Genomic DNA, 57,671 nt, shown 5'->3' on the forward strand with positions numbered 1-57,671 from the left:
TCAAGACTGCTGTATGTTCTATATTGAAAAGAGATATTTGTCATTCTTTTTCAAAACTTTTTAAATTCCTTCAATAGCTTTTTGCTCCTACATCAATTGTAACAGAGCCGTTTTTTACCTTTAGGCTGGTTCTATAAATTACCACCGTATATAGTCATTAAATTTTTATGAAATGCGTTTTGTTATCTTTTGGCTTCTTTTTAGTTCAAAATGTAAGTTCGTTCAGTCGTGTAGCCCGCTACACTCCTTCACTCTTTTGCATTTTAACCTCAAAAATAAGCTCAAAATCTAACAAAGCTAATTTATAGAACCAGCCTTTAATTTTATGCATTTATTCCAATAAATGCAGATGTTAAAAAAAACTTGCCTGGAAAAAGAAAAAATAATAAATTTCTGAGAAAAAATAGAATTTTTGATAAGCTTTTACTTACTTTTGCATTTTAATAATACCTATGTAACTACTCAGTACCCCTATAGAAATAGGTATGCTGCCTTTACCCTTGCAAATTAGCAAGGGCGAGCAGTACGTCAAATTTGGAATTGCCGTTTTTCTTGGCGGTGTCAGTCACCGAATGCAGTTTCATGTAGATGTTAGCACCAGCGTCTGTTCTGAAGCAACCACTTACTTTCTGCTTGACTTTTATGTTCCTCACGCCTCTCTCACTGGCATTGTTGTCATATGGAACTCGCTTATCGGTGAGGAAGGTGAAGATGTAGTCATGGCATTTGTAGAGTCCTTTTTTCAAGGCGTTGAAGTCCTTGTGTAAGTGATTGGTGCTTTCTTCAAGCAGTCTGTCGAGCCTTTCGTAGAAACCGGCTGCAGCCTTTTTGACTTTCTCCATCGTCTTGCTTTTCCTTAGGTGAATCGCATCCTGCAACAACTCCGTAAGTCTCGTTGACCATGTCTGGTTCTTATCCAGGTCTGTGAGATATTGTATGTTCCTCAATAGATGCGCAATGCATACCTGATGTCCTTTGACGTTCAGCCTGAAATAGGTACTGTGCCTGTCCGTCACGAGCGTGACATCAGGAAGGTCGTTGGGGAAATGCTTCCTCGTTGCGGCCTTGCCGCGGGATTTGTCCTGGAAGAGATAGGTGAGATTGTCGTTCTGGAAGACCCATGCCCAATGGTGCTCCCCACCGACGTACAGCCCAGTCTCGTCGGCGCCAGCGACTTCGGCCTCTTCGATACGGTNCTGATACATAGGCGAATAAGCGTACTTTTGCTACCATCAAAAGGTATTTCCCATCCTCTCGGGCAGCCGTTCGTTTACTATTTGGAGCGGTTAGTTTTAACACTTCGGATTACTCTCTGATGGATTTACCATAGGGGTACTGAGTAGTTACATACCTATATGATGTAAAGGCATACCCGAACCTTGCGCATTGTAGCGTGTATTATTGTAAGACTAAAACAGACAAAAAATGAAATAAAATTTTGCGAGAACGACACTAATGCGCACGGAGAGGAAGTATAAAGAACTTGAAATTGTGGAGATGTTCGGCTATAATCAAAGTATGGCGATGGACGTCTTCTACAACGAATTTAGCTCTTATCTTTATGCTATTTGCCTGCATTATATGGCTGATAACGAGACTGCAAAAGATATTTTCCAAGAGGTTCTTATCCGCATCTTTGTTAATATAAAGCATTTTAAGTACCGTAAAGAAGGCTCATTAAAGGCTTGGATAACAAGAATTGCCATCAATACATCGTTAGAAGAAGTAAGACACAGCAACGCCATAACAACATTTTTGTTAGATAGAGACATTGTCGACTTGCCAGAGACTGAACCCGAAGTGGCTGATGTGCGTGAGGAAGCTCTACTCAGTATGATACGAAAACTACCAGAAGGCTACAGAACTGTATTCAACTTGTACGTGATAAAAGGGTATTCGCACAAAGAAATAGCAGAAATGTTGAACATCAAGCCCGACACTTCTGCATCTCAATACCACAAAGCAAAGAATATGTTGGCGAAAATGATAAAAGACTATAAAACTAAGCAAAGACACTGAAAGAAAGGGCAGATAGCCTAAGAAAAAAATAGGCAACTATAAAGAAAAAAGCACCCAAAGGCATACTTGAAAAAGTAAAACAAGAAATGCTTCAACAACAGGGTGCTGAAATTGCTTCTCCCAAAAGACGAGCAGTCGGACCAGTCAGACCAGTCGGACGTGTCAGACAAGTCCGACTGGTCTGACACGTCCGACACGTCTGACTGGTCCGACTGGTCCGACTGGTCTGACGACCGATTTGGGTTAAAGTTGTATTAGAAAGGCAATCACAGCATTATTCTATTGTTGCAGTAAGTACAGACGTGTCGATGCTATCATCGGCCACGTCTTTTTTTGTTTCCACTCTTTTGTCGCTCGTTGGATTGAGAAAGGCTTCTAAGTCAGCCTTCAATCGTTGGCAAGGTTCGGAGCTAAAATAACCCACGTGTCTGCGCAACATAGGCACTATTTCTTCTGTGCTGTGACTATAGCTCGACAGTTCGTTGCGCTTCTGTACCACGTGTACGGCATTGCGTTGAATTTCGTCTTCTCTATTGGCTATCAACTCATTGCATACTTTGCGCAATGCGGGTATCACAACATTATCAAACAAGTGATGACCTTGTACATAGAGGTAAGTAGTTTGCGGTGTTACGCCTAATAGCTTTATCTCGTCTTTCAGTTTCAGATAGCTTTCCTTTGCATTAGGGTAATCGTGGTGAAACTGTTTTATCTTTCTTGCCACTCGTTGGCGCATTTTTTGAATATTCTGAAAAGCAGTATCAAACGAGAAATGTCCCACTTCTACAATCCTATTGTAATCGGAAATGGTAAATCTGCCGTAGATACTCTTTCTGTAAAACCATATACTCCAGACAAAAAGCGGAAAAATGGCTTCGCTATATGCACGTAGATACGCCTCAAAGTCGAATATGGCTTTGTCGTTCAGCGTAACGGCCACCGTCACATCGTGCAGACTTGGCGCATAGCATTGCAGGTTTTCGATGGCGTAAGCGTAGGTATGGAACACAAAGGGGTTGTGGTTCACTTCACGCGAAACGGGGGTAGTGTCTTGCAAAAGATAATCGTAGTCGGCATCTACACAAGCTATCATACTTTCGCCCACGTGACTCGATAGCAAGTTCATTAATACCGACTTTTTACCCTTTGTAAGGTTGTGGCGCGAGGGGAGCATCACTTCAAAGTAGCGGCTTTCGTTTTCAAATCCGCTCAATACAGTTCGCCAAAAATAAATATCATCGTATGCCTCAACGTAAGCCACAATCTTCTTTCGTGCCGCTTTACCATTTAGGCGATTAGCAGCCTCGAAATAAGCCGACGAAAGATTGTCTTTTAATCGTTTCCCCATAGCTCTCCCTTATTTAGTCCTCTTCCTCTGTTATCTCGTTCACCTCCGTTACGTGGTCTACCCACCCGTCCATAATCACGGCAGGGCTATGTGTGGTAAGTATGATTTGCACCTGTGGGTTGAGCTTTATAATGAGGTCTATCAGCTGTTTTTGCCATTCCACGTGCAAACTCACTTCGGGTTCGTCCATAAACAATACATAGGGCTGACGATCTTGTACAAGCACGGTGAGCAGAATAGCCAATATTTGTTTCTCACCGCTCGACAATTGGTAGGGGTGAAGCGTTTCGCCAATCTGTGCAAAACGTATCTCGTTTTCGGTACGCACAATCTTTTTGCTTGTCTCTTGAAAAAGGTTGTCTATCATATCTTGGAACAACTTTTTAGGAGCTGAAAAGGCTTGGGCTTTTTCGGCTGCATCGGGTGCCCCACTTTGCAATACCTCTATGATTCTATTGCCTATATTTACCTGATAGTCAAGATATTTTCTTTGCAACTGAAACAACTGCCAATCCAATTCGGTAGTAAGATTTAAGTCGGCACGATTGATGCTTTCCACGTTCATTAACGGGCGGTCGAACGAGCGTATAATGTCGTATCTTATCCATTTAGCATCCTCAGGAATGGCATTGATACGCACACCTTTTATCAAGTGACTTGGAAACTCTCCGCCTTGCGACAATACCTTTGTCACCTTATTTAGTATAGTGCTTTTGCCCACACCATTCACACCGCTAAGAATGTTCACTTGGCGATCCAACTTCCATTTTATGTGCTTTTTACCAGCCCACAACGAGTCTATTTCTATCTCATCTATGTATTCAGCGTATTTCTGCATAGCCCTTTATTTTGTTTTTCGCAAATATAATGCTTTTCTTCCAACCTACCATAAGTTTCTGTGGGTTTCTTTTGCTATTTGTAGCAATGAGGTATATAATAAGGTGAGGTTTAGGCTTCGGGGGCTACATTTTGTTGTTCTATTTTTCCTTGCTCGGTCTTTCTAAAACCATAGACCCATCTATTGGCTGTAAAACATATATGTTTGGCAGTGCCAAAGTTCAACTTTGACCGTGTAAAACATATATGTTTTGGAGGGTGAAACATATATGTTTTGGAAACGATTTGTAAGTGTTTGTCTTTCAATGGGTTATATTTTGCAATTTAACGCTTGAAGGTTTTTACAAGATTGTTCTATTTTTCCTTTTCCACTTCTTTTGCGCTCTTGTTCTATAGTATGGTTTTATACGTGTTCGTAAGTGTTTGCTTATAAAATATGGATAATCTTTCTGCTTGATAAGTTTAAAGTCTGTTTTCCTACAACTTTTTCTTTTATTTTTCTTTCGTTTTGCTAAATTTTGCTTACTTTTGCACGTACAACTACTAATTTAATAATGCAATGTTAGAGAAAAACATACGCGAACAAATCATTGATTTAATTCATCGACAGGTAGTACCTGCCGTTGGATGTACTGAACCTATGGCGGTAGCTCTTTGTACCGCACGTGCAACTGAGTTGTTGGGACAAAAACCTGAAAAGATTTACGCACACTTGTCGGCTAATATTCTTAAAAATGCAATGGGTGTGGGGATCCCTGGGACAGGTATGATAGGTTTGCCTATCGCTATTGCCTTGGGTGCGCTTATCGGAAAGTCGGAATATCAGCTTGAAGTGATAAAGGACTTGAACCCTGAGTCGCTCGAAGCAGGTAAGCAATATGTAGCTGAAAACCATATCGATATCAAGCTAAAAGAAGGAATTACCGAGAAATTGTATATCGAAATGATATGCGAGGCTGGCGGAAAGACAGCTAAGGCGATTATTTCGAAGACACATACCAACTTCATTTACGAAGAAGCAAATGGCGAAGTGGTACTCGATAAGCAGGTAAGCACCGAAGGTGGGGCACAAGCAACTACTGAAGACATACGATTGAACCTTAAAATGGTGTGGGATTTTGCAACTACATCACCTTTGGACGAGATTGATTTCATTCTTGAAGCTAAGGAATACAATATGCGCGCTGCCGACGAGGCGCTCAAAGGCAACTATGGCCACTGCGTGGGTAAAACTATGGACAGACCATTGAGTCGTGGTATTTTCGGTAACAGCATTTACTCGCACATCATCTCTAAAACTGCTTCGGCTTGTGATGCACGTATGGGTGGTGCAATGGTGCCTGTGATGAGCAATAGCGGTTCGGGTAATCAAGGTATTTGTGCTACCAATCCCGTGGTAGTGTTTGCGAAAGAAAACGAAAACACACCAGAAGAATTGGTGCGTGGCTTGATAATGAGTCACCTCACAGCTATCTATATTAAACAGAATTTGGGTACATTGTCAGCACTTTGTGGCTGTATAGTAGCCAGCACGGGCTCAAGTTGCGGTATCACTTACCTTATGGGCGGAAGCTATACCAACGTGTGCTATGCGGTGAAGAATATGATTGCCAACCTTACCGGTATGGTGTGCGATGGTGCAAAACCAAGTTGTGCGCTTAAAATATCGTCAGGTGTATCTACGGCAGTTCTATCGGCTATGCTCGCAATGGAGAACCGCCACGTAACAGAGGCTGAAGGTATTGTTGATGCCGATGTAGACCAGTCTATCCGTAACCTCACCAACCTTGGTAAGGACGCTATGAACTCGATGGACGATATGGTATTGGACATTATGACAAGCAAGAGGAGCTGCTAAACAAAGGTGGGCTGAAAGAATAGTGAAGGTTCGTTTGCAAAGTGCAAGCGAACCTTTGTTTTATTTCGTAAATTCAATGCTTTTTCGTAATTTTGTCGGGCAATTAGGGTTAAACATTGAGGTTCTACCCATAAAAACTGATAAACGATGAAACCAAACATAAATACACTGAAATTTGAGTTAATCTTTAAGAAAGATTTGAACGAGTATTTACGCTCGCACGATAAAGTGGACGAGCGTTTTCCTGAAGCTCCCGACTTGGAAGAGTTGTGGGACAATATTGCACAAGCCTATCTTCTCGATGCAATGCGCGAGTTTAACGATTATCCTACAGTGGCTCTCGGCTGGATAATGTATGTAGGTATGGCAGTGGCAAAGTATTGGGACGAAGACTGGGAAGTGTATAGCAAGGTGGAGAACCTTTATGTTTACCTGCGCGATAAGACCGATTTCGACCACACAGACGACTATATTCGTGAGAAAGTGTTGCTGCTTTCCAAGGCTGAGGCTGATGACTTGGAACGCTTAGTGGGCGAGTGTGCAGCGCGAACCTATAGCCAGTTGCGCCGTTTGCACGTTGGGCCCAGTACGCCAGAGGCATATCACGCCTTTGTAGCTGCACTCCATCAGCTTTATCTCTTTGGTGTAGCAGTAGAGCTAAAGGCATTGGGTTATCGTATGACAGCTATCAATTAACCCAAATCGGTCATTCGACCAGTTTAGGTGCTTACTTTATTATTTTTTTGAATGCTTGTTGGTTATGAGTAGGAAGCGTATATTTGAAGTAATTACAAGGTAGTTTTGTCGGACGGGTCGGACTTGTCAGACTTGTCAGACTTGTCTGACAAAACTATAGAAAATAAAGGTAATAATTTATAGAACCAGCCTATATTCTATTTTATATTGCCCTTGGCTATCAAGTATTCGGCTATTTGCACTGCATTGAGGGCTGCACCCTTGCGAATTTGGTCGCCTGTGAGCCACAGCGTTGTACCGTTTTCGTCTGCTAAGTCCTTGCGCACACGTCCCACATAGATGTCGTCCTTGCCAGCACTCTCTAACGGCATAGGGTAAACATAGTTTTGAGGATCGTCGACGAGAGTTACGCCTGCGGCTTCGCTCAATGCTTTGCGAATGTCGGCAACAGCCAATGGCTTTTCGGTCTCGAACCATACTGCCTCGGAGTGGCTACGGAGCGATGATACACGTACACAGGTAGCACTGGTGCGAACGTCCGAGTGCATAATCTTTTGTGTTTCGTAGAACATCTTCATTTCCTCTTTGGTATAGTCGGTTTCGGTCATCTTGTCTATCTGAGGTATGACGTTGTATGCCAATTGGTGTGGAAACTTCGCGATAGTCTTTGCTTCGCCCGTTGCCAAGATTTCTTTGTACTGCTGTTCCAATTCAGCCATTGCGGCTGCACCTGCACCCGATGCACTCTGATAACTGCTGATGCGTATGCGCTTGATGTGGCTAAGTTTCTCAATAGGGTTGAGTACCACTACCATCATAATGGTGGTGCAGTTGGGGTTGGCTATGATATTGCGTGGTCGGTTCAAAGCATCATCGCCATTGATTTCGGGTACTACCAATGGAACATCTTTCTCCATACGGAACTGGCTCGAATTGTCTATCATTACAGCTCCGTGCTTGGTAATTGTTTCTGCAAATTCAGCCGATGTACCACCGCCCGCACTGGTGAAAGCGATGTCCACATCCTTGAAGTCGTTGTTATGTTGGAGTAGTTTTACTTCGTATTCCTTACCTTTAAATGTATATTTCTGTCCTGCCGAACGGCTCGATCCGAAGAGTACGAGGTCGTCCATAGGGAAGTTTCTTTCAGCCAATATGCGCAAGAACTCTTGTCCTACGGCACCGCTGGCACCTACTATTGCTACTTTCATTATCCTTTGTTCTATTCTAAATATGTATGTTACGTTGTGCAAAAATACAAAAAACAATCTACTAACTCCCCATAACCCACAACTTTTTGCTATCTTTGCAAATATTTAAACAATAACTACGATGTTCAGTTTTACCCAATATTTCCCCATAACCGACCCAACGCTGATTTTCTTCGTGGTGTTGGTGGTGATACTTTGTTCGCCGCTTATTATGAGTAGGCTGCGCATTCCCCACATCATTGGTATGGTGTTGGCAGGTATTCTTGTGGGCGAATATGGATTAGGGCTGCTGAAACGTGACGCCTCTTTCGAACTATTTGGCAATGTAGGACTTTATTACATTATGTTCCTTGCAGGTTTGGAAATGGATATGGAGGGGTTGAAGAAGAATAAAGGTAAGGTGGGCACGTTCGGTGTGCTTACTTTTCTTCTCCCATTTGTGCTTGTCTTTCTTATGGCAGTGTACCTGTTAGATTTCCACCCTAAGTCGGCATTGCTCTTGGGTTGTATTATGTCGTCCAATACGTTGATAGCTTACCCCATTGTAGGGCGTTACGGACTGACACAACATCAGAGTTCTACGCTCAGTGTTGGGGCTTCTATGCTCTCACTCATCTTTGCACTCATCATAATGGCAACCATTGTCAATTCGTTTCACGGGGGTGGGGGAGCTGCATTTTGGGTGTGGTTCATTTTAAAGTTTGCCCTTTATATTTCAGGGCTTGTGTATGGCATTCCGCGCATAACACGGTGGTTCTTGCGAAGATATTCTGACAATGTTATGCAGTTTATCTTTATTCTCGGCATACTTTTCTTCTCTGCAGTGCTTTCACACGCCATTGGGTTGGAAGGTATATTGGGTGCATTCCTTTCGGGACTTATTTTGAACCGCTTTATTCCACGCCTTTCCCCCTTGATGAGCCATATAGAGTTTACGGGTAATGCGCTTTTCATACCTTATTTTCTCATCGGTGTGGGTATGCTTATCAATGTGCGCTTGCTCTTTGAGGGAGCAAATATCATTTGGATGGTGGTTTGTATCACCTTTTTTGGTACGTTCGGAAAGGCGATGGCTGCCTATTTGGCAGGCTTTTTGTTTCGCTTGCCCAAGGTTTTCTCTAATATGCTATTTGGCTTGACTTCAGCTCACGCCGCTGGCGCAATAGCTATGGTGATGGTAGGGCGTAAGTTGGCACTTGCTCCCGATGTATATCTCTTTAACGATGAGGTGCTGAATGCCATCGTGATGATGATACTTTTCACTTGCATCATTTCAACTCTGATAACCGAGAGGGCAGCACAAGACATTCGTCTGATGAAGAAGGAAGAGCCCGAAATGGTGCGCATAGATGGCGACGAGCGTATTCTTATCCCTGTGAAGTATCCTGAATATGCAGACAACTTGCTCGCTGTGGCGATGATGATGCGCAACCCAAAACTAAAACGTGAAATTGTGGCACTCAATGTGGTGTACGACGATGTGAATGCAGTGAAAAATCAAGAGGAAGGACGTGAACTCTTAGAGCATTTGCAACGACAGGCCAATGCCGTAAACATACCTATGGTAACACAGGTGCGCATAGCTGCCAACATTGCCAATGGCATTAAACACGCTTTTAAGGAGTTTCAAGCTTCGGATATTGTGATGGGATTGCACGCTCAACATAGCATTACAAAGGGCTTTTGGGGACAGTTCACACAGAGTTTGTACAACGGACTGAACCGCCAAATTATCATTACACGCATTGTGCAACCGCTCAATACCATTCGTAGAATGCAAGTGGCAGTGCCTTCACGTGCAGAGTTCGAACCAGGGTTCTATCGTTGGTTGGAACGATTGGCACGCATTGCAGACAATATAGATTGCAGAATAGTGTTTCACGGACGCAAAGATACGCTGCAATTGATTAATGTTTTCATTCGCAATCGTCATGAAGGAGTGAGGGCTGAATATGCCGATATGGAACATTGGAACGAGCTTCCACGATTGGCAAAGGAGGTTAAGGAAGACCATTTGTTTGTGATTGTAACGGCTCGCAAGGGAACTATATCGTACAAAAACGCTATGGAGCGTATTCCTGACGAGGTAAATCGCTTCTTTAAAGGTAAAACGCTAATGATTATTTTCCCCGACCAATATGGCGAAAGCATCGACCATATCACCCTCGCACAACCACTTCACACAGAGGAACAGACTGCGGTTTATGATGTGGCTCGTAAATGGATATATAGCAAATTCAGAAGAATATGATAGACATAAAAGGTATAACAAAGAGCTTTGGCTCGCTGCAAGTGCTGAAAGGCATCGACCTGCATATTAATAAAGGTGAGGTGGTGAGCATCGTTGGACCATCTGGAGCAGGCAAGACTACGCTGCTTCAGATTATAGGCACATTGGATAAGCCCGATAGTGGTTCGATAATGGTAGACGGAATAGAGACCTCTAACCTGTCAAAGAATAAGTTGAGCGAGTTTCGCAACCAACATTTGGGCTTTGTATTTCAGTTCCATCAGCTCCTTCCTGAATTTACTGCCATCGAAAACGTTATGATGCCAGCCTACATAGCAGGGGTAAAGCCAAAGGAAGCACGTGCGAAAGCCGAAGAATTGCTCCATTTTATGGGGTTGTCTGATAGGGCTACACACAAGCCTAACGAGCTTTCTGGAGGCGAGAAACAACGTGTGGCAGTGGCTCGTGCATTGATAAACAATCCGTCGGTGATACTTGCCGACGAGCCTTCGGGTAGTCTTGACACAAAGAATAAGGCAGACTTGCATCAGCTGTTCTTCGACTTGCGCGACAAATTTGGGCAAACTTTCGTTATCGTAACCCACGATGAGACGCTTGCAACACTGACCGACCGCACCATACATCTTAAAGATGGACTCATTATCAATGATGAAAAACCATCGGAAACAACAACAATTTAGATTTAGAACAAAGAGTTATGGCAAAACTACATATAGGCGAATACAACACACTTACGGTGCTAAAAGTGGCATTGCGTGAAGGTAATGGCGACCCATTCGGACTTTATCTTGATGGAGGGCGTGAAGGAGAAATTCTGATGCCTCAAAAGTATGTACCCCAAGAGGTAGAGATAGGCGACGAACTACGAGTGTTTGTTTATCTTGACCAAGAAGAACGACCCATTGCAACTACCGAAACTCCTTTGGCAACTGTGGGCGACTTTGCTTGCTTAGCGTGTTCGTGGGTGAATGAATATGGAGCTTTTCTCAATTGGGGATTGACCAAAGACCTTTTCTGCCCCTTCCGTGAACAAAAGAAACGTATGCAGATAGGCGAATCGTACATCGTTCACGTACATCTTGATGAGGAAAGTTATCGTCTTGTGGCATCTGCAAAGGTAGAGCGATACTTCAAGGAAGAGCAGCCAACGTATAAGGTTGGGCAGCCTGTAGACCTCCTTGTATGGCAAAAGACCGACCTCGGGTTTAAAGTGATTGTAGACAACAGTTATGCAGGCTTGGTGTATGAAGACCAAGTGTTCCAATATCTTCATACAGGCGACCGAGTTAAAGGTTATATCCAAATGGTCAGACCTGATGGGAAGATTGACTGCAGATTGCAAAAAACGGGTCAAAAACACGCAGAAGACTTTGCTGAAACCCTTTTGCAATACCTAAAAGACAACAACGGCATGTGCGATTTGGGCGACAAAAGCGATGCTGAAGACATTAAACGTCGCTTCCAAGTGTCTAAAAAGGTGTACAAAAAGGCTGTGGGCGACCTCTATAAGCGACATCTTATTACCATCTCTCCGCTAAGCATCAAGTTGGTTTAAACCCAAATCGGTCGTTAGACCAGTCAGACCAGTCAGACCAGTCGGACTTGTCTGACACGTCCGACTGGTCTAATGACCGATTTGAGTTTATGCCGTCATTAGTTCCACAGTTTGATTGCTACATCGCCTTGACGAATAATGATAATGCCCTTTGTTTGCATTTCGATAGTAGCTTCTCCGTCAGCATCTGTCGTTCCTGTGGCGATAAGAACTCCAGCTGTGTTGTATATACGATAAAGTTGCTCTGCCTGAAGACCTTGAATAATGATTTTTCCATTGTGTTTTACCGCCTGCATTGACCCGATTTCAACATTCGAAATACCATTATCCACAGTGTAAAGGGCTGCTAAGAGACCATACTGATTGGCTTTGAACGTGCTGTTGGCTATCTCTTCACCATTCAACATAGTCTTTACCAACTTATAACCCTTCATCGGTGTAGCCTCAACCTTAACTTCTTTTCCCTTTTGTATAGGTGTCCACTCTGCAATAGTGTTGCCTTCTACCGTTGTTCTTAATGTTCCATTGGCATTTTCCTCAAAGCGTAGGCGCACAGTGTTGCAACCTGTATTGTCGCCTGTTACATTTGTCGCCCAATTCTTATTAGTTATGAGTGATGGGTCGAATGTTGTAGAGCCAGTGTTACCATACAGTCTAATATTAGCTTCTTCTGCTTTTTCAGCTTGTGGAAGGGTGAACAGAATGTCATTGATAGCACAAGCGTCCAATTGGTTTTGGTCTAAGTCTATGCTACGAATATTCTTGTTCTTCGAGATGTCGATGCTTGTAATTTTGTTACCCGACAAATCAAGCTTTTTAAGGTCAAGGAATGGGGCTATATCAATGTTTGACAGATTGCTATTTTCCATATCCAAGGTTTGCAACTTTGTATTTTCACTTAGATTAGGTAGACCTTCAAACTTATTATGCCCCGCACGAAGGATAAGCAAATTAGGATTTTTGGTAAGGTCTAATTCGGTCAAATCCATACCCTCAACCGACAATACATCGAGTTTAGGGTTCATATTGGTACGCAATTGTCCCACCTTGTTATAACTACCATAAAACTCTTCCAAGTTGCCAAGGTTGCTAAGGTCAATGGCTGTGAGCTTGTTGCCCGATACCCATAGTTCTTTTAATTTTGGCAGATTGGTCAGATTAAGACTTGTAATCTTGTTCATAGCTACGTCTAACACCTTCAGGTTGTCGTTCTTGCCCAAAGTAAACGAAACCAAATTGTTGGATTGTGCTCTGAAGATCGACAAGTCGCCATATACTTTTATTACTTTTCCTGCCTCAACCTCTAACGTTACCGAACCTACCATATCTTTTCGGACGTTATAAACTTGCTTTTCGCCATTGTTGTCAATCTCAACCGACTGACCATCTTTCACACCTTGCATATTCAGCGTGAGGTTCAAAGGTAGATACTCTTCCTCTTCTTCATCATATTTACCTTTAGCTGTAGGGTCTATTTGGAAAGTAAAGTTGGGCGTTGCTTCAGGCGTTTCCACTGTAGGCTCTTTGTCTCCATTTTTTACACAATATATCATAGCTTTCCACCCTGGCATATTAGAATTGCAATAGAAAGCCACCGAGAGTTCTCCGTTTGGTGCTTTCGAACTCACCACAATAGGTTTGCCTGCGTTTTCAGCCTTGATTGTAGTATTAGGCTGAATATCTTTTGGCCAACTATAATGGTATTCCCCGTCTTCGTCAGGACCGTTAAAAAGCGTAACAAGTCCGTCGTAAATGCGCAATTCATCAATCTTGTCAAATTCTACTTTCTCAAAGACAATGGTAATATGCGAGTCGGAATTGCGAGGCTTCAGCCTACAAAGCGTGTACATATAGTTTTCTAACATATTACCTTTAGGTCCTCCAGCGTCATAAAATTCCTTTGGCTTCCCTTGCTCTATTTCGTAATCATAGTAAGGACCGTCTTGCGAGGGTTGCCAAATCATTCCAGCACTTTGAGCATAGCTTGTAACAATGCTCAATACAAACAGTGTAAGTGTAAAGTACAATTTTCTCATATCCAAAAGTTTTAGTTTGTTTAAATCAAAAAATAACATTATCTACGATAATATTGCAAATATAAAGAATATAACTTACATTCCAAAGACTTTTCTACCTATTTTTTCACATTACGCACAGTATATCTTGTTTTCTGCATCTTTATTTATAGAACCAGCCGTCAATCATTTATATCTCATAAGTAGACACACAGCTCTGTTCTCCTGTCGCTCATTCTTCTTTTTCCGCCATCGTCATATTGCGCTGCAGCTCTACCGAGTTGCCACTTGCAGAGGGTTTTGTTACTCTTCAGTCTTTAATTATGAACTCATTGATGTTTCACGAGCGTGAATTATTCGTCAATGAGAACACAGATGAACAATACAATGGCTTTCGTAGTCGTCGCTGGTATAGTCATGGCTTTGAGTTTTCTCTTCGTATTCCCCGTAGCCGTAGTGGTAATTTCTATCCTGTGCCTCTTGGACTAATATGTAATGAGAGTGAGGAACGCGCTCGTCTGTTCAATCTTCTTTATACTAAGGGGCTCACAACAGAGCAGATAGGCGATATATCTGAGTGTGTCCATAGTCGTTCCTACAGCAAACAACAGGTTTCCTATTTGGCAAACAGTTGTCGTGATGATGTTGACTGTGTGGCACATCCCAAGCGCCAGGTTATCAACAGTGTTGCCCACAAGGACAAACCCACCATCGCCAGTGAACTCTCAGAAGTCTTCCGTATGGAAGATAACAGTGGGGATTCCTTGTGGGGATACGAACATTTTCTTACTTTTGTAGGCAGATGGGAAAAGAAGTATCCAACCCTTAAGAAATATAAGGCAGAAAGAAATATGGCATACTTCACCTATATGGACTTCCCGAAAGAAGTGCAAAGGTGTATATACACAACAAACTGGATTGAAAGACTCAACAGAAAGTATAAGAGGACTATCAACATGAGAACATCTATGCCATCAGCACAAGCGGTCATCTTTCTCTTGGGGCCCGTAGCAATGGAGGAGACTAAAAGTGCTTACAGAAGAAAAATATACCAATTCAAAAGTTGAGAGAAAATAAAGAAAATGGAAATAACAAGGATAAAAGGGAAGAATAGCTTACACACTTTTAAGGGCAGTACCAACATTTCAAGTTAGAGGAGATGGAAGCCGACCACATCATTCCGTGGCATAAGGGCGGCAAGACCGAGAAAGACAACTGCCAAATGCTTTGTATGAAATGTAACAGAACAAAGTCGGGGAAGTGAATGTTTTGTATGAGATGAAGTATAACAGAATAAAGTTGAGGAAATAAATAAAGGTGCGTCCTTCACAGGGCGCACCTTTATTTATGCTATGGCTTGATAGGATTACTTACCAAGCTTTTGTTTCAAAAGTTCTGGGATTTCGTGAGTTTCACGAGCTACTGGAATACCAGCTGCTTCGAATGCTGCTACCTTTTCTGCTGCAGTACCTGAACCGCTTGAGATGATAGCACCAGCATGCCCCATCTGCTTGCCCTTAGGAGCTTCACGACCTGAGATGAAAGCTACAACAGGCTTTGTAACATACTGCTTGATGTATTCAGCAGCACGCTCTTCAGCATCACCACCGATTTCACCGATGAGAGCGATAGAGTCTGTTTCAGGGTCGTTCTGGAACATTTCGAGCAATTCTTGGAAGTAGAGACCTACGATAGGGTCACCACCTACACCGATTGCTGAAGATTGTCCCATACCTGCTGCTGTAAGAGATGCAACAACCTGATAAGTCAATGTACCTGAACGGCTGATAACGCCAGTCTTACCCTTCTTGAAAATGTTGGTAGGCATAATGCCGACCATACTTTCTTCAGGAGAAATCAAACCTGGACAGTTAGGACCGATAAGGTTTGCACCCTTAATCTTGATGTAGTTGTAAGCTTCTACTACGTCGAGTGTAGGTACACCTTCTGTGATACAAATAATCAATTTGATACCAGCATCAGCAGCTTCGAACATGGCATCCTTAGCGAATGCAGCTGGAACGAAGATTACAGATGTGTTAGCGTTGGTTGCAGCAACTGCATCACGCACTGTATTGAATACAGGGATGCCAGCAACTTCCTGACCAGCTTTGCCAGGTGATGTTCCGCCTACAACGTTGGTACCATATTCTTTCATCTTGGTAGCGTGGAAACTACCGTCACGACCTGTAATACCTTGAACGATAAGTCGTGTATCTTTGTTAATTAAAATACTCATTGTTTTCCAAAGTTTTTAAAAACGGATAAAATTACTTGCAGAGGTCTACTGCCATGTGACCTGCTTCGCTCATTGTTGTAGCAACGTGGAACTTAGTGCCCTTGAGCAACTCACGACCTTCGTTTTCGTTAGTACCTGTGAGGCGGATAACGATAGGCATATCGGTTTCGATGAGCTTGAATGCTTCGATAAGACCCTTAGCAACGTCATCGCAACGAGTGATACCACCGAAGATATTGATGAGAACCACCTTAACGTTCTTGTCTGAAAGGAGGAGCTTCATTGCTTCAACAATCTTTGTTGGGTTAGAGCTACCACCAATATCGAGGAAGTTTGCAGGATTGCCACCATAGAGCTTAATCATATCCATTGTAGCCATAGCAAGACCAGCACCGTTTACCATACAGCCGATTTCTCCACCGAGGTTAACGTAGCTGAAGCCCTTATCTTTAGCTTCTTGTTCTTTCTTCTCGTCTTCTGTTGGTTCGAAGAGCTCGAATACGTCTGGGTGACGGAAGAGCGCGTTGTTATCGAAAGTCATCTTTGCATCGATAGCAACAACTTCATCGTTACCTGTGATAACGAGAGGGTTGATTTCGGTCAAAGAAGCATCCTTTTCAACGAAAAGACGATAAAGCTTTTGGAACAAAGGAGCAGCCTGCTTAACATACTTCATATCATCGAAGAGTGCGAATGCAGCCTCACGTGCCTTAGCATCTGTCAAACCAACAGTTGGGTCGATAGGGAGCTTAACAATCTTCTCTGGAGTTTCCTTAGCTACTGTTTCAATATCCATACCACCCTCGCGACTGAGCATAAAGATTGCTGACTTTGACTTACGGTCAGGAAGAATACTCATATAGTATTCTGACTTAATATCAAGAGCTTCGCAAACAAGCACTCTGTCAACGATAAATCCCTTAATATCCATACCGAGGATATTACCAGCGTGTGTGCGTACTTCGTCGACATTCTTTGCCAACTTCACACCACCAGCCTTACCGCGACCACCTGTGTGCACTTGTGCCTTGATAACGGCAAGTTCTACACCCAGTTTCTTGAATGCGTCAACAGCTTCTTCTACTGTACGGCATACGAAACCTTTTTGTACGGGAATCCCATAACTTGCAAAAAACTCTTTTGCCTGGTATTCATGAACTTTCATAGTAAATGTAATTAGTTATTATAACTTCTTTTTAGATAGTTTTTAAATATATTTCTGAACTAACGCTTTTCGATTATAGTATTGGAAAATACACAATGTTAAGTTTTTATGCATACACATCTATTCTTTAAAGAACGTTGCTTGTGCCATTGCGGTATTCTTGGTACTACCTTGCTTATTTCGGCAACAAATTTACAAAAATGATTTTATATTGTAAAACTCTTTTCGTCTAAATAAGAAAAATCTCTTTGCATACCTTTTATAAAGATAAATACTGCAAGTTGATTTTTGACGGTTAAAACCAAAAAAGGACACATCCTATCGCAATAGGACGTGCCCTCACACTTAACATAATCTATTTTTTCTCATACTATTTACTTCACTTCCCAAATATCGTTTGTTTCGAGGAGTTCAGCAAAGTTGTGATAAGGCTTCTTTTCCTTAACTTCTTCAATCTGAGCCCATACAGCTTCGTTGTATGTAGGAGCTTCTACATCACGAATAACACCCAAAGCTACAGGGAAACCGTGTTCGTTGTCCATCATTGCCAACTTGAGGTGCAAGGTGTCATCAATGCAGTGTGCATCGTGTACGAGGATGTCTTCCATCTTCACACCATCTTCACCAATCTTTACAACCTTCAAGCCGAAACCTTCTTGAACAAGACCGAACTCTTTGTTTTCACCGAATACCAATGGTTCGCCGTGACGAACGTAAATAGCATTCTTTGCGCGACCTTCTTTGTTGTACACTGAATCGTGGCAACCATCGTTGAAGATTACACAATTCTGAAGAATTTCGCAAACTGCAGCACCCTTGTGAGCGTGAGCAGCCTTAAGGATAGCGATAGTTTCAGGTGCATCGGTAGCCACACTACGTGCAAAGAACTTACCACGCGCACCGAAACACAACTCTGCTGGACGGAATGGGTCTTCTACACTACCATAAGGAGTTGACTTTGACACAAAGCCACGTGGACTTGTAGGAGAGTACTGTCCCTTTGTAAGACCATAAATGCGGTTGTTGAGAAGAATGATGTTGATGTCGATGTTTCTTCTCATCGCATGAATGAAGTGGTTACCACCAATAGCCAATCCGTCACCGTCACCTGAGATTTGCCATACTGACAATTCTGGGTTTGTAATCTTCACACCTGTTGCGATAGCAGCTGCACGACCGTGGATAGTCTGCATAGCGTAGGTGCTTACATAATAAGGCAAACGGCTTGAACAACCGATACCTGAGATAACGGCAGTTTGGTGTGGAGGGACACCAATCTCAGCCATTGCTTTATGGAAACTATTTAGATAGAAATGGTCGCCACAGCCAGGGCACCATCTTGGTTGACCTTTCTTAAAATCTTTATCTGTTAACTGAGTCATCTTGATTTCCCTTTTTTATTGTAAGATTCTTGAATAGAATGTACCGCCTTCGTCCTTTGGAGCAGGAAGTGTCAATAAGCGTTCGAAGCCCTTAACGAGTTCTTGAACAACGAATGGTTGACCCTTAACTTGGTTGTACTGGTAAGGAGCGAAATGGTTGATACGGATACGGAGCAATGCTGCCAACTGACCGAGGTTTTGTTCAGCTACAACAACTTTCTTGTAGCGGTTCAATACCTCAGGAGTATTCTTTGGCAATGGGTTGACATACTTGAACTGTGCCAAAGCCACCTTGTGACCCTTTGCACGAAGCTCTTGCATTGCTGCATAGAGGTGCCCGTATGTACTACCGAAACCTACGATAAGCAAGTCGGCATCGTCCTTATCGCCTTGTACTTCAAGGTCTGGAACAGGGATGCGAGCCACCTTGTCGAAACGCAAGTGGTCCATCTTGTGGTGGTTGTCAGCATCAGTAGAGATTGCACCTGTCTTACCATCTTTTTCCAAACCACCGAGGATGTGCTCGTAGCCTTCCATACCTGGAATAGCCCAATAGCGTACATTGCTGTATTCGTCACGCTTGTAAGGACGATAGGTATAGCGTTGAGCCTCGGTAGCATAGTGAGGACGGATTTCAGGAAGGTCTTCCATCTTTGGCAATTGCCAAGCTGAAGAACCATTAGCAATAAATGCATCGGTAAGCAACACAACAGGAGTCATGTGCTCCAATGCCATCTTACAAGCTGCGAATGCAGCATCGAAGCAGTCTGTAGGACTTGTTGCAGCGATTACAGGCATAGGGCTTTCACCGTTACGTCCGTAAAGCACTTGCAAAAGGTCGGTCTGCTCACTCTTTGTAGGGAGACCTGTTGATGGTCCACCACGTTGTACGTCGATAACAACGAGTGGCAACTCATCGATAACTGCCAAGTTCAATGCTTCACTCTTCAAGCAGATACCAGGACCTGATGTAGAAGTTGCAGCCAAAGCACCTGCAAACGCAGCACCAATAGACGATGCAGCAGCCGAGATTTCATCTTCGCACTGTACTGTAACTACGCCCATTGACTTATGCTTAGCCAATTCGTGAAGGATGTCTGTAGCAGGAGTAATAGGGTATGAACCCAAGAAGAGTTTCATTCCAGCCTTTTCAGCAGCAGCCATCAAGCCGTATGCTGTAGCCTTATTACCAGTGATGTCCATATAACGTCCTGGCACCTTCTCCTTAGTTTCGATACGATATGTGTTTGGCACAGAAGCGTGTACGTTATGACCATAGTCGTAACCTGCCTCTACTACCTTAATATTAGCTTCAGCAATAGCTGGCTTCTTCTTGAACTTTTCACGGAGGAAGTTGCCTACCAATTCCAAGTCACGATTGAACAACCAGCAAACCAAGCCCAACGCAAACATATTGCGACACTTGAGCATAGACTTGTTGTCCATACCAGTTTCTGCTAAGCAGTCTTTCACCATCTTTGTAATAGGACAAGCTACTACACGGTCTGGGTCGATGCCCATTTCCTTCAAGTAGTCGTCTGTTGCAAACTCAGCCTTCTTCAAGTCGCGAGGGCTAAACGAGTCTGTGTCGATGATGATAGTACCTTGTGGCTTACAGTTTTTGTACTGTGTTTTTAAAGCAGCTGCATTCATAGCCACAAGCACATCACACTTGTCGCCAGGAGTGTAAACTTTACCTGCGCCAATGTGTACCCTAAATCCACTTACACCTGTGAGTGAGCCTTGCGGAGCACGGATGTCTGCTGGGTAGTCTGGGAATGTAGAAATACCATTACCTACGGTAGCTGACACATTTGAAAAAATGTTACCTGCCAGCTGCATACCATCGCCAGAGTCGCCTGAGAAAAGCACTACAACGTGCTCAAGCTCTTTCACTTCGATTTGTTCTTCCATAGAATTATTTCTTGTTTTAGAATTATTTCTTTATAATGGGTTAGTATTTGTTGGCAAAATTGCGAATAATAATTGAATTGGCAAAATGTTTTATAAGAAAAAAACAGAAAAGTTTTTAGTTTTTGCCTCCCCACACATATCAATATGTTGAATAAAAGCAATATGGGTGTGAAATCTGTTGATTATTTCCACAATTCCAATACATTTGTTTATAGTTTTCAATTTTAGTCTATCATCTTGAGGAACTTCTTATTTAGACATAATATTATTAGCGTATTTTACATTAATACTTTAATTCTCCTCAATTTGTCGGAAAACTGTTTTTACCCGTTGGCGGAATTAATTTAGTGCGTATTTAACCCCAAAACAGTTCATTTGACCCGTTTAGCTGCTTGTTCATTTATTTGCGAAACCTATGAGATGTCTTCTGGTCTTATTTTGGGTTTAACCCTCCTTATGTTTTTTGCTGTTATGCTGATTTAACATTTTAATTCCCCAAATAGAATTGTTTGATATTTCTTATTATATGTTCTAAATCTCTTTTGTTGGTATTATGGAAAGTCAAAGTTCATCTTTGACAATGCCAAACATATATGTTTTACCGCCTAAACATTGATGTTTGGCGTCCTTAAAGTTCAACTTTTGCCTTCTGAAATACCACTTAATAGCACTTTTATTATTCATATTCTCCTTTTATTAGTTCTATATTACTACAATTTAAATACTATATTCTTGCACACTTTTTTCAGTTTATTCATTACTCGTTGTCTATCAGTAGTTTACATTTGCACACCCATTTATACCACTTTTGTGTATCACGCTTCTTTTCAACGCATATACGAGAATTATGACCCTTGTATTTAACACTTATCCAAAGCAAAACGGAAAAAGAGAAAAAGATAAAAGAGAAATACGCTATCTATTGAATGAGGTAACAATTGGGATAGTAGCTAAAAAATAAAAATAATTACGCAACGGGTAGCTTTTATTTGTGTGTATAAAAACGAAAAAGCAAAGTTGCCCAACCGAATAGGCAACTTTGCTTATATAGAAGTCTTTGTGTTGTTGTTATTTTTAATACTCGTGATTTCTTATTTCAGGAATGATATAGCCCAACGAGTTCAAAATTTCATCTCTTGTGCATCCTTCTTTGGTCACAATAAAGATGGTGTCATCACCTGCAATGGTTCCTAAAACCTCGGGCAAGTCGCTATTGTCAAGGTTGTAAGCCACTGCGCTCGCATACCCTGGGGCTGTTTTCATCACTGCCATTTGTCCCGAGAAGTGTATTGACAGATAACCGCTGTGCTGCAACATTTCCGACGCCTTGGCTGGCGATGTCACTCTTTTGTACATAGAGTCGTTAGGTAGAACGTACACATACTTTCCATTCATCCATGCAGCTTTAGCTACTTTAAGTTGTTTCAGGTCGCGACTAAGTGTTGCTTGGGTCAATTTAAATCCCTCTTTCTCTAAGGCTTTGATTACTTCTTCTTGAGAACTCAGCTCCATACTTGAGATGAGCATCTTCAACGTTTCTAATCTTTTATTCTTAATTTTCATATTACAGAATATTTATTCATTGTTTGCTTGCAAATTTATCCATAATATTTTGAATATGCAAATAATTGCCTTAGAATTGTATAAAAACATTAAAGTTTTTTTCTTTTTATAGGACTTTTTTGTCACAATTATACACATTTTAGGCCACTGTGTGTATATTTTTAATAATAAAAGCCCACCTTTCGGTGAGCTTTCTTATTCTTTTTTCTCTTAATCAACTTATTTTTTAATCTCTACTGCCAAAGAAACGAAGCAAATGAATAAAGAGATTAATAAAGTCGAGATAAAGATTGAGTGCGCCAAGCAATGCTATCTTCTGTGCCGACTCGCCTGCATCGGGTGCGTGCATCAACATTTTCTTAATCGTCTGTACATCCCAAGCGGTAAGTCCTGTAAAGACTAAGACTATCAAACCACTCAAAATGAAGTCGAACATCGAACTTTTAAGGAAAATATTTACCATTCCCGCAATGATAAGTCCGAAGAGTGCCATCAGCAAGTAGCCACCTATGTTCGACAAGTCTTTCTTTGTGGTATAGCCAATAAATGCCATTGCGCTAAATGTACCAGCAGTGACGAAGAAGGTTTGTGCAATCGAACCGATGCTATAAACCGCAAATATCGACCCCAACGTTAATCCATTGATTACAGAAAAAGCAATAAAGCCAATTGTAGCACTCGGCAATGAAAGTTTATGAATGCGTGCTGAAAGATAAAACACAAGTGCTAATTCGGCTATCATCAAGCCGAAAAACACAATAGAATTGTTAAAGATTGCCATCAGCAATGCTTCTGATGTGCCAACTCCGTATGCCACCACGCCTGTAATGATGAGTGCCATCGTCATCCACGTGTACACTTTGCGCATAAGAAGCGGTAGACTGCGCGACATAGCAAGCTCTTGTTCGCGACTGTTGATGTTACTGAAACGATTGTCAAATTCCATATTCGTAAAATATTAATTGTTTGCTTTCTGTAAGGTATATGCAAAAAATATGCCTATTGGTACAAAAGTAGTACAAAGCTCAATATTTTCCAAAACTTTTGGTGCTTTTTAGCAACTTTTTTATTCTGCTGTCAACTTGTCTTTGTCTGCTTCTTGTCGCTTAGCGGTCTATATATATAATAAGGTGGAATATACGCACAGCAGCTTGCTCTTATTTTTTCACTTCTTCCCACACCATTCTGTTAATTGTTTACATTTTATCAATATTTTCACCCAATCCATAGCCAACAGCGTTGATTTATATCAATATTAACGCCTAAAAGCAACTTTTTCGCTTGTATCATTTGTTTTATTGTAATTATTACTCTATCTTTGCAACGTGTTTTTCATAGTATTAGATTTAAGGTTAACAAAGGTTGGAGTACAGCGGTACTCCTTTTTTTATGCCCATACGTTTCGTATGTCTATAAATTAGCTTTGTTAGATTTTGAGCTTATTTTTGAGGTCAAAATGCAAGAGAGTGAAGGCGTAGCGTCAAATTACTCCATAATTGAAAATATTCCCCCAAAAGGAGTGAGTTTCTCAGATTTAATTTGTATCTTTGCCATATCTATCGTTGGATTCTCTTGTTTTTTTGCAACACTAAAACAAGTGAAAATTCTGACATAGCAAAATCCTGGGACGCTCGGCTCTGCCGCTTGCCAAAGCAAGAGCTTTTTGTTGTTCAGGTACTTAAAAATTTTAATTTATAATAGTGTTGCGGAATTAATGTTTTTAAATCACACGAATATGAAAAAGAGTTTACTACTTGCAGTATCATTGCTTTTCAGCTTGACTACTATTTTTGCGCAAAGTGTTACTGTTCCTGAACCAGAGTTTGCAGATCAAACTTATTTATTAACTTCCAACACCACTTACAAGTTATTACCACGAGAGACAGGTGTCATAAAAACGAAAGCTGGTGCTTCATTGTATCTGACAGGTATTGGTAAAGTGAAAACGCGTCTTACGCTTGCGGGAAAATCGTCTAAAATTTCCATACCTACAGGGCAAGTGCGTCTAATTATAAAGGCTACCAACAACGACACTGATCCCTCTTCATTTATCAACATTTTTCCTTTTGAAATTAAAGGGAAAGAGCGCAGAGTACAACTCGCTGAAGCAGGTACTTTGTCTGCTTCGAAATCTAACTCGTTGGGACAAATTGACTTTGAGGCAAAAAAGTACGGAAAGAGTTCTTACTACATTGTAATAGACAATTTACAACCAGGAGAATACGGAATCAACTTAGGCGACCCGGATAAACTGAATGAAAAAAATGATATGAAAGTTACAACATTCAATGTGAAATAAATATTGTTTTATATTGCTGTCCGATAAAACTTTTATTGATTTATAAAATTAGGGCTGACACTTCTCACGAGGTATCAGCCCTTTCGTATTCCTCGTGGAAGAAAGGTGTTGTCGAGAACGCAAATAAACTCATCGGAATGTACATACCCAAAAGGTGAACTTAAACAATTTCTCAGACCGAAAAATAATGTAAATACAAAAAAAATAAACAGAAGAAAAAGAAAAAAACTCAAATCTACAACTAAGCCCTTCAACGTCCTTCTTGCGTGTACACATCCTCTCATTACTGAATTTGCATATAATTTGAACTTGAAGCACCCACTTCTGTCTACAATATCCCCTTACCCCACAATGTGACTTGAGGCAATACACAATATCATTCCCATAAGTTGTAGGCATTATCCAAAATCAGTCTGGAAAACATCTGCGTAAGCATTATTATAGGTATAGGGCGGTTCTATAAATTAGCTTTGTTAGATTTTGAGCTTATTTTTGAGGTCTAAATGCAAGAGCGTGAAGGCGTAGCGTCAAATTGCTCCATAACCCGAAAATATTCCCCCAAAAGGAGTGAGTTTCTCAGATTTAATTTGTATCTTTGCCATGTCTATCGTTGGATTCTCTTGGCTTTTTTGCAACACTAAAATAAGTGAAAATTCTGACATGACAAAATCCTGAGACGCTCGGCTCTGCCGCTTGCCAAAGCAAGAGCTTTTTGTTGCTCAGGTACTTAAAAAGTTTAATTTATAATAGTGTTGCGGAATTAAGGTAAAAAAGAGGAGGTGCCTATTTTGATACACCCCCGCCCATCACAAGTTAAGTGGAACTCGATAAATCGAGCCCCTATATGCCCCTTGCGCATATTAAAACACTTATCCGCCTATGAGTTTCAAATATTTATCGTAACTTTGCAGCTTGTATAATTATAGTGACTTAACAAGATGAGAAAAACGTTATATATAGCTACTGCCGTGGCTTCATTGGCAATGCTTTGGAGTTGTGGCACACAAAAGCAGGTGGTAACGATGCCGCAAGAAGCTCCCGTGCAGCAAATGGCAGAGCAAGTTACGCCCAATCCTGAGGTTATAAGCATTGCAGAGGCTATCAGCATATTCGAACATCCTGAAACTACAGCCGAGGTAACAAAGAAGTATGGCTACACCTTAAAGAATGGTTACGAGATATACCGTCTTGACAAATTCTCTAAGATGTATTATAAGAACTGCAAATTGGCGAAAATTCTGACAGGTACAGCTTACGAGGACTATCCTAAACCTTTGCGCAAAGGGGTGTCGAGCTATGTGGCTTTCAAGGACGGAGCTATTATCATCGGGGTGTTCAATCAGGCAGCTTACGACAATCTTGTGGCACAAGTCAAGGCAGCAGGTTTTGTACTTGATATGCCTGGAAACGAAGATATATATATAAAAGGTGGACGCACCATAGGTTGTTATGCAGGTGCAAAGACCGTAAGAGTGCAGTAAAAACGAAAAGAAAACAAAAAACAAGAATATCTATATGGAAGAGAAGAAATACAAGCGCACTACCGTAACGGCAGCTTTGCCATACGCTAACGGTGGTGTACATATCGGTCACTTGGCAGGTGTTTACGTGCCTTCGGATATTTATGTTCGCTATTTGCGATTGAAAAAAGAGGAAGTTATCTTCATCGGAGGTAGCGACGAACACGGTGTGCCTATCACCTTGCGCGCAAAGAAAGAGGGCGTTACGCCTCAAGATGTGTGCGACCGCTATCATAAAATGATTAAGGATTCGTTCGAAGATTTCGGTATCTCGTTCGATGTATATAGTCGTACAACAAGCGAAATCCACCATAAGTTTGCATCAGACTTCTTTCGCAAGCTCTACGATGAAGGCAAACTTGTAGAGAAAGAAAGCGAACAACTTTACGATGAAGAGGCTAAGCAGTTTCTTGCCGACCGCTATGTGATGGGCGAATGTCCTCATTGCCACAACGAAAATGCGTATGGAGACCAGTGCGAAAAGTGTGGTAGCGACCTCAGTCCAATGGAATTGATTAATCCTCACTCTACCATTTCGGGTTCAAAGCCTGTGGTTAAGACTACCAAGAACTGGTATCTGCCCTTGAACGACTATCAAGAATGGTTGAAGCAATGGATTTTGGAAGAACATAAGGAGTGGCGTCCAAATGTATATGGTCAGTGTAAGAGTTGGTTGGATATGGATTTACAACCACGTGCAATGACGCGCGACCTTAATTGGGGTATTCCTGTACCTGTGGAAGGTGCTGAAGGTAAGGTGCTTTATGTATGGTTTGATGCGCCTATTGGCTATATCTCAAACACTAAAGAGCTTTGCGACCGTGAGCCAGAACGTTTTGGCACTTGGCAAAAGTGGTGGCAAGACCCTGAAAGTCGTTTGGTTCACTTCATCGGAAAAGATAACATCGTGTTCCATTGCGTTATCTTCCCAAGTATGTTGAAGGCACACGGCGACTACATTTTGCCCGACAACGTGCCGTCAAACGAGTTCCTCAATCTTGAAAACGATAAGATTTCTACAAGTCGCAACTGGGCAGTGTGGTTGCACGAGTACTTGGTAGACTTCCCTAACAAGCAGGATGTTTTGCGCTATGTGCTTACAGCCAATGCACCTGAAACTAAGGATAACAACTTTACTTGGAAGGATTTCCAAGAGCGTAACAATAGCGAATTGGTGGCTGTTTATGGCAACTTCGTGAACCGTGCTTTGCAGTTGACTTGGAAATATTGGAATGGTGTAGTGCCTTCTTGTGGCGATTTGCAGGAGGTAGACCGTCAAACTATTCAAGAATTTAAGGACGTTAAGGAGAAAGTAGAGGGTTATCTTGATGTGTTTAAGTTCCGTGAAGCACAGAAAGAGGCGATGAATTTGGCACGCATTGGCAATCGCTACATTACAGAGTGTGAGCCTTGGAAAGTTTGGAAAACTGACCCAAAGCGTGTAGAGACCATTCTTAATATCTCGCTCCAATTGGTTGCCAACCTTAGTATTGCTTTCGAACCTTTCTTGCCTTTCAGTAGTAAAGAGCTTCGCAATATGATAGGTCTTGACAACTACGATTGGACACAGCTTGGAAGTACCGAAATTCTTGCTGCAGGACACCAGTTGAGCGAACCTCACTTGCTCTTTGAAAAGATTGAAGATGAGGCAATTGATGCACAACTGAAGAAATTGGAAGACACAAAGAAGGAGAATGAAGCTGCAAACTATGTGGCAGAGCCTATCAAGAAAGAAGTTTCGTTCGACGACTTTGAGAAGATGGACATTCGTGTGGGACATATCGTAAACTGCGAAAAGGTGAAGAAGAGCAAGAAGTTGCTTCAGTTTACCATTGACGATGGTTCGGGTACACCTCGCACAATCCTTAGTGGTATTGCTGCGTTCTACGAGCCAGAGCAGCTCATTGGTAAAGACGTGCTCTTCATTGCCAACTTTGCACCACGCAAGATGATGGGCATCGAAAGTCAAGGTATGATTCTTTCGGCTGTCAACTTCGATGGTTCGTTGAGTGTTACTACAACTCTTGGCGAGGTGAAACCAGGTAGCCAGGTGGGCTAAACTGCTGATTTAGAAACGAAAAAATAAATGATAAGTAAGCAAAGATGCACGCAAAGTGGGTGTGTCTTTGCTTTTTTTATATACAAAGCGGTAAGTCGGAAGTTTTATGCGCAACATAATATATGCTTATACATCACCCTATTATTGCAAAGGAAACATAGAGAGCTATACATTATTAAAATTAGTAAAATAATAGGATAATCCTTTTTTTTGCTGTACTTTTGTAATTCATTATATATAGGTCAGAAATGAATCTTACAAGTATAGTCAACAAGCTGTATTTCCACCCACGTTCTAAGGAATTGGAACGCTATGTGGGAAACGCCGAAGCTATCCAGCAGGAAGTGCTACAGTATCTTGTAGCCCAAGGAAAAGAAACGGAATATGGAAGGAAACATCTCTTTTCCACTATTAAATCGTATGAAGATTTTGCGCAAAACATACCCGTCAATACCTACGAAGAACTAAAAGGCGACATTGATCGTATGCGCCATGGCGAACGAAACATATTGTGGCCAGGGCACGTAAAGTGGTTTGCAAAATCGTCGGGTACAACCAATGACAAGAGCAAATTTATACCTGTCTCGGCAGAAGGTTTGCAATCGGTTCATTATCAAGGCGGAAAAGACGTTATTGCGCTCTATCTTAGAAACAATCCAACGAGTCGTATGTTCAACGGAAAGGGCTTGATATTAGGCGGAAGCCATTCGTCTAATTACAATTTGCCTAACTCGTTAGTGGGCGACTTGAGTGCTATTCTTATCGAAAATATCAATCCTTTGGTGAATTTTTGTCGAGTTCCTTCAAAAGAAGTGGCATTGTTGAGCGACTTTGAAGTGAAGCGCGACCGCATAGCACAGGAGACTTTAAACAAGAATGTTACCAATATTTCGGGTGTTCCTTCGTGGATGCTCTCGGTTTTGGTGCGTGTGTTAGAGCTTTCGGGTAAACAGCACATCAACGAGGTATGGCCCAATTTGGAAGTATTCTTCCATGGTGGAATTGCTTTCACGCCTTATCGTGAACAATACAAGCAAATCATTACCCACCCAGAGATGCAATATATGGAAACTTATAATGCGTCAGAAGGATTTTTTGGTATTCAGAGCGACCCTTCCGACCCTGCTATGTTGCTGATGTTGGATTATGGTGTGTTCTACGAATTCTTGCCGATGGACGAGTATGGGAGCGATCGTCCAAACATAGTTCCTCTAAGTGGCGTGGAAGTGGAACGCAACTATGCTATGCTTATCACAACCGCTTGTGGCTTATGGCGTTACGAAATAGGCGATACCATTCGATTTACTTCTAAAAATCCATATAAGTTTGTCATCACAGGACGTACCAAATACTTTATCAATGCCTTTGGCGAAGAGCTGATAATGGACAATGCCGAAAAGGGATTAGAGGCAGCTTGTAAGGCTACGGGCGCACAAATAACCGAATATACGGTAGCACCGATATTTATGGACGCTAACGCTAAGTGTCGCCATCAGTGGCTTATAGAGTTTTCGAAGTTCCCTTCTTCAATGGAAGCGTTTGCAACCATGCTTGATACAAAGCTGCAAGAAATAAATTCAGACTATGAGGCAAAGCGTTTCCACGATGTAACTTTGCAACAATTAGAAGTGGTAGTGGCACGCAAAGAGTTGTTCAATGATTGGCTCAAATCTAAAGGTAAATTGGGTGGACAACACAAAGTTCCTCGCTTATCGAATAGTCGAAAAAATCTTGAAGAACTATTGGAAATGAATAAGGGATAAAAGATTATGGTTTAATTTAAAAGCTATTTAGTTGTATAATATAAATTAAAAACTAATGGATAAACAAGATTTAAAGAATTATCTATGGCGGTTGAAGGGCTTGGCAGTGCTTTCTGTTATGTCAATACTTCTTTTCTCTTGCGCCAGAATGGGGCAGCCTGACGGTGGGTGGTACGACGAAGCACCGCCAAAGATACTCGCAACATCGCCAGCCGACCGTGCAACAGATGTGAACAGCAAGAAAGTAACAATTCTTTTCAACGAGTTTATCAAGTTAGACAATCCTTCCGAGAAAGTAGTGGTTTCACCTCCGCAATTAGAAACACCAGAAATAAAAGCTCAAGGCAAGCGCATTTCAGTGACATTGATGGACTCGCTGAAACCAAACACTACATACACGATAGACTTTTCTGATGCTATTTCGGACAACAACGAGGGCAATCCGATGGGCAACTACACTTATTCGTTCTCTACGGGTGAAGCTATCGATACTATGGAAGTGGCTGGCTACGTGTTGGAAGCCGAAAATTTAGAACCTATCAAGGGTATTCTTGTGGGCTTATACAGCAACCAAACCGACACAGCTTTTACCAAATTGCCAATGCTGCGTGTATCTCGCACCGATGATAAAGGCCACTTCAGCATCAAAGGAGTGAAGATTGGCGATTACAGAATTTATGCCCTACAAGATGCTGACGGCAACTATCGGTTCACACAACAAAGTGAAAAGATAGCTTTCACACCCGAAGTGATAATGCCATCGTCACGCCCTGATGTGCGACAAGATACCCTTTGGCGCGATTCGCTTCGTATTCTTGACATCAAACAAACACCTTATACCCGCTTCTTACCTGATGATGTGGTACTTACAGCCTTTACCGAAGTACAGACCAACCGTTACTTTTTAAAGGCTGAACGTAAACAACCCGACTTCTTTTCTCTCTTTTTTACTTATGGTAATGCCGAATTACCAAAGATTACAGGTATAAATTTCGATGCTACCGATGCGTTTGTTGTAGAGCCATCGCTCAATCAAGACACCATAACCTATTGGTTGCGCGACACGGCACTTATCAATCAAGACACCCTACGTATGCAAATTGAATATCAAGGAACAGATTCGTTGGGAGCATTACAATTGAAAACCGACACCTTAGAAGTACTCTCTAAAACGCCATACGCTAAACGCTTGAAGCAACAGCAAGAGAAGTATGACAAATGGAAGAAGCAACAAGACAAGAACAAAGAGAAAGGCAAGAAATACGAAACTACATACCCCGCAGAAGCATTGGATGTGAGATACAACTTCAGTTCTCAACTTGCGCCAGATGAGAACCTTATCTTCGACCTTCCTTTCCCCATATCCCAATGCGATACAACCAAGATACATTTGTACGAAAAGGTGGACACGCTGTGGACGCTCGTTCCCTATCAGATGGGTATAGCCCCCACACAACACCGACGATACAAGCTCATTGGCGAATGGAAACCACAGAGTGAATATAGTTTGGAATTAGATTCAATGGCATTTACCGATATATATGGCAAGGTATCTAAACCCTCAAAACAAGGCATAAGAATCAATGCGTTAGAAACATACAGCACACTCATTGTTTCGCTACAAGGAATGGAAAGCAAGAAAAACTGCATCTTGCAACTCCTCAACGAGGGCGAAAAAGTAATAAAAGAGGTAGCAGCAACCAACAATGAGGCAGTGTTCTACTACGTCAAACCGAGCATTTACTACCTCCGTGTGATAGTAGACGACAACGATAACGGACGTTGGGACACTGGATTGTACAGTGAGCAGCGACAAGCCGAGGCAGTATATTACTACACGAAAGAGATAGAGTGTAAAGAGAAAAAGGAAGTACGCCTTACATGGAGCCCACTCAGCACACCGCTGTACAAACAAAAGCCCGACAAGATAACCAAACAAAAGGGTGAAACCAAACGAAAAATACAAGGCAAAAACCTTGAACGTGCCAAGCAATTGGGCTTAGAATACAATCCGAAAAATGGTCTTACCGAAGACAAAAAATTGACCAAGAAGGAGAAAAAAGCAGCAAAAAAGGCACTAAAAGCAGCCAAACAAGTTGTGAAAGACCAAGCCGAAAAAGACAGAAAGCAATAAATCTTAAGCGAGCGAAAGCAGCATAACAGCTGTTTTCGCTCGCTTTTTTTATTCCTATTTATAACCTATAACCATTCTCGTTTCCATCTATCTGAAACAAGTTTTTAGCCTTCTCCCAGTAATAATCCCAAATCGGTCGTTAGACTTCTTCGAGATTTGCGAGCTTATTTTGAGCTATTTTTGGTTGTTTTTGAAGACGTTTAGCGAGCTAAACAACTGAAAAAACAAACGAAAAGAGCCAAAATAAGGTGCAAAGACGAAGAAAAGCATAACAGCTAAACGCTTTAAAAAGCCTTTGCGGGCTAATGACCGATTTGGGATAATCCCAAATCAGACATTAGATAAGTTTTGGTTTCTCCTCATATATTATTGAAACTTGTGAGGTGGAATAATGGCAGCAAAGCGTTAAAAACCTTGCTGCCATCTTTAGATGAACGTTGTTTATGTGTTGGTATTAGTCGCCTTTTATCACCGCTAAGGGCAGCAGTCGTGTCTTTATTCGCACAAGGTCTTTTTGGTTTTCCATCACCTTTTCTATATCCTTATACGCACCTGTGGCTTCCTGCATATCGGCTTGCGAACGTATAGCGTGTATAATGCCACGTGCCTCCAATGCAGCTATTTCGGCTTGCATATCAAGGGTGTGGATAGCCATACTTCGGCTTAAAGCTCGCCCTGCTCCGTGCGAACACGAATTGAACGAGTCGGGATTGCCCAAGCCTTCCACAATGTACGAGGCTGTACCCTGACTTCCAGGAATGATGCCTATCATACCTTTCTCTGCCAATGTTGCCCCCTTGCGGTGAACAACCACCGTCTCGCCAAAGTGTTTTTCCCACGCTGCATAATTGTGGGCAATGTTTATCATCGGTTCAAATTCAGCATCGGGAACTACCGAGGCTATCACTTCTTCGATACGTTGCATCATCAATCGGCGGTTGCAATAGGCAAAAGCCACGCAATATTCCATTTCTGCCCAATAGTCCTTAAATTCTTTGGCGCATACGGGGAGAAAAGCCAACTTCATATCCTCCGACACAACAGAGTGGTATTGTGCATTGAGCTGCTTAGCCAACTTGTTGTAGTGTTCGCCTACCATCTTACCAAGGTTTCTCGACCCTGAGTGAATCATTATCCAAAGCCACCCCTCTTCGTCTTTCTGAAGTTCTATAAAGTGATTTCCGCCACCAAGCGTACCCACTTGTTTCTTAATAGATTTCCATTGACTTCGCACCACAAAAAGCTTGTCTATATCAAATCCTTGTGGCAAATAGCTCTCGTCTTGCTGCGTTTTGTGACGTTTCATTCCCAATGGAATTTGCGCTCTGATGCCGCTCATTATCTGTTTGCGAATAATGTCGGGCGTAAGCGAATCGGATCTGATATTGGTCTTCACGGCACACATTCCGCACCCTATATCTACGCCCACAGCATTGGGGATAACCACATCTTTGCAAGCCAATACGCCCCCAATAGGCATTCCCATTCCAGCGTGTGCATCGGGCATCATTGCTATGTGGTGAAAGACGAAGGGAAGACTTGCAAGATTTGTAATCTGCGATATTGCTTTCTCGTCCAACTCGTCAACCCATAATTTTACAGGACTGTTCTTAATTACTTTTACTTCCATAGTTTTACTTTTTTATTTGATAAATGATTACGAGTGCAAAGTTAGAATGGGGATGCGCAATGTTTTTGCGTAACAGAAATGAAAGTGAAAAAGCTACTTTTTTTGACGCAAAAAACGTTGATACGCAGTAAATCTCGTAAGCCTCCGCAGTGATACTATAGACTAACAAACTTATTGGTCTGTTTTTCCTTTCTCTATCCTTCAGAAACAATACATCAATCTATTTGCTGCAAAATATATATGTTTGGCATTGCCAAAGTTCAACTTTGAGCGTGTAAAACATATATGTATTGGGTGGTGAAACATATATGTTTCAGAACGCATTTATAACTATCTTATAATCAAAATATTACAAACAAGATTTTTTGTTATCGAGCTTAAAGCCTCATTGTTCTATTCTTCCGTTACCCGATTGTTAAGCATTTTGAGCAACGAAATGCCGATTGCAGCCTTTTTCTCTTTGGCTTATCGGCTTTTTATATATAATAAAAGGTGTATCTTTGCCCCATCGTAACAAAACAGAAGCCTATATGCCTGCAAATAAGAATGCGTTGATACGCTACAAAACAATAGACAATTGTCTGCGAAACAAATATCGTAGATGGACTTTAGACGATTTTGTAGATGCGTGTTCGGACGCACTATACGATATGGAAGGTATCGTAAAAGGGGTATCGAGACGCACCATTCAGGGAGATTTCAACCTTGCTTTAGACCGCATTGTGAGTGTTGAACCCATCGATTTGCCTTTCAGAGAAAACCCAAAGTTTCACCCCGACCGCTTTTTCGAAGATTTAGTAGGCGTAACAAAGAATATCAATACGCGCCCAACAAAACTAACCTTTGTGGCGAATAGGTTTCAGGTCAACTACATAAAGACGAAACCCATACACGCAAGTCAGCAACTAATAGACGAAAACAGCGAAACGGGCGACTGCACTTTCACCACCAATGTGTGCCTCAACTACGAGCTCTATTCTGTTCTTATGTCGTATGGCAACGGCGTCAAGGTGGTTTCGCCACGCAATGCAATGCAGTGAAGTATATGAAGTGGTACAAAAAACAACTTTTTTAATAAAAAAGTCTCCAAAAATTTGGTAGTACCATAAAATATCACTAATTTTGCACCGCAATTGTCCTATGGTGTAATGGTAGCACAACAGGTTTTGGTTCTGTTTGTGGTGGTTCGAATCCGCCTAGGACAACAAGAAGCCCTCGAAGTAGCAATACTTCGAGGGCTTTTTTGTTGTTTGTTGGCAGTGGGTAGGGGCTCGATTGTCCGACTTGTCTGACTTGTCTGACTTGTCTGACCTGTCTGACGCGTCTGACTTGTCCGACCCCATTCGATAAAACTACAAATATCCACGACATAGCAATTATGGGCTCCCCTCCCAACGGAGGAGATGAGAGACTCTCGCTTATTCTTTACCTTTAGGCTGGTTCTATAAATTACCACCGCATATCGTCATTAAATTTTTATGAAATACGTTTTGTTATCTTTTGGCTTCTTTTTATATAAAATAGGCTGCGTCTCAACAATTCAAACAAGTTTGATTGCATTCGGCTTGCTCCGTTTTTGGTTCAAAATGTAAGTTCGTTCAGTCGTGTAGCTCGCTACACTCCTTCACACTCTTGCATTTTGACCTCAAAAATAAGCTCAAAATCTAACAAAGCTAATTTATAGACATACGAAACGTATGGGCATAAAAAAAGGAGTACCGCCGTACTCCAACCTTTGTTAACCTTAAATCTAATACTATGAAAAACACGATGCAAAGATAGGGGTAAAATTGGATATATGCAAATATTTAGCCAAAAATATTTCATATTTATGATATTCTTGATTAAAATCAAGAGTTCTACTATTTTATATATGCTGTCTAAAACTGAAATGTTGTAAAAAACGAACCGTTGTGTACCTTAACAGTACTGTTGGTTTAGAAAAAACGACGAATGGAGAAGTAGATGATGAAAATGTAGGGGTGAATAAAAATACATTTATTGTAATAGCTGTTCTATTTCTGTTTTCACCTTGTCGGCCTCCACTCGGTGCAATCCGTCTTTGTTTAGTTCCACCAAACAATCGGCAATGCGCAGTGCCAATTCAAGGTCGTGCGTAGAAAGGAATATCACCTTGTCGGTTTCTTTGGCTAAACGATGGAGCAGTTGGAGCATTTCCACTTTAGAAGGAAAGTCGAGAAAAGAGGTGGGCTCGTCAAGAAGAATAATGGGCGTTTCTTGCGCTAAGGCTTTCGCTATCATCACTTTTTGTCGCTCTCCGTCCGAAAGGGTTTGTATCATTCGTGTGCGGAGATGGCTGATGCCTACCATTTCTATGGCTTTGTCTACTATTGCTATATCCTCATTGTTCAGTTTGCCCCAAAAGCCCGTATAAGGTGTGCGCCCCATACCTATGGTATCGGTTACGCTAAGATTTTGCACATCTATGCGTTGGGTCAGTACGATGCCAATGAGTTTGGCGCGTTCACGTTGCGTAAGCATGTCCATATCGCGCCCATCTAAGAGGAGCTGTCCGCTAAGTTTGGGCAGAAAACCCGTTAACGTTTTTAGCAAGGTAGATTTTCCTATACCATTCGAGCCAATTAGACACGTGAGTTCTCCGCTTCGGATTTCTACGTTAATATCCGAAACCACAGGCGCAAAGCCTTTATAGCCAACCGATAATTTTTCAAGACGTATTTTCATCGCTTGCAAAGGTAAGGTTTCTTTTTTGTATAGGTTCTATTTCGGACAGATTTCCGCTTAGTTTAACCCAAATAGGTCGTTAGAATGAGAATGTATTTTGCGATTATTTTGAGATTTATTTTGCATATATCAAAGGAGCATAGCGGGCTATGTGACTGCAGATATAGGTAAAATAAAGCCAAAATAATCCAAAAGACATCTCATAAGTTTCAAAAATAATAAGTAAGCACCTAAACTGGTCTAATGACCTCTAAGTTTGCAGAAGAATGCGACGCAGTCGCATAAACATTAAATAATCAAGATAAAACACTGCTGTCCCGTTTAGCCCAAGTTTAACACCTATCATCGTAGAATCTTGCTATTATTATACTTTTTCAGTTTCGGTTATGGACTCTGTGTCCTACAAATTTTTATTTTTCTGAATGGTGCATATTTCAGTTTTAATTTATCGTATATAGCAGTTGCTTGCTTTGAGGGATTGCTGCATTGTCGCATCTGTACGATGTCTCCTAACGGGTTCCTACCTTCCGTGGTTACAAGTTTCTGAGTGTTCATCCTCCGCACGATTTCGGTCCAATAGCAGGATTCGCCTTCTCGCTTCAACTGGCAGCGGATGGTATTTACCACCCAGTAGGCAAGCAGACCGAAGAAAAGATGCGCATCGCTCCGGTCATCGGTCTGATGATATATAGGACGGAGGTTTAGGTCGGTCTTCAACTGCCTGTTGGTACATTCGATTTCTCGTATGAGGTTGTAATAGTCCCATGTGGTACGCTCGTCGAGTGTTTCTACATTGGTCCGTAGGAAGTATACGCCGTGTCCGGACTCGATGGCTGAGAGGTCTTTGAGCTTCCAGTCTACACGTAGCATTTCCTTTGGTTTTTCTTCGTTTCTAATGTAGTCTATCGCATAGTATCTTGCGATAGAAGGATATTTCTGTATGGCTCGTCCCGTACGCTCTACAACCTTCTCGTAGAGTTTCGTTCCACCTTTCTTTGCAATACCATCATTTATCTTCTTCAGCTCTGTCTCAAATCTTTCACGCCAAAGTTTGTTCATTGACGATTCGGTCATAGCCTTAGATGGAGAGGTTATCTCAAGATAGTAGTCCTCACCTTCGGTGTGTACCTTGTTGAGCGTTATCGTTTGCTTTCGGGCGTCTTTTACCATCACACTCTTATGGTCCTCACTGAGCGTGTAATCTTTCAGCTTGGTGCGGGATACGCAGAGATAGTTGTAACCCTTTGCCTTAATAAGATTTAGATTCTCTTCGGTTGCAATACCTGCATCCATCACAATAAGCGATTTTTCTTTTTGTACAGGATTCCTGTCTGCCAGCGTATCTATCATATCAGGCAGTGATTTAGGGTCAGCCGTATTGCCTTCCAGGATAGAAGAATAGCGTATGAAGCCCTCCTTATTGATACACAGGGCCAGGACGAGAAGTTTACAATCAGATCGCTTCTCTTTCGACCTACCAAACTGTGCCTTCTTGCTTTCACGCTTACTACCCTCAAAGTAGAAGTTTGTCAAGTCAAAGAGCATCAGCTTGTTATCTATATTAAAAAGGTTATCTGTTACATTGCACAAGTGACGTTCTATCTTCTCTTTAAGTTCATAGAGTTTGTCCGTTACCTTGTACAGGGCATTGATACCCGGAGTCCAGTCTTGCGACCCAGTGTAAAGTTCGGCGGCAGCCGAATTATCCCTGAGATAATAATACGAGGAACGTTCAGATACGGCATACACAGTCCGGATGATGAGCGCAGAGAGTGCGGTGTGGATAGAATGGTTGCTCCATCCTTGGTCACGCAGGAACTCTTCCAGCCCCAGCTTATCAATGGTCTGCTTACAGAGCCATTCTGCACCAACATTCCTTGCGTCAGTATGTTCTGCCGTAGCAAGATCGATATAACGTTCAGACTCCTTTCTTGCCTTCTGTTCCTTCTTATCGAATCTATCAATTCCACCTTCCTCTTTCATCCGCTGCCACCACTCATCCGCCTTAGCCTGTTCCAGTTCAGTAAGCCCCTCCAAATGCTTGCCAAATAAAGAATTAGTTCCTCTGTTCTTAAACCCAAATCGGTTATTAGCCCGCAAAGGCTTTTTAAAGCGTTTAGCTGTTATGCTTTTCTTCGTCTTTGCACCTTATTTTGGCTCTTTTCGTTTGTTTTTTTCAGTTGTTTAGCTCGCTAAACGTCTTCAAAAAACAAACGAAAATAGCTCAAAATAAGCTCGCAAATCTCGAAGAAGTCTAACGACCGATTTGGGTTAAAACGCTCTGTAAGTGCAAAAGCAATCCTTCTCACCTGCAAGGCTGTGAGAGAAGGTTCAAAACCAATATTGAGCAGGATGAGCGAATGTACGTGTCCAGCCACGTCACGATACGACTCTTTAAGTCTATAATAAAGAGCCTTTTCACCAGTTGTCGGATTAAAACGTGTCTGTACATTTGCGTGCATAGGTGCAAAGTAACAAAAAAAAATGATATGCTGGTGTCCTACAAATCAGATTTAGCCCGTATTCAGAAAACGCTACGGCTGATTATTAAGCACTTAGCAAACCTAAAACCCTCAAAACACACTGAAAATTTATGAAAAATAATTATGCCCGTTAAACTTGGGTTAACATTTTATCGGATATTACTGACGGAAAATCAAGAAATAAAATAAAGTGTAAAAATAGAATGTCAATATGAGTATAATACTGTTAATGAATAGAAGAATAAGGGGGAGATAAGATAAAATACGTTAAATTATTAATGTTTTTTGGTATAAATGCTTGTTTTTATCCTCATTTATTAGGATATTTGCAGCGCTTAATGTAAAAAGTAACTAATTAAGTGTAATAGTTATGAATTTGCGTTATATGCGCAGTTTTCCTAATATTTATTGAAGATTTTGGAATTAATTAAATGTATTATAATTCTATAAAACCTAAAACAAAATGAGATTAAAAAAGACAATCTTTCCTCTTTTACTTGGAGGAATTCTCCTTTCTGTACTTTCGTGTGCAAAAGAAGACGAATTTGAGTTGCCGACGTTGGTTCTTTCCGAAACCAGTGTAGCGTTTGACAGAGGTGCCGGTGAACGAAACATCAGTGTCAATACGAATCAAGAACATTGGACCGCTGCCTCGCCACAGGAAGGTGACTGGCTGACGTTGATTCAGGATGGAGATATGCTAAAACTGAAAGTAGCTGAAAACAAAATGGGTAACCAACGCATGGGGCACGTCATCGTGAATGCGAATGGTGCTACGGGAAAGATTGACGTTACTCAGAGTGCGGCGGATGTGTCGCTCGAAGTCATGCCCGAGGTTGTCTATCTTCCTCAAACAGGAGGCGAGAAGGTGGTTGATATCTCAACCAATTCAGCTATCTATGACATCACTACCAGTGAGGAAGTCGATTGGTTGAAAATACATAAGTTTTCCGAAGAAATAAAATTGGTGGCAGAATGCAACAACACCGATCAGACACGCATGGTGAAACTTTATGCCAAGAGTGGCGACCAAACGCGTGAAATCGTTGTTTCACAGGCAGGCATTCAGCGTTATCTCCTTCCCATCAATCCGGGAATGCCACAGGATGTTCATAAGATTATGGACTATGAATTGGGACGTGGGAGCTATCTTCGCGAATATCAGCAAGCTATGCCGGGCTTCGGTATTGAAGAAACCTATACCTTCATCACTCCTTCCCCCATATTTACGTTAATGCAATATTGCAGCCCGGACGGTGTAACATCATCGCAGATTATCAATATTGGTGATGGCATGGTTGCCGTAGATGCCGTCAAGGACAAGGCTTTTGAAAAATTCCTCACCAATAATGGTTATACACGCAGCAATTCGGAGTCGGATAGAGAATACTTCAATGAAAAAGAACTTTTATCACTGAAGGTTTTTGTTTCTGAGAAACCGGGTGGAGAGGGAGTAAATCTTACTTATACACCAGTGATAAAACAAGTTAAAGAACTTAAGACTTTCGACAAATTACCTTACTATCCGTTCGAACTCTTGCAGGTTGCTAATGTAAAAGTGCCGGAAGTAGAGGCTTTTGAGAAGAAAGCCGGAAGCAAAGAAGAAGAACGTAGCTATAATGAGTTTAAGAAGACTGAAGTTTCACAAATCCAATATATTCTTAATGCAAGCCAACAACCGGCCTATAGCCGCATTCATATTTTCTACACTACCGGTGAAGATGGAAAGGCTGATGAGAAGCTCGGTAGTGTGCAGATTGGAGCCCTTCTGTTCAAGAACACTGACCTCGGTGTATGGAAATATGGAAAAAAATGGCTTGTTACAAATGAACTTAAGAAAAAGCTTGGCGAAGAAGGATTTTCATTCCTACGCACAACCAATAATACGCATTTCTTTGGTCGTCAACGAGACCATTTGGTCATTGCAGTTACTTGTGTAGTCGATAACAATGTTCCGGTGCTTGCATTGCTCTACAATTACGATAATACCATTTTTGGCGCCGGCAGTAAAGTTGTCAAGGCGCAAGACAAGATGATAAGCAATTTCAATAAAGCTAAGAAAATGCTAAAGTATTAGTCTGTCACATTAAACTCTAATTTAGTATTATTCAATATGCAAATTAAACAATTATATCATTTGTTGCGCCTCTCCGCCTTTTGTTTGGTAATGGCAATGGTGGCGAATTGTGCAGACAGTGTTGATTTTGAACAGCCAAAACTTGATGTCTCCGAACAAGCTCTGACATTCAACACACAGGGAGAGGAGAAAACAATTATGGTGAATACAAACTGCAAGGAGTGGATTGCTACATCTCCGAAGCAGTGGATACATTTGACTCCTAATGGCAACGAACTCATCGTGAAAGTTGATGCGAATGTTACCGGAATGGAACGAAGCAGCTATATCCTTATCGACGGCGGCTTGGCAGTGAAAAAAATAACTATCAGCCAAAGTGCTGACAATCAGTCTTTGGGTATTTCCGGAGGTGAAGTCGTATTGCCACAGGTGGGAGGCGCTACCTCGGTAAACGTGAATACTGGTGATATACCCTATGAGCTGATACAGGCAGAAAGTACGGACTGGTTGCAGATTGTCAAAAAGAAACATTCCTTGAAATTTATCTCAAAGCCTAATTATGACACAAAAGAGCGAACAGTCAAACTGAAAATTTCTATGGGAGGAAAAAATACTGACGTAGTCGTAAAGCAGCCGGGAGTATGCGCCTTTGTATTGGCATGTAATCCGGGCATACCTTTCAGCCTTTATAAAATGATGAATTTTGAGCACCAACGCGGCAGCCTCTTTGCCGAATATGGTCCTCCAGATCCTTCATTTAATTTATACGAAGAAACATATGTGTTCAGAACTCCCTCCCCTCTATTTAAAGAAGTCTTCTATGTGCATGACACGGAGACTTTCATGCCAACACGTATTTTTACACGCTCATTGGTAAAAGAAGGTGTAGATGCTGTGCGTTCTCAGGAGTTTCAAGACTTTGTCAAGGCGAATGGCTATGTCAGAGACACGAAAGATCCTAACCATTATATTAACGAACAGGAACTAATGACAATGGATGTGGATATTATGGAAAGCAACAATAGCGTTGTTCTTTTCTTCTGGCAAATGCACATTCAGGATCGCAACTATGAGACGTTTAAGAGCCTCGAGTTAGGTCCACTTCACTTGCTCAATAAAGCTGACAAAAAACTCAGTGCAATAGATAAATATGAAAAATCGCAGAACAGTGAAGAAATAGCTCGGCAAGTTTCCAAGAATAGAGAGATAGAGGCTGTAGCTTACAAGACCACCGATCCATTGCTGATAACGCGAACCTACTTTTTGTTTACACGTGGCGGAGACTTCCCGGCACCGAAAGAAATGGTGGGAAGCGTGGAACAGTATAGTTTGAGTTACAGTAATCCAAATCTTGGAATTTGGAGACAAGGTAAGGAATGGTTCGTTACTCGTGAATTTGACAAACTACTTACTTCCAACAATTTTGAATTTATTGGATACAACGGTAAGCACCATGTCTATGCACGCCGTTCCGACTGTCTGACATTGGCTATTTCCGGTGATAAGTTCGCTGATATAAATGCAGGACAGCCCGTCATGCAAATAAGCGTTCTTTACAAGCCAGATGTTTTTTCAGGGAGCAAAACTACCATGGTATCCAAAGTGGAAAGAATGCTCAAGAAAGAAAATCGAAGAAAACTACAATAAAAGAAATGAAAAAATCAATTATATATCTATGTGCATGCGCTGTCGTGGGAATGATGTTTGCCACATCGTGTCAGGACAACTTCAATTTGGAAGCACCCAATTCCGGCACACGCAATGTTACGATTAACAAGGATATCTTTGCAGTAAAAGGCTGCATCAATATCAAATTAAGTCCGGGAGAGAACTATGAGCTGGCAAGTTCATCAGAAGGAAAAGTGGAAATGCAGAGTGTACCCTCGGCAATGGCTTCCGCAATGAAATTCTCGGGAGCTTACAGGATGGAAAGAGTTTTCAAACCGGCAGGCAAATACGAGGCACGTACCGTTGCCACAGGTCTTGATCGCTGGTACACCGTATATTTTGATGAGAGTAAAGACGTTGGGGCTGTTCTTCAACAATTCAACAAAGTTAAGGGAGTTGAGTATGTTGAGCGCATCCTACCCATCGCTCATCCCGAAGTAACAGTCAAGTCAGTGGGAAATATTGAAACCACAGCCAAGACAACCACTGGTAAGGGGAAATTCAACGACCCGCTGCTGCCCCAGCAATGGCATTATTACAACGATGGTTCAGTGAGTGCTACCGCTGTTCCGGGGGCTGACTGTAACGTCAAGCCTGTATGGGAAAAATATACAACAGGAACAAAAAATGTAATCGTTGCCGTAGTCGATGGTGGTATAGACGTAACCCACGAAGACTTGGTGGGAAACCTCTATGTGAATGAACTGGAAAAAAACGGAAAGCCTAACTTCGATGACGATGGTAATGGTTTCATTGATGATGTTTACGGCTACAACTTTGTTGAGGGCGATAATGTCGTTGGTGGCACGATAGAGCCTGATGACGAATCACATGGTACGCACGTTGCGGGAACTATTGCTGCACGCAACAACAACGGTAAAGGAGTCGCTGGTATTGCTGGTGGCGATGGAACTCCAGGTAGTGGAGTAAGGGTCATGAGTTGCCAGATTTTCAGAAAAAAGAATGAGCAGGGCGATGCGGCAGCAGCTATTAAGTACGCCGCCGACAACGGTGCTGTCATCTGTCAGAACTCATGGGGCTATCCCTCAGCTTCCGAAGTCACAGAAATGCCTAAACTTTTGCAGGAAGCCATCGATTACTTCATTAAATATGCCGGTTGTGACGAAACTGGAAAGCAGAGATCCGATTCACCAATGAAGGGAGGAGTGGTCATTTTTGCCGCCGGTAACGAGAATAAGGAGTTTTCGGCTTACCCTGCTTGCTACGCTCCGACGATTTCTGTTTCAGCGATGGCATGGGACTTCAAGAGAGCTAGCTACAGTAATTATGGAAAATGGGTAACCATCATGGCTCCGGGAGGCGACCAAGAGACCTACGGAACAGAAGGAGGTGTTTTAAGTACTGTCTCTATGGCGAAGAATCCAAAGGGTTATGCATTTCTTCAAGGAACCTCAATGGCTTGCCCACACGTTTCAGGTATTGCTGCGCTTATCGCATCTTATTTTGGAAAGCAAGGATTTACCAATGATGATCTTAAATCGCGTCTTGTCTCTGCATACCGCCCGTTCAACATCGATGAAATGAATCCGATGTACAAAGGAAAGTTGGGAAAGGGCTACATTGATGCTGAGGCTGCATTTGAATCTGACACCAAGATAGCCCCCGATAAGGTTGAGAAACTAAACCTTATCCCTGACTTCGTAGAAATCCGTGCAGAATGGAGCGTTGCCAAAGATGAGGATAAGACAGCCTCTTTCTACAGACTCTACATCAGTCCTAACGAACTCACGAAAGAGAATCTCAAGAACAAGACCTATCGGGAAATCAACGGTATTGGACATAAGCTGGGAGAGACTCTGAAGTTCAACTTTGACAATCTAAAGGACAACAAGGAATACTACATTGCTATTGTTGCCATCGACCGTTGGGGCAACATCTCTGAGCCTGTCATTAAAAAGTGCAAGACAAAACTCAATCATACTCCTGAGGCAACGGGATTTCCCGAAGACGTTATCGAATTGAGCAACAACGAAAGAAAGACTTTCAGCTTCAACGTTGCTGATCCTGACGGACACAACTGGGACTTGAAAACTGCCGGCGATACAAAAGGCGTTTCATACACCATCAACAAATCAACGGTGAATATCACCATCGTCCCCGTTCTCGCAGCCGGCAACTATACTTGCAAGTTCATTATCTCCGACGATCTTGGTGCCAAATTGGAAAAGAATCTCAGATTCTGCATTTTCAAATATATGCCACCGAAACTTGAAAAGCCATTCGACAATTTTATTATCGGACTCGATGAGGGCGTTGTGAACATTCCGTTGAAGGGGCATTATTCGGGCAGTGCCAACAAAGAGCTGACCTACACGGTTAGTGCATCGAACAATAAGATTGCATCAGCCGGAATAACCAACAACAACATTCAAATCAAGGCTTTGGCAAAAGGCACGACCCGCATCAGCGTACTCGCTTCCGACGGTAGGCAAAACTCATCGGAAGGCTCGTTCCAACTTCGTGTCGTTGAGAGAAAGTCCGCTCCGGTCTATGCCGTCTATCCTATTCCGGTGAAAAGAGATATCAATGCTCTACTCAACCCGGAGGTTAGCCAAGCAGAATTCATCATCTCATCAACCGTAGGTGAACGAGTGATGAAAGCCAATGTAAAACCCGACAGCAAGCATGTTGCCACACTGGATCTCGCCAGCTTGCGCTCTGGCACCTACAAGCTGACAGTGCATACAAACAAGGGTGATTTCAGCAAAATGTTCATTAAACGATAAATTCAACAGACATGAAATCAAAACATATGATAATCATAGCTTGTGCAGCACTTTTCGGTGCTACACAAGCGAAAGCCCAAGGACAATCCCTACCAATTCTAACGGCAAATCCTGATTCCAAAACAGCAAGCATGGGCAATGCTTCGGTTGCAAGCGATGGAATGTACCTTTACAATACTCCCTCGGCGTTCTTCAACACCGATAAAAGGTTTACAGCCGACGCCTCAGCCTCGTTGTATGAAAAAGAAGATGGCGCACAAGGATTATTCGGTTTGTACACAGTCACAATAGGTTACAAACTTTTTAAGCGGCACTCAGTATTTGGAGGTTTCAGGTATGCCGGCGGACTAAAATTCAACGGATACGACATGATGGGCGAACCAACCAAGGAATATAAACCCTATGACTGGACTATTGATTTGGGCTACTCTTACATGATAGGCAATGGGTTGGCTGCTTATGCTACCGGAGCCTTTATCTTCAGCCATCTTTCTAAGAATGGCTACGGTGGTGCTTTTTCGGTGGGACTATCCTACACTAAAGATAACATCACAATGACGAAAAGACCTGCCAGCGTTATGATTGACGCCAAGGTAGAAGCTATAGGTCCTGACCTTGACTACGGTAATGGGCACAAAAGCTCAATGCCCACTCATGTTTCATTAGGAGGAAAAATGGAAGTTGATGTAACCGACATACACAAAGTAAGTGCAGCGTTGGCCACACGCTATTTCTTCCGACCCACAGACGCCAAAGTTTTCATGTTGGGTGGCGGCGTTGAATACACCTACAACAACTTGTTGTCAGTAAGAGCAGGTTATGAGTATGGCGATCACGACCTCAGTCATTTCACAATGGGCGCGGGAGTCAAATACCACAGCTTTCGCATCAATGGTGCTTATATGCTGAAAACCGGAGATGGTGGAAAAAGCTACTGCACCATTGGACTTGGATATGATTTCTAACAAAACAATTTATTCACAATCTAAAAATCAAATTATGAAAAAAGCATTATTCTCTATTTGTACATTGGCAATAAGTATTGCTGCTACAGCTCAGATTGTAACCGAGCCGGAAGGGAAGAAAATCGACAATATGTATCGCTATAGCGAATCTTGGGTGCGAGGATGGGTAAATTCAGAACCCGGTGTTTACGAAGGTTTGGTCTCGCAAATCATAGAAGGTAAGGATGGATGCCTTTATGTTTACAACCCACTCTCAGGTCTCGAAAGCAATTCTTGGATGAAACTTGACAAGACAGGAGAAGGAAAATATAAAGCTGTCTTCCCACAAAAATTCTATAAAGACAAGAGCGGTGGAGATGATGATTCGGAAAGAGGAACCGATAGAGTATTTACGCTCAATCGTTTGGTCAATAAAGGTGATAATCAATATGAGGTGGTTGCACCGGATAAGAACTACATCGAGTTTTCATGGGATGGCTCGAAGCTTCAAATGGAAGGTATGGGCACCAAACAAGAAATATTGGGCATGGTGGATAATTCCGGCGTTTGGGATAGATTCTACGGCGATTGGAATATTACCATCAGCACGCTTGCATACAAGTTGCTGACCCCTCCCACAACAGGTGTGAAGAAACAATATACGTTCACGTGCGCCGAAGAAAGTTCACCACGTGTTATTGATGCAATTGCAGAAGGAAACGACCTGTATCTAAAGGGCATTTCAAAAAATCCGGCATTGGTAGACGCATGGGTAAAGATTACGTTAAATGGTAATAAGGCAACCTTGCTGACAAATCAGTATATGGGAACATCTGCCAAGGGTGATTTTGGCAAGTATTCAGGCGACCAAATGAAATATCATATTTTTGCTGCTGCTTTCAAAGATGCAACAACGATGGCCGATAGAATTGATTTTACAGTAGATACTGAAACGCAAAAACTTACCACCGGCAATCTGCTTAAGATGTTTTTGGGTCTGAGCAGTGAGACTAATAATCCATCGGATGATTATGAGGTATTTGGAAACATGACATTGACTCCATTCGTTCAAAAAGCCGCAAAGCCGGAGACACCAAAACTGTTCTATTGCAATGCTACGCCGAGTTACGATTACTCAACAACAACTACTATATTGGCTTTCTATGTAAACAATGCGGATGTAAATGGCAACTACCTCAGCCCGGACAAAATGTATTACAATGTTTATGTCAACGACAGTAAAGAGCCCTTTAAGTTTATAAAGAGCGAGTACTTCTACATTGACGATGATATGGCAAACATTCCTTTCAACTACCAAGACAAAAAGAATGATGACATCAAGTCGGATGGCAATCTGCGCATCCTGCACTTCTATGATTCGGACATAGCCAAACTCTCACTGGTTATGGTCTATGATGATGGAGAAAATGTATTTAAGAGTGAGCCATTAGTTGTGCAACCAACCTCTGCCGGCATCGAAAACACAAAGTCGGACGAGCCTTGCAAGATGGAAATCTACTCTGTTAACGGATATAAATTGAAGAAACTTCAAAGGGGATTGAACATCATAAAATATTCTGATGGAACAATGAAGAAAATATACGTTAAATGATTTTTCAACCACTATAAAGCAATAATGAGAATGTACTTTCCGCCCACGAAACAATGATTTAATTGCAAAGATGGAAAGTTAATTGAAAGGCCGGACTCCAGACGAGGAGTTCAGCCTTTAACTTTAAATCGACATTCGACCGAAAGGAGAATTCAACTAGCAAGTGCAAATTTACACTATATTGCTGTAAAAGCATTCTTGTGGATGCTTACTGATATTCTCGTTTTTAATTGCTACCTTTGCTATGTCAGTTTTTGCTTACTTGTTATGTTTACAGCACCAAGATAGGTGAAATTTCTGACATATCCAAGTGTTTTGAGAACTTTGTTTCTTAGGCACTTGGAGTTCTTACAAGAATTTATGCTGCGGAATTAAGGTATACCACCAACAGAGCTTTGGCAGATATCGGAAAGGGGTTGCGTATAAACTTCTCTAAACAAGTCGCTTAATTTTGATTAGTTACTTAATAAAATAGATAGAGTTAGGCTGCGTGGCTTAACTCTATTGCGTTCTTATTCTTCTTTTATAAATATTTTTCTTCTTTCTCTTGCTTTTCCTTTTTTATTTTGTAACTTTGCACACAGATAAACTTCGGGAAACCGAACGTGGGGTGCCATTCTGTTGAATGAGCTGAGATTATACCCGTATAACCTGATGCAGGTAATGCTGCCGTAGGAAGTGCTAACGAGTAATAAGATAGGTTTATCACACACTGAATTTTCTGTGCATCCCAATGATACGTTTCCTTAACTTAGGCGATGCTATGAACTATTGTAAAACTTTGACTATTGCAGGCTCGGATTGTAGCGGAGGAGCAGGCATTCAGGCAGACATTAAAACGATGTCGGCTTTGGGGTGTTATGCTGCTTCGGTTATTACCTCGGTTACGGCACAAAATACGTTGGGTCTATCTGCCATTCAGCACGTTGAACCTAACGTGGTAGCAGCCCAATTGCGTGCAGTGATGAGCGATATTCGTCCCAATGCCATTAAAATAGGTATGGTAAACGATGCGCAAACCATTCGTGCCATTGCCGATGTGCTCGGCGAGTACGAGGCTGTGCCAATGGTGGTAGATCCTATAATGGTGGCAACATCGGGCAGTAGACTGATGATGGAAGAGGCTGTGGAGGTATTTGTAGAAAGATTGTTCCCTATGGCAACGCTTCTTACGCCTAATATACCCGAAGCAGAAGTATTGGCAAACATAAGAATAACGACTGAAGATGATGTATCGCTTGCAGCAAAGCATATTCTACAGCTTAGCTGTAAAGCGGTGCTTATTAAAGGTGGGCATTTGGCAGGGATAGAAAAGGTGGATAGGCTTTATTTACCGAAAAGCTCGCCTACGTTTTATTGTAATCCTACCGTTAAAACACGCAATACGCACGGCACAGGGTGTACGCTCTCGTCGGCTATTGCAGCGTATTTAGCACGAGGAGAACAAATGGAGCGTGCCATCAAACGGGCGAAAGACTATGTAACAAATGCGCTAAAAGCTGGGGCAGATGTAACGATAGGCGAAGGACACGGAGCTGTGAATCACTTTTATGAACCAGAAAAACTTATTAAGCGATGATAAACACACAATATATAACGCACGAAAACACACGATTCAATTATCTTCAAGGGGCTGAAATGGCATTGAGGGGTGGTTGCAAGTGGGTGCAATTGCGTATGAAAGAGGCTTCGGACGAGGAGTTTATTTGCATCGGTCGACAATTGTCTGAAATGTGTAAGGCACACGGAGCTACATTCTTGTTGGACGACCGTGTACACCTTGTTCGCCAATTAGGGGCTGACGGGGTGCATCTCGGTAAAAACGATATGCCCGTAGATGAGGCTCGAAAGTTGTTTGGAGATACACCTTGTATAATAGGTGGTACGGCAAATACGTTTTCGGACATCGAGCGACTTTACCAACAGGGTGCAGACTATATCGGTTGTGGACCATTCCGCTACACTGAAACAAAGAAAAATCTTGCGCCAACCTTAGGGCTTGAAGGATATAAAGAGCTGTTGGCGAAGATGAAAGCACGAGGCATTGGGCTTCCGCTCATTGCCATTGGAGGCATATTGCGCAGTGATGTAAAGGCAATCATCGAGCTTGGAGTAAGCGGAATAGCGGTGAGTGGAACTGTATTGAACGCTGTCGACCCTATAGAAGAAATGAAGTTACTAATCAATTTAATGTAGCATTATGAAGAACGATATTAAGATAGAATACCCTTCATCGGAGAAAATCTATATGAAGGGTGAACGCTTTCCCGACCTAAGAGTGGGAATGCGACAAATAAACCTCACCCCAACGGTGAAAATCGTGAACAATGAGAAAGCAATAACTGAAAACGAACCTGTTGTAGTATATGACACAAGCGGTCCTTACAGCGACCCTAATGTGGAGATAAATTTGCAGAAAGGACTTCCTAAACTTCGCAAAGCATGGACAGACAAGCGCAAAGGCACACTGATGTATTATGCTAAGCAAGGCATTATTACAGAGGAAATGGAGTATGTGGCTATTCGTGAGAATATGAATTGCAAGGCATTGGGCATAGAAAGTCATATTACGCCTGAATTTGTTTGTCGTGAAGTAGCAGCAGGACGTGCCGTTATCCCTGCCAATATCAATCACCCAGAAAGCGAACCAATGATTATTGGAACCAATTTCTCTGTAAAGATAAATACAAATATTGGTAATTCGCACGAAAACTCAAGCATTGACGAGGAAGTAGAGAAGGCTGTGTGGAGCTGTAAGTGGGGCGGCGACACATTGATGGACTTATCTACGGGCGACAATATTCACGAAACACGAGAGTGGATATTGCGTAATTGCCCTGTGCCAGTGGGAACTGTGCCGATGTATCAAGCATTTGAAAAGGTGAACGGAAAGGCAGAAGACCTTACGTGGGATATATTCCGTGAAACCTTGATAGAGCAGTGTGAGCAGGGTGTAGACTATTTCACAATTCATTGCGGTATACGTCTGAAGAATGTACCATTGGCTAATGGACGTCTTACAGGTATGGTTAGCCGTGGCGGAAGTATCATCTCTAAATGGTGTCAGGTACACAATGAGGAGAGCTTTCTTTATAGTCATTTTGACGATATTTGCGACATTTGCGCCAAATACGATGTGGCTATATCTTTGGGAGATGGTTTGCGCCCGGGCTCAACATACGATGCCAACGATGCAGCGCAGTTTGCCGAGCTTGATACGATGGGCGAATTGGTAGAGCGAGCTTGGGCTAAGAATGTGCAAGCCTTCATCGAAGGACCAGGACACGTGCCTATGCACAAAATAAAAGAGAATATGGAGCGACAGATAGAGAAGTGTCACGGTGCGCCTTTCTATACCTTAGGTCCGCTCGTAACCGATATTGCGCCTGCCTACGACCATATCACAAGCGCAATAGGTGCGTCAATGATAAGTTGGTATGGCACAGCTATGATTTGTTATGTTACACCAAAAGAGCATCTCTCTTTACCTAACAAGGACGATGTACGCACGGGCGTAATCACTTACAAGATAGCTGCCCACGCTGCAGACTTGGCTAAGGGACACCCAGGTGCTACTGTAAGAGATAATGCGTTGAGCAAAGCTCGCTATGATTTCCGTTGGAAAGACCAATTCAACTTATCGCTCGACCCTGAAAAAGCACGTGAGTATTGGGAAACCTCCAATAAACTGGGTGGCAAATATTGCACAATGTGTGGCCCTAACTTCTGTGCAATGCGCATTAGTCAGACCTTGGAGGGGTGTGAAGAATAAAAGGTTAATCTGCCTTGGGTTGACTTATCAGCTTTTCAGCCTTATCAGATTGTTTAGCTTTGTCAGACCCGTCCGACTTATCCGACCTGTCTGACAAAACTTAAAAATAGAATAAACAAAAACAAACAATAATAATTATGATTGAAAAAGAAGTATCAAGAGGTATTATTCGTACCTACTTTGAAAAGATGGAGAAGTGCTTAGACTTGGACGTAGCTATCGTTGGCGGTGGTCCATCAGGCATTGTTGCTGCTTATTATATGGCAAAAGCAGGATTGAAAGTTGCATTGTTCGACCGCAAACTATCGCCAGGTGGCGGTATGTGGGGTGGTGCTATGATGTTCAATCAGTTGGTTATTCAGAAAGAAGCATTGGATATTATCAAAGACTTTGATATCAATTACGAGGAATACGATGATAATCTTTTCACTGCAGACTCGATTGAAAGCACCTCTGCTTTGCTTTATAAGGCGGTTCACGCTGGTGCTACAATCTTCAATTGCTATTCTGTGGAAGATGTAGTGTTCAAGAACAATGTTGTTAGTGGTGTGGTTGTGAATTGGACACCTGTACTTCGTGAAGGCTTACACGTTGACCCGTTGAACATTATGGCAAAGTTTGTTATTGACGGAACTGGTCACGACAGCGAAATGTGTCAAGTGGTAGCACGCAAGAACGGCATCAAACTCAATACTGCAACGGGTGAAGTGATTGGCGAACGCTCATTGGACGTAATCGAAGGCGAACAGCAAGTAGTGGAAGGAACAAAGGAAATCTATCCAGGGCTTTATGTTTGTGGCATGGCATCTTCAGCAGTAGGCGGCACACCTCGTATGGGACCCATCTTTGGCGGTATGCTTATGTCGGGCAAGAAGGTTGCTGAAATGATTATAAAGCGTATCAAAGGATAAGCGTAAATGCAACTTATTGTTATTACCTCTCCAACTTTCACAGTTGGGGAGGCTTCTATTATTTCTCAAATCCTTGCTTTAGGGATTGACAAGGTGCATATTCGGAAACCAAACGCAACAGCCGATGAGTGTAGACAACTCATAGAAGGTATTCCTACTCATCTACATTCTCGCCTTGTACTACACGACCATTTCGAGCTTACAACACAATTTCCATCTATTGGCGTTCACCTTAACCATCGCAATTCCACACCTCCCACAGATTTTAAAGGAAGCATTTCTAAGTCGTGCCATAGTCTTGACGAGGTAGAACGTGCCAAACCAATGTGCCATTATGTGTTTTTAAGTCCTATTTTCGATAGCATTTCCAAGCAAGGATATGCGTCAGCATTCCTCCCCGATGTATTGATAGCAGCCCAAAAGCAAGGCATTATCGACCGAAAGGTTTATGCTTTAGGTGGCATATCAGCGTCTAATATTCCCCAAATCCGAAACTATGGCTTTGGTGGTGCAGCTCTTTTGGGCGACATCTGGCAAAGGGTGGGGGATACCAACTTCACAGCATACATTACTTCTTTAGTGCAAGAAGCGCACAAACACTAAAGCAAATAAGGCGTACCATCTATCGGTGCGCCTTATTTGCTTTCTTTTTTTTCTATCCAATACTAAGCGAAAAACCTTTTAAACATTTGAGTAATTCCGTTTTAAATGTATCTTCCCAACAGAAAATTTAAACGAAGAACATCACAAGCATTTGAGCAATGATGACTCGAACGAACATTCCTAATGGATAAACTGTGGTGTAACTAATATTTGAGGTCTCGCCTTTGGTCGTGTCGTTGGCATAAACCAAAGCCATAGGATTAGCCATAGAGCCACAAAGCACACCGCATATTGTTCCGAAATCATACTTCTTAGTGCGCAATGCAATAAGGGCAACAATAAAAATAGGCAATACCGTGAGCAAGAAACCTAAGCCAATCCACATCAAACCTTCAGGGCGAACCACCGTACCAAGGAAGTCCTTACCTGCGTCCAATCCCACACAAGCCAAATAGAGCGATAGCCCTAACTTGCGAAGCATCAGCGAAGCACTTGCCGTGGTGTACGAGATGATGTGCAAGCGTGGTGCAAACGTACCGATAAGGATACCCATAATGATTGGTCCACCAGCTATTCCGAGGCGGATAGGTGAGTCCATACCCGGCAGCGACAAAGGAATTGTTCCGATAGCAAGACCGAGAATCATTCCCAAGAAGATGTTTCCAAGGTTAGGCTCATTGAGTGTTTTCACCGAATTGCCAAGGAAATGTTCTGCGTGGTCTACTGCATCGGGCGTTCCCACCACCGTAAGGCGGTCGCCGTGACGAAGTCGGAGGTCTTCGGTAGCCAACAATTTAATGTCGCCACGCAACACACGACTCACGTTTACCCCATATACATCGCGCAAGCTAAGCTCTCCTAACAGTTTGCCATTCAGCCCGGGTTTGGTCAACACTATAATCCTACTTTCTACATTCGAATCGATGTGGTTCCAGTCTATTTGCTCTTTGTTCCAGTCGTGCTTCACTTCCTGACCAAAGAGTATCTCCATAGCTGCCACTTCCTCCTTGTTAGCCACCACCAAGAGATTGTCGTGATTTTCGAGCACTGTATTTCCGTGAGGCAAAATCACCTCCTCGTTGCGCCAAATGCGTGAAATAATAAACTTGAAATGCGAACCTTTCGATACATCTTCTATGGTTTTTCCCACCACAGCAGGATTAACCACCACAAACTGACCCACGTAGGTTTGGTTGTCCTCGTCCTCGTTTTTCAGCTCCAAGTCGGCAGGTTTTACAAAGAATTTGCGCAGCACAATCATTGCAAAAATTACGCCCACAACGCCTAAAGGATAGGTTACAGCCGTAGCCAAAGCCGCACTACCACCATTCACGCCGATATGCTCTAACGCCTGTTGAGCCGCACCAAGTGCAGGTGTATTGGTAGTAGCTCCACTCAATATACCCACCATTTCGCTCATAGGAACACCTAACCCATACGACAAGCCCACAGCCATAACCGTGCCGAGCAGTATCACAGCCAACGACCATAGGTTGAGGTCTTTACCCTCGTGCAGCATAGAACTAAAGAAGTTTGGACCTACGTGCAAACCTAAGGTATAGACAAAGAGCACCAAGCCGAAGGTTTCGCAATAGTCCAACATCTGATGGTCGATGTCCAACCCGAAATTGCCCACAGCGATGCCAACAAAAAACACAAAAGCCACACCCAACGAGATGCCGCCCAATCTTATTTTGCCCAAAGCCAAACCTACCGCACATACCAACGACAAGATAATGACAGCTTGAAGTGCCGAATGAAGATTGAAAAGTCCGTTTAACCACTCCATATTCTTAAATTTTAGTAGCTAACAATTATTTTTTTTCTTGCAAAAAGAGCTAAGGCAATACCCCCGTGGCTTCTGCTGAAGTCGCTCTTAGGCAGTGGAATGGTCTTAGCACTTTCATTTTAATACTTGTGAAAAATCTATTTATAAGATATTGAGGTAGCGTTCCAAGGGTATTCCTCTGTTCTTGTCCTCGTTGTCCTTATTTAGGTCTATCAGCTTATATACGCTGTCTATAGCACGTTGTGTACTATCGGTAAGCGACTCTTCGTTAAGCAAATGCCCAATAAGAATAGCCGAAAAGATGTCGCCTGTACCAGGGAAATGCACGGGAATTTCGTTGTAAGCAAGCTCAAAATACCTATCCTCCTTATGGTTATAACCTATTACCGAAGGTTGCCCGTTTACGGGAATAGATGTGATGAGCACCGATTTAGCCCCAATGCCACGCAACTTGTCCAATAGCACACGTCCTTCTTCTTTGGTTACACCTTCCTCCTTATATATAAAAGAGGTAAGATAGCACGCTTCGGTAAAGTTGGGGAAGCATAGGTCTGCCACACTTATCATTTCTCGCATAGAATTGATAGTAGCGGGAGTAACACCATTATACAGCTTGCCCTCGTCGCCCATAATGGGGTCTACATACACCGCTGTACCCATAGTCGCCTGTTCACGACAATAGTCTGCCACGATTTTTGCCTGCTGTTCCGAAGCGATAAAGCCCGTAGCAATAGCATCGTAGCGGAAACCCAACTCCTTCCACACAGGGAAAACACCTTTTATATAGTCGGTAGTCTCAAGAATGTTAAACTTACCATAGTCCAACGTGTTGGAAACCAACGCTGTGGGGAGGTTGTACGTAGGGTGACCCATATACGATAGGATAGGTAACATAGCCGCTGTGGCTACCTTTCCATATCCTGCAATATCGTTTATCAAAAGTATTTGTTTCTTACTCATTTACCTATTCTGTTTGCGCCTGCAAAGGTAGTGTAAACAAAAGGAACAACAAAATAAAAAGCAATATTTCCTAAGGCTTACACTTTCTTTCCGCAATAATAAGTGTTGAATGTGTCTTCAGCGTATCCGTCTTTTAGCACTTTGAAAGATGAAGGCATTGCATCAGGCATTTTTACCCCCATATAGTACACATTGAACGCATCTGCTGCATACCCATAGGTCAGCACCTTGAACGATGATGATGTTGCATCGCCTACTTTGCGTCCCATATAGTAAACGTTGAAAGCGTCCTTGGCATAATCGTACCCCAAGTCTGTAAACGAGTTTGCCATTGCATCTTCAATCTTTCGTCCTTCGTATAGCACCGTGTTCTTGGTCACCATATAGCCTGTGTAATACTCGTCGTAGCCATAACCCCCATCGTAACCTCGCCTGCCCTCGTCGTAGGGGTTCACTCTGCCACCTTTTAGTTGGAAGGTGTATGGATCAACAAAGGGAAGCACCCTACCCATATAGTAAACGTTGTATCGATCCTTAGCATAGCCATAACCAAGGTCTACAAAGGTATTGATGTCGATGCGCAACATTGGTGCACCTTGAAATATCATCATTCCGTTTTTCACAACATATTGAGGCATATCGTTTTGCGCTCTCAATACGTTGGGTGTACTCATCAATATTGCTGCGGCAAGTAATGTTTTTGCTGCTTGTCTAAGTGGTTTTGTTGTTTTCATACGCATTGTTGTTTTATCCGAGTTATGGCACAAACTTACAAATTATTATTCATTCTGCCAAATAAATACTGTATAAATATCTATAAAAATGCTTGTTTTAGCAGCAAATATCTATTTTGGCGGTTTGCTTTGTAGAAAAGCGAGAAGATGCGTTTTAACATTTCAATCCCGAAAATAGGTTATTCTGTATTTCTTATTATGTGTTTTGTATTTCCTTTGTCGACTTTCTAAAATCCCAAAGTTCCACTTTTGAAAAGCCAAACATATATGTTTTACGTCGTTATAGTTGAACTTTGGACTGCTTAGAGTTTATCTTTTACCTTCCGAAATACCAACAAATGGCTTCTTTTTAGTTCTTTTCTATCCTTCCGTTGTTCTATTTGTACTTTGTAATGGACTTGTACTTTTGCACACATTCTGTATATTAATTATAACTATCTGTAAGTTATTAAATTATGATTGCACACTCATTTAGCCCAATTCTTTGTATCAAGCATCTGGCGATAGCGTATGCGTCAAATATGACGTTTGGTTTTAACACTTTCAATAACCTTTTGGGAAATATAGATCTTGTTTGGTTCTTAATCGGCAAATACTTCTCTTTTATGATTATGAGTATTACGCCTGTGGAAATAAATACTTGTTCTTTATCAGCAGCGCATTAAATAATCTAATATTTTTAGGTTAGTCATCCCTTAAAAAGGTACTTCCCCGACTTAGTGAAATTCGTAAAATTCGTGCAAATTCGTAGTTTAAATCCCTCCTTATTGGAACTTGGTAAACCAAGCCCCTACATCGTTTACCCACGGCAAACTGCACATTTGGTTTTAACTCCCCCTAACTCCCCTAACTCCCTTAACTTCCCTTAATTCATATATATATAAAAAGGTGTAGTATTTTCTATTCGTTGATTTAAATCAATCTTTATCTAAAAAGTAATCTTTTTTGAGATTTTCTTTTAAAAACATTTGGAGGTTTGATGAAAATGCTCTAACTTTGCACTCGCTTTTGAGAAATACGCCACACGGCACTTCTCTTGAGAGCGAAAAGAAAGAGTTCTTTGAATAGATTTACATAGACAGAAAATAGTAGTACAAGAAGCGTCTACTGAATTAATTTTTAGTAGATGGGTAAAAGAAACGAACCGTTCAATTCTGAAGTTGCTTTGTGACTTCATTTTGAAATTAATAGGTGTTTAAACTTGATA

General features: G+C 42.0%; 41 protein-coding genes, 1 tRNA gene, 4 pseudogenes and 1 riboswitch. Of the genes and pseudogenes, 27 read left to right on the forward strand and 19 right to left on the reverse strand.

Annotated elements, in window-relative coordinates; all coding sequences use genetic code 11:
* Positions 1-494 precede the first annotated feature (494 nt).
* Positions 495-1,205, reverse strand: a complete 711-nt coding sequence (locus tag CZ367_RS10125) for an IS66 family transposase (RefSeq protein ID WP_077196766.1) — start codon at positions 1,203-1,205, stop codon at positions 495-497.
* Positions 1,206-1,455: 250 nt separating this feature from the next.
* Here CZ367_RS10125 and CZ367_RS10130 point away from each other — a divergent pair, with 250 nt between their 5' ends.
* Entirely contained in the window at positions 1,456-2,019 is a 564-nt protein-coding gene (locus CZ367_RS10130; RefSeq protein WP_077196767.1) for an RNA polymerase sigma factor, read from the forward strand.
* A gap of 102 nt (positions 2,020-2,121) precedes the next feature.
* Positions 2,122-2,277 carry a hypothetical protein gene (locus tag CZ367_RS15550; protein WP_154669328.1) on the forward strand — a complete coding sequence of 52 codons (156 nt, stop codon included), beginning with the start codon at positions 2,122-2,124 and terminating at the stop codon, positions 2,275-2,277.
* 16 nt (positions 2,278-2,293) lie between these two features.
* Here CZ367_RS15550 and CZ367_RS10135 read toward each other — a convergent pair whose 3' ends face one another.
* Both CZ367_RS10135 and CZ367_RS10140 read right to left on the reverse strand, forming a co-directional pair.
* Positions 2,294-3,367 (reverse strand): DUF4435 domain-containing protein, encoded by a 1,074-nt coding sequence (locus CZ367_RS10135; protein WP_084793508.1) that lies wholly within the window; start codon positions 3,365-3,367, stop codon positions 2,294-2,296.
* A 13-nt stretch (positions 3,368-3,380) separates the two neighbouring features.
* The gene (locus CZ367_RS10140; protein ID WP_077196768.1) at positions 3,381-4,205 is read right to left on the reverse strand and encodes an AAA family ATPase; all 825 of its coding nucleotides are present in this window, start codon (positions 4,203-4,205) and stop codon (positions 3,381-3,383) included.
* 558 nt (positions 4,206-4,763) lie between these two features.
* On the opposite strand from CZ367_RS10140, the gene CZ367_RS10145 reads away from it, so the two are divergent.
* On the forward strand, positions 4,764-6,062 hold the full coding sequence (locus CZ367_RS10145) for an L-cysteine desulfidase family protein (RefSeq protein WP_077196769.1): 1,299 nt from the start codon (positions 4,764-4,766) through the stop codon (positions 6,060-6,062).
* A 147-nt stretch (positions 6,063-6,209) separates the two neighbouring features.
* Positions 6,210-6,758, forward strand: a complete 549-nt coding sequence (locus tag CZ367_RS10150) for a hypothetical protein (RefSeq protein ID WP_077196770.1) — start codon at positions 6,210-6,212, stop codon at positions 6,756-6,758.
* A 197-nt stretch (positions 6,759-6,955) separates the two neighbouring features.
* Here CZ367_RS10150 and CZ367_RS10155 read toward each other — a convergent pair whose 3' ends face one another.
* Positions 6,956-7,969, reverse strand: a complete 1,014-nt coding sequence (locus tag CZ367_RS10155; RefSeq protein WP_077196771.1) for an aspartate-semialdehyde dehydrogenase — start codon at positions 7,967-7,969, stop codon at positions 6,956-6,958.
* Positions 7,970-8,090: 121 nt separating this feature from the next.
* Here CZ367_RS10155 and CZ367_RS10160 point away from each other — a divergent pair, with 121 nt between their 5' ends.
* The 3 genes from CZ367_RS10160 to CZ367_RS10170 are packed head-to-tail and all read left to right on the forward strand — an operon-like array spanning position 8,091 to position 11,775.
* A complete protein-coding gene (locus CZ367_RS10160; protein ID WP_077196772.1) occupies positions 8,091-10,220 on the forward strand; it encodes a cation:proton antiporter in 2,130 nt (709 codons plus the stop codon).
* A complete protein-coding gene (locus CZ367_RS10165; protein WP_077196773.1) occupies positions 10,217-10,900 on the forward strand; it encodes an ABC transporter ATP-binding protein in 684 nt (227 codons plus the stop codon). The genes CZ367_RS10160 and CZ367_RS10165 overlap by 4 nt, the downstream gene beginning before the upstream one ends.
* Positions 10,901-10,917: 17 nt before the next feature.
* Entirely contained in the window at positions 10,918-11,775 is an 858-nt protein-coding gene (locus CZ367_RS10170; RefSeq protein ID WP_077196774.1) for a CvfB family protein, read from the forward strand.
* Positions 11,776-11,873: 98 nt separating this feature from the next.
* Here CZ367_RS10170 and CZ367_RS10175 read toward each other — a convergent pair whose 3' ends face one another.
* Positions 11,874-13,811: a leucine-rich repeat domain-containing protein gene (locus CZ367_RS10175; RefSeq protein ID WP_077197426.1), complete on the reverse strand. Its 1,938-nt coding sequence runs from the start codon at positions 13,809-13,811 to the stop codon at positions 11,874-11,876.
* Positions 13,812-14,041: 230 nt separating this feature from the next.
* On the opposite strand from CZ367_RS10175, the gene CZ367_RS10180 reads away from it, so the two are divergent.
* Both CZ367_RS10180 and CZ367_RS10185 read left to right on the forward strand, forming a co-directional pair.
* Positions 14,042-14,857, forward strand: a complete 816-nt coding sequence (locus tag CZ367_RS10180) for a transposase (protein ID WP_077196775.1) — start codon at positions 14,042-14,044, stop codon at positions 14,855-14,857.
* 86 nt (positions 14,858-14,943) lie between these two features.
* Positions 14,944-15,054: pseudogene (locus tag CZ367_RS10185) on the forward strand (HNH endonuclease); the annotation flags it as partial.
* Between the two features lie 102 nt (positions 15,055-15,156).
* Here the strand turns inward: CZ367_RS10185 and sucD are convergent.
* From sucD to CZ367_RS10215, 6 genes are all read right to left on the reverse strand, one after another.
* Complete coding sequence (gene sucD / locus CZ367_RS10190; RefSeq protein WP_077196776.1) at positions 15,157-16,029, reverse strand: succinate--CoA ligase subunit alpha; 873 nt, start codon at positions 16,027-16,029, stop codon at positions 15,157-15,159.
* Between the two features lie 31 nt (positions 16,030-16,060).
* Positions 16,061-17,194 carry an ADP-forming succinate--CoA ligase subunit beta gene (sucC, locus tag CZ367_RS10195; RefSeq protein ID WP_077196777.1) on the reverse strand — a complete coding sequence of 378 codons (1,134 nt, stop codon included), beginning with the start codon at positions 17,192-17,194 and terminating at the stop codon, positions 16,061-16,063.
* 374 nt (positions 17,195-17,568) lie between these two features.
* Positions 17,569-18,576, reverse strand: a complete 1,008-nt coding sequence (locus CZ367_RS10200) for a 2-oxoacid:ferredoxin oxidoreductase subunit beta (RefSeq protein ID WP_077196778.1) — start codon at positions 18,574-18,576, stop codon at positions 17,569-17,571.
* A 15-nt stretch (positions 18,577-18,591) separates the two neighbouring features.
* Positions 18,592-20,490 carry a 2-oxoacid:acceptor oxidoreductase subunit alpha gene (locus CZ367_RS10205; RefSeq protein WP_077196779.1) on the reverse strand — a complete coding sequence of 633 codons (1,899 nt, stop codon included), beginning with the start codon at positions 20,488-20,490 and terminating at the stop codon, positions 18,592-18,594.
* Positions 20,491-21,564: 1,074 nt separating this feature from the next.
* Positions 21,565-22,053, reverse strand: coding sequence for an arginine repressor (locus CZ367_RS10210; RefSeq protein ID WP_077196780.1), 489 nt, complete (start codon positions 22,051-22,053; stop codon positions 21,565-21,567).
* Positions 22,054-22,279: 226 nt separating this feature from the next.
* Entirely contained in the window at positions 22,280-22,999 is a 720-nt protein-coding gene (locus tag CZ367_RS10215; protein WP_077196781.1) for a Bax inhibitor-1/YccA family protein, read from the reverse strand.
* Positions 23,000-23,788: 789 nt separating this feature from the next.
* On the opposite strand from CZ367_RS10215, the gene CZ367_RS10225 reads away from it, so the two are divergent.
* From CZ367_RS10225 to CZ367_RS10250, 5 genes are all read left to right on the forward strand, one after another.
* Positions 23,789-24,352, forward strand: coding sequence for a hypothetical protein (locus CZ367_RS10225; protein ID WP_077197427.1), 564 nt, complete (start codon positions 23,789-23,791; stop codon positions 24,350-24,352).
* A 938-nt stretch (positions 24,353-25,290) separates the two neighbouring features.
* Positions 25,291-25,833, forward strand: coding sequence for a hypothetical protein (locus tag CZ367_RS10235; RefSeq protein ID WP_077196783.1), 543 nt, complete (start codon positions 25,291-25,293; stop codon positions 25,831-25,833).
* A gap of 34 nt (positions 25,834-25,867) precedes the next feature.
* On the forward strand, positions 25,868-27,931 hold the full coding sequence (metG, locus tag CZ367_RS10240) for a methionine--tRNA ligase (protein ID WP_077196784.1): 2,064 nt from the start codon (positions 25,868-25,870) through the stop codon (positions 27,929-27,931).
* Positions 27,932-28,179: 248 nt separating this feature from the next.
* Positions 28,180-29,694: a GH3 auxin-responsive promoter family protein gene (locus CZ367_RS10245; protein ID WP_077196785.1), complete on the forward strand. Its 1,515-nt coding sequence runs from the start codon at positions 28,180-28,182 to the stop codon at positions 29,692-29,694.
* Positions 29,695-29,749: 55 nt separating this feature from the next.
* The gene (locus CZ367_RS10250; RefSeq protein WP_077196786.1) at positions 29,750-31,828 is read left to right on the forward strand and encodes an Ig-like domain-containing protein; all 2,079 of its coding nucleotides are present in this window, start codon (positions 29,750-29,752) and stop codon (positions 31,826-31,828) included.
* A gap of 454 nt (positions 31,829-32,282) precedes the next feature.
* On the opposite strand, the gene CZ367_RS10255 is transcribed toward CZ367_RS10250, so the two are convergent.
* Positions 32,283-33,458 carry an RtcB family protein gene (locus CZ367_RS10255; protein WP_077196787.1) on the reverse strand — a complete coding sequence of 392 codons (1,176 nt, stop codon included), beginning with the start codon at positions 33,456-33,458 and terminating at the stop codon, positions 32,283-32,285.
* Positions 33,459-33,988: 530 nt separating this feature from the next.
* Between CZ367_RS10255 and CZ367_RS16760 the strand changes: the two are divergent.
* From CZ367_RS16760 to CZ367_RS10265, 3 genes and pseudogenes are all read left to right on the forward strand, one after another.
* Positions 33,989-34,165, forward strand: a pseudogene (locus CZ367_RS16760) (helix-turn-helix transcriptional regulator); the annotation flags it as partial.
* A 138-nt stretch (positions 34,166-34,303) separates the two neighbouring features.
* On the forward strand, positions 34,304-34,498 hold the full coding sequence (locus tag CZ367_RS16765) for a WCX domain-containing protein (RefSeq protein ID WP_449421168.1): 195 nt from the start codon (positions 34,304-34,306) through the stop codon (positions 34,496-34,498).
* A 94-nt stretch (positions 34,499-34,592) separates the two neighbouring features.
* Positions 34,593-34,663 (forward strand) — tRNA-Gln (locus CZ367_RS10265).
* Here CZ367_RS10265 and CZ367_RS15555 read toward each other — a convergent pair.
* From CZ367_RS15555 to CZ367_RS10285, 4 genes and pseudogenes are all read right to left on the reverse strand, one after another.
* Entirely contained in the window at positions 34,655-34,801 is a 147-nt protein-coding gene (locus tag CZ367_RS15555) for a hypothetical protein (protein ID WP_154669329.1), read from the reverse strand. The two genes, CZ367_RS10265 and CZ367_RS15555, sit on opposite strands and share 9 nt — an antisense overlap.
* Positions 34,802-35,456: 655 nt before the next feature.
* Positions 35,457-36,164 carry an ABC transporter ATP-binding protein gene (locus tag CZ367_RS10275; RefSeq protein ID WP_077196790.1) on the reverse strand — a complete coding sequence of 236 codons (708 nt, stop codon included), beginning with the start codon at positions 36,162-36,164 and terminating at the stop codon, positions 35,457-35,459.
* 384 nt (positions 36,165-36,548) lie between these two features.
* Positions 36,549-38,240, reverse strand: a pseudogene (locus tag CZ367_RS10280) (IS1634 family transposase); the annotation flags it as partial.
* Between the two features lie 200 nt (positions 38,241-38,440).
* Positions 38,441-38,626, reverse strand: a pseudogene (locus CZ367_RS10285) (IS1634 family transposase); the annotation flags it as partial.
* 484 nt (positions 38,627-39,110) lie between these two features.
* Between CZ367_RS10285 and CZ367_RS10290 the strand changes: the two are divergent.
* The 10 genes from CZ367_RS10290 (at position 39,111) to CZ367_RS10335 (ending at position 52,981) form a co-directional block, all read left to right on the forward strand.
* Positions 39,111-40,724, forward strand: coding sequence for a BACON domain-containing protein (locus CZ367_RS10290; protein ID WP_077196792.1), 1,614 nt, complete (start codon positions 39,111-39,113; stop codon positions 40,722-40,724).
* 36 nt (positions 40,725-40,760) lie between these two features.
* Positions 40,761-42,371, forward strand: a complete 1,611-nt coding sequence (locus CZ367_RS10295) for a BACON domain-containing protein (protein WP_077196793.1) — start codon at positions 40,761-40,763, stop codon at positions 42,369-42,371.
* A 5-nt stretch (positions 42,372-42,376) separates the two neighbouring features.
* Positions 42,377-45,139, forward strand: a complete 2,763-nt coding sequence (locus CZ367_RS10300; protein WP_077196794.1) for a S8 family serine peptidase — start codon at positions 42,377-42,379, stop codon at positions 45,137-45,139.
* Between the two features lie 11 nt (positions 45,140-45,150).
* On the forward strand, positions 45,151-46,104 hold the full coding sequence (locus CZ367_RS10305) for a PorV/PorQ family protein (protein ID WP_077196795.1): 954 nt from the start codon (positions 45,151-45,153) through the stop codon (positions 46,102-46,104).
* A 34-nt stretch (positions 46,105-46,138) separates the two neighbouring features.
* Positions 46,139-47,695 (forward strand): hypothetical protein, encoded by a 1,557-nt coding sequence (locus tag CZ367_RS10310; RefSeq protein ID WP_077197428.1) that lies wholly within the window; start codon positions 46,139-46,141, stop codon positions 47,693-47,695.
* A 596-nt stretch (positions 47,696-48,291) separates the two neighbouring features.
* Positions 48,292-48,391: riboswitch (TPP riboswitch) on the forward strand.
* 67 nt (positions 48,392-48,458) lie between these two features.
* Positions 48,459-49,274, forward strand: coding sequence for a bifunctional hydroxymethylpyrimidine kinase/phosphomethylpyrimidine kinase (thiD, locus tag CZ367_RS10315; protein ID WP_077197429.1), 816 nt, complete (start codon positions 48,459-48,461; stop codon positions 49,272-49,274).
* Positions 49,271-49,891 (forward strand): thiamine phosphate synthase, encoded by a 621-nt coding sequence (locus CZ367_RS10320; RefSeq protein ID WP_077196796.1) that lies wholly within the window; start codon positions 49,271-49,273, stop codon positions 49,889-49,891. The genes thiD and CZ367_RS10320 overlap by 4 nt, the downstream gene beginning before the upstream one ends.
* A 4-nt stretch (positions 49,892-49,895) precedes the next feature.
* Positions 49,896-51,467, forward strand: a complete 1,572-nt coding sequence (gene thiC, locus CZ367_RS10325) for a phosphomethylpyrimidine synthase ThiC (RefSeq protein ID WP_077196797.1) — start codon at positions 49,896-49,898, stop codon at positions 51,465-51,467.
* Positions 51,468-51,604: 137 nt separating this feature from the next.
* Entirely contained in the window at positions 51,605-52,378 is a 774-nt protein-coding gene (locus CZ367_RS10330; protein WP_077196798.1) for a sulfide-dependent adenosine diphosphate thiazole synthase, read from the forward strand.
* Positions 52,379-52,384: 6 nt separating this feature from the next.
* Positions 52,385-52,981 (forward strand): thiamine phosphate synthase, encoded by a 597-nt coding sequence (locus CZ367_RS10335; protein ID WP_077196799.1) that lies wholly within the window; start codon positions 52,385-52,387, stop codon positions 52,979-52,981.
* 127 nt (positions 52,982-53,108) lie between these two features.
* Here CZ367_RS10335 and CZ367_RS10340 read toward each other — a convergent pair whose 3' ends face one another.
* From CZ367_RS10340 to CZ367_RS10350, 3 genes are all read right to left on the reverse strand, one after another.
* Entirely contained in the window at positions 53,109-54,770 is a 1,662-nt protein-coding gene (locus CZ367_RS10340; protein WP_077196800.1) for a putative transporter, read from the reverse strand.
* Positions 54,771-54,911: 141 nt separating this feature from the next.
* The gene (locus CZ367_RS10345) at positions 54,912-55,730 is read right to left on the reverse strand and encodes a pyridoxamine kinase (RefSeq protein ID WP_077196801.1); all 819 of its coding nucleotides are present in this window, start codon (positions 55,728-55,730) and stop codon (positions 54,912-54,914) included.
* Positions 55,731-55,807: 77 nt separating this feature from the next.
* Positions 55,808-56,464 carry a DKNYY domain-containing protein gene (locus CZ367_RS10350; RefSeq protein ID WP_077197430.1) on the reverse strand — a complete coding sequence of 219 codons (657 nt, stop codon included), beginning with the start codon at positions 56,462-56,464 and terminating at the stop codon, positions 55,808-55,810.
* Positions 56,465-57,671: the final 1,207 nt, after the last annotated feature.

Source organism: Prevotella ihumii (assembly GCF_900155655.1).
Lineage (GTDB): Bacteria > Bacteroidota > Bacteroidia > Bacteroidales > Bacteroidaceae > Prevotella > Prevotella ihumii.

What these genes read in the sequence shown, in the direction of transcription:
- CZ367_RS10130 (WP_077196767.1), top strand. Translation starts at nt 1,456, where the DNA reads ATGCGCACGGAGAGGAAGTATAAAGAACTTGAAATTGTGGAGATGTTC.
- CZ367_RS10135 (WP_084793508.1), bottom strand. Translation starts at nt 3,367, where the DNA reads ATGGGGAAACGATTAAAAGACAATCTTTCGTCGGCTTATTTCGAGGCT.
- CZ367_RS10140 (WP_077196768.1), bottom strand. Translation starts at nt 4,205, where the DNA reads ATGCAGAAATACGCTGAATACATAGATGAGATAGAAATAGACTCGTTG.
- CZ367_RS10145 (WP_077196769.1), top strand. Translation starts at nt 4,764, where the DNA reads ATGTTAGAGAAAAACATACGCGAACAAATCATTGATTTAATTCATCGA.
- CZ367_RS10150 (WP_077196770.1), top strand. Translation starts at nt 6,210, where the DNA reads ATGAAACCAAACATAAATACACTGAAATTTGAGTTAATCTTTAAGAAA.
- CZ367_RS10155 (WP_077196771.1), bottom strand. Translation starts at nt 7,969, where the DNA reads ATGAAAGTAGCAATAGTAGGTGCCAGCGGTGCCGTAGGACAAGAGTTC.
- CZ367_RS10160 (WP_077196772.1), top strand. Translation starts at nt 8,091, where the DNA reads ATGTTCAGTTTTACCCAATATTTCCCCATAACCGACCCAACGCTGATT.
- CZ367_RS10165 (WP_077196773.1), top strand. Translation starts at nt 10,217, where the DNA reads ATGATAGACATAAAAGGTATAACAAAGAGCTTTGGCTCGCTGCAAGTG.
- CZ367_RS10170 (WP_077196774.1), top strand. Translation starts at nt 10,918, where the DNA reads ATGGCAAAACTACATATAGGCGAATACAACACACTTACGGTGCTAAAA.
- CZ367_RS10175 (WP_077197426.1), bottom strand. Translation starts at nt 13,811, where the DNA reads ATGAGAAAATTGTACTTTACACTTACACTGTTTGTATTGAGCATTGTT.
- sucD (WP_077196776.1), bottom strand. Translation starts at nt 16,029, where the DNA reads ATGAGTATTTTAATTAACAAAGATACACGACTTATCGTTCAAGGTATT.
- sucC (WP_077196777.1), bottom strand. Translation starts at nt 17,194, where the DNA reads ATGAAAGTTCATGAATACCAGGCAAAAGAGTTTTTTGCAAGTTATGGG.
- CZ367_RS10200 (WP_077196778.1), bottom strand. Translation starts at nt 18,576, where the DNA reads ATGACTCAGTTAACAGATAAAGATTTTAAGAAAGGTCAACCAAGATGG.
- CZ367_RS10205 (WP_077196779.1), bottom strand. Translation starts at nt 20,490, where the DNA reads ATGGAAGAACAAATCGAAGTGAAAGAGCTTGAGCACGTTGTAGTGCTT.
- CZ367_RS10210 (WP_077196780.1), bottom strand. Translation starts at nt 22,053, where the DNA reads ATGAAAATTAAGAATAAAAGATTAGAAACGTTGAAGATGCTCATCTCA.
- CZ367_RS10215 (WP_077196781.1), bottom strand. Translation starts at nt 22,999, where the DNA reads ATGGAATTTGACAATCGTTTCAGTAACATCAACAGTCGCGAACAAGAG.
- CZ367_RS10225 (WP_077197427.1), top strand. Translation starts at nt 23,789, where the DNA reads ATGAAAAAGAGTTTACTACTTGCAGTATCATTGCTTTTCAGCTTGACT.
- CZ367_RS10235 (WP_077196783.1), top strand. Translation starts at nt 25,291, where the DNA reads ATGAGAAAAACGTTATATATAGCTACTGCCGTGGCTTCATTGGCAATG.
- metG (WP_077196784.1), top strand. Translation starts at nt 25,868, where the DNA reads ATGGAAGAGAAGAAATACAAGCGCACTACCGTAACGGCAGCTTTGCCA.
- CZ367_RS10245 (WP_077196785.1), top strand. Translation starts at nt 28,180, where the DNA reads ATGAATCTTACAAGTATAGTCAACAAGCTGTATTTCCACCCACGTTCT.
- CZ367_RS10250 (WP_077196786.1), top strand. Translation starts at nt 29,750, where the DNA reads ATGGATAAACAAGATTTAAAGAATTATCTATGGCGGTTGAAGGGCTTG.
- CZ367_RS10255 (WP_077196787.1), bottom strand. Translation starts at nt 33,458, where the DNA reads ATGGAAGTAAAAGTAATTAAGAACAGTCCTGTAAAATTATGGGTTGAC.
- CZ367_RS15555 (WP_154669329.1), bottom strand. Translation starts at nt 34,801, where the DNA reads ATGGGGTCGGACAAGTCAGACGCGTCAGACAGGTCAGACAAGTCAGAC.
- CZ367_RS10275 (WP_077196790.1), bottom strand. Translation starts at nt 36,164, where the DNA reads ATGAAAATACGTCTTGAAAAATTATCGGTTGGCTATAAAGGCTTTGCG.
- CZ367_RS10290 (WP_077196792.1), top strand. Translation starts at nt 39,111, where the DNA reads ATGAGATTAAAAAAGACAATCTTTCCTCTTTTACTTGGAGGAATTCTC.
- CZ367_RS10295 (WP_077196793.1), top strand. Translation starts at nt 40,761, where the DNA reads ATGCAAATTAAACAATTATATCATTTGTTGCGCCTCTCCGCCTTTTGT.
- CZ367_RS10300 (WP_077196794.1), top strand. Translation starts at nt 42,377, where the DNA reads ATGAAAAAATCAATTATATATCTATGTGCATGCGCTGTCGTGGGAATG.
- CZ367_RS10305 (WP_077196795.1), top strand. Translation starts at nt 45,151, where the DNA reads ATGAAATCAAAACATATGATAATCATAGCTTGTGCAGCACTTTTCGGT.
- CZ367_RS10310 (WP_077197428.1), top strand. Translation starts at nt 46,139, where the DNA reads ATGAAAAAAGCATTATTCTCTATTTGTACATTGGCAATAAGTATTGCT.
- thiD (WP_077197429.1), top strand. Translation starts at nt 48,459, where the DNA reads ATGAACTATTGTAAAACTTTGACTATTGCAGGCTCGGATTGTAGCGGA.
- CZ367_RS10320 (WP_077196796.1), top strand. Translation starts at nt 49,271, where the DNA reads ATGATAAACACACAATATATAACGCACGAAAACACACGATTCAATTAT.
- thiC (WP_077196797.1), top strand. Translation starts at nt 49,896, where the DNA reads ATGAAGAACGATATTAAGATAGAATACCCTTCATCGGAGAAAATCTAT.
- CZ367_RS10330 (WP_077196798.1), top strand. Translation starts at nt 51,605, where the DNA reads ATGATTGAAAAAGAAGTATCAAGAGGTATTATTCGTACCTACTTTGAA.
- CZ367_RS10335 (WP_077196799.1), top strand. Translation starts at nt 52,385, where the DNA reads ATGCAACTTATTGTTATTACCTCTCCAACTTTCACAGTTGGGGAGGCT.
- CZ367_RS10340 (WP_077196800.1), bottom strand. Translation starts at nt 54,770, where the DNA reads ATGGAGTGGTTAAACGGACTTTTCAATCTTCATTCGGCACTTCAAGCT.
- CZ367_RS10345 (WP_077196801.1), bottom strand. Translation starts at nt 55,730, where the DNA reads ATGAGTAAGAAACAAATACTTTTGATAAACGATATTGCAGGATATGGA.
- CZ367_RS10350 (WP_077197430.1), bottom strand. Translation starts at nt 56,464, where the DNA reads ATGAAAACAACAAAACCACTTAGACAAGCAGCAAAAACATTACTTGCC.